Origin of the sequence: Streptomyces sp. NPDC051740 (assembly GCF_044453165.1) — a bacterium.
In the GTDB taxonomy this organism is placed as follows: Bacteria; Actinomycetota; Actinomycetes; order Streptomycetales; family Streptomycetaceae; genus Streptomyces; species Streptomyces atrovirens.
Map to the genome: position 1 here is coordinate 473,544 of NZ_JBITCL010000001.1, position 56,871 is coordinate 530,414.

Below are 56,871 nucleotides of genomic sequence, written 5' to 3' on the forward strand. Positions count from 1 at the left end.
AGGCCGAAAGCCCCACCCAGCCGCCGCAGGCACAGGCACAGGCACAGGCACGGGCCGAAGCCAAGGCCGTCGAAACCGCGCCGCAGGCGAGGATCGAGGGCCTCCTCCTCGGCCTCGCCGCAGGCGACGCCGCCGGCTGGCCCGCCGCCCGCCACCGAGCGGCAAGGATGCCCGAGTGGACACGCCGCCTCACCCGCGAGCTCGACACCTTCGCCGAACAGAACGCCACGACCACCCTCCCCGTCCCCATCGCCCTCAACCAGCCCTCCGAACCCCTGCGCCTGGGCCCCTCCGACGACGCCGAATGGGCGGCCTTCGCCGCGGAAGCCGTCCTCCGCGCCGGAGACGACACCGCCTTCGGCGACCTGAGCCGAGAACGCCGCACCCGCGCGGCGATCGACCTGACCTGGAACACCGTCGCCGGCGAGGTCGCCGCGGCGGCGGACCGCGCCCCCGAGACGGAGTCCGCCGTACTCCCCCTGCGGGCCCGCATCTCCGTCCGCGCCGGCCTCGGCAACCTCGCCACCGGCCTGCGCCCGCCCGCCACCGGCCACGACAACCCCCACTACTTCGACGACGCCGCCTGCGTACGCGCCTGCGTGCTGGCCGTGGCCCACCCCGGCGACCCACGGGCCGCCGCCGACCTCGCGGAGTTCGACGCCCGCTACACCCAGGACGGCGACGGCGTGCACGGCGCCCGCGCCATGGCCGCCGCCGTCTCCCTCGCGCTGACCGGCGCGGACCCGCACACCTGTGTGGCGGCGGCCTGCGCCGAGCTGCCCGAGGACACGGAGATCGGCCGCAACGCCCGGCACGCCCTGAAGCTCGCGGCGGACGCCGACAGCGCCTTCGCCCTCGTACCGCCGCTGGAGCACCAGATCGTCGACCACGTCTACAGCTACGGCGTCGCCGCCGCCGAGACCGTCCCCGTCGCCCTCGCCCTCACCACCGCCGCCCACGGCCGGATCGCGGAGGCGGTCCCCGCGGCGGCCTGTCTGTCCCGGGTCGCGGACTCCGCCCCGGCGCTCGTCGGCGCCCTCACCGGCGCGCTGGGCGGCGGGGCCGCGATCCCGGAGACGTGGCGGGAGAGCTGCCGCACCCTCTCCGGCTGCGTACTCCCCCGGCTCACCGGCACGGACCTGGTGGAACTCGCCGGACTCCTGGAAGCCGCACAACCGGCCCCGCCGGGGGGATGATTCGGACATGACGCGCGAAGAGGCGGAAAAGAGTGACCAGGGCCTGCCCCTGGACGAACGGATCACCGGCGCCCTCGTCGGGGCGGCCGTCGGCGACGCCCTCGGGGGGCCGGTCGAGGGGTACTCCCCCGAGCAGATCACCGAGCGCCACGGCGGGCGCGTACACGGCGTCGTCGGCCCGTGGAACGGCGACGCGTGGCGCACCGCCCGCCCCATCGCGCCGTACCACAAGGGCGACGGCCACGTCACCGACGACACCCTGATGACGCACGCACTGATCCGGGTGTACGCGACGGTCCGCGACCACCTGGACGCCTACGCCGTCGCCGACCACCTGGTCCCGGACCTGATGACGAACCCGCGCTGGATCCCGGAGCTGGAGGCGGAGGCGATCCCGCTGCAGCGGATCTTCCTCGCCGAGAAGTGGCTCGTGGCCCGCCTGCACTACGGTCACGTCGACCCGCGCGAGGCCGGTGCCGGCAACATCGTCAACTGCGGTGCCGCGATGTACATGGCCCCGGTCGGCCTGGTCAACGCCGCCCATCCGGCCGCCGCCTACGCCGAGGCGCTGGATGTCGCGGGCGCGCACCAGTCGTCGTACGGCAGGGAGGCGGCCGGTGTCTTCGCGGCGGCCGTGGCGGCGGCGTGCGCGCCGGGTGCGACGGCGGACTCGGTGGTCGCCGCGTGTCTGGCCTTGGCGAAGGACGGCACCCGGGAGGCGATCGAGAAGGTCTGCGACGTCGCCTCGCGCCACACGGACTTCGAGTCGGCGCTGGGTCCGCTGCGGGAGGCGGTGACGCCGTACGACACGGTCGGCCCCGACTACCGCTCCCCCTCGCTGGGTGCCCGCCGCCCGTCCCGGCTGCACGCCGTCGAGGAACTCCCGGTCGCGCTGGGCATGCTGGTGGTGGCCGGCGGCGACTTCCGCCACGCGGTCCTGGGCGCGGTGAACTACGGCCGCGACTGCGACTCCATCGCCACGATGGCCGGCGCGGTGGCCGGCGCGCTCGGCTCACCGGTCCCCGAGGGCTGGGCCAAGACGGTGGCGGAGGCCAGCCGCCTGGACCTGTGGGAACCGGCGACCGTGCTCACCACCGTGACCCGCGAGATCTTCGCGCGGGACGTGGACCGCCGCCGCGCCCACGAGCGGGCGTTCGCGGACCTGGGAGGTCCCGGATGCTCCGACTGACCTGGGTCCAACCGGAGGACCTGATCGGCCACGAACTGCGCCAGGCGTCCCAGGACGGCCGGGAACCCTCCGCCATCGCCGCCCGCTGGCGAGCGGCAGGCGGCCCCGAAGCCCCGGCGCACGCGGGCGCGTCCCCGAAACCGGCCTCCCCCTACCTCCGCCTCCTGGCCACCGACCTCCTGGACGAACTCGCCGACCTCCCCAGCGCCCTCGCGGACGACGAACCGACCGACCTCACCAGAATCAAATCCCTGTGCCCCGACTGGCCGTCGCTCCCGCGTTCCCGCGGGCAGTCGTGCCGCTGGGGCGGCACGGGTGGGCGATGGGGGTCCCCCCGCTCATGGGGGTCCCCCCGCTCATGGGGGTCCCCCCGCTCGAGCGAAGCCGAGAGTGGGGGAGAAGCCGAGAGTGGGGGAGAAGCCGAGAGTGGGGGAGAAGCCGAGAGTGGGGGAGGCACCCCGCAAACGCCGGGCCGCGCGAGCACCCCCCGCCCAGCACACACCGCCGCCCTGGAAGCCGCCTGGCTCGGCAGAGCAGCCGGCTGCCTCCTGGGCAAACCGGTGGAGAAACTCCCCCTCACCGCCATCCGCCAACTGGCCCAGGCAACCGGCAACTGGCCCCTGACCAACTACTTCACCGCCCACGGCGTCCCCGAGGACCTCCTCACCAGACACCCCTGGAACCGCCGCTCCGCGACGACCTCCCTCGCCGAGAACATCGACGGCATGCCCGAGGACGACGACCTCAACTACCCCCTCCTGAACCTCCTCGTCCTCCAACGCCACACCCGCGCCTTCACCCCCACCGACGTGGCCCGCGTCTGGCTGGACGAACTCCCCGCCGGCCGCACCTTCACCGCCGAACGCGTCGCCTACCGCAACCTCCTCAGCGGCCTGGAACCCCCACTGACCGCCCGCCGCCACAACCCCTTCCGCGAGTGGATCGGCGCCCTGATCCGCGCCGACGTGCACGGCTGGACCAACCCCGGCGACCCGGCCGCCGCCGCCGAGCAGGCCCACCGCGACGCCACCCTCACCCACACCGCCAACGGCGTCTACGCGGCGATGTTCACGGCGGCCGTCATCGCCACCGCCGCCACCGGCGACCACGACGTCCACGCCTGTCTGCGCGCCGGCCTCACCGTCGTCCCGCCCCGCTCCCGCCTCGCCCGAGCCGTCCGCCAGGCCGTTCGACTGGCGCACGAGCACACCGACTTCGACACCGTCGTCGACGTCCTGCACGCCACCTACGCCGCCACCCACCACTGGGTGCACGCCGTCCCCAACACCGCCCTGATCGCCGCCGCCCTCACCCACGCCGACGGCGACTTCACCGGCTCCGTCTGCCGCGCGGTGTCCGGCGGCTGGGACACCGACTCCAACGGTGCGACGGCCGGCAGCGTCGCCGCCCTTCTCGCCGGTTCGCCCCGCGCCCTCCCCGAACACTGGACGGCCCCGCTGAAGAACCGCCTGGCCACCTCCGTCGGCGGCTTCCACGGCACCGGCTTCGACACCCTGGCCCGTCTGACCCACCTGGAGGCCACCCGCCCATGACGCCGTACGACGACCCCGCCCCCGTCCCCACCGGCCCCCCGCTGACCGGCCTGCGCGTCCTGGACCTCGCCACCCTCTTCGCCGGCCCCCTCGCCGCTACCCTGCTCGGCGACTTCGGCGCGGAGGTCGTCAAGGTCGAGCACCCGAGGAAACCGGACCCCTCCCGCGGCCACGGCCCGTCGAAGGACGGCATCGGCCTGTGGTGGAAGATGCTCGGCCGCAACAAGCGCACCATCACCCTCGACCTGTCCACGCCCGGCGGACAGGCCACCCTCCTGCGCCTCGCCGGGACCGCCGACGTGATCATCGAGAACTTCCGCCCCGGCACCCTGGAGAAGTGGGACCTGGGCTGGCCCGAGCTGTCCGCCGTCAACCCCCGGCTGGTCCTGGTCCGGGTCACCGGCTTCGGCCAGTTCGGCCCGTACGCGCACCGCCCCGGCTTCGGCACCCTCGCCGAGGCGATGAGCGGCTTCGCCGCGATCACCGGCGAACCGGACGCGCCGCCCACCCTCCCCCCGTTCGGTCTGGCGGACTCCATCGCGGGCCTGACCACGGCGTACGCGGTCATGACCGCGCTCGCCGGCCGGGACCGCACGGGAGAGGGCCAGGTCGTCGACATGGCGCTGATCGAGCCGATCCTGACCGCGCTGGGCCCCCAGCCCACCTGGTACGACCAGCTCGGCCACGTCCAGCCCCGTACCGGCAACCGCTCCCAGAACAACGCCCCGCGCGGCACCTACCTCACCGCCGACGGCACCTGGGTCGCCGTCTCCACCTCGGCCCAGTCGATCGCCGAGCGCGTGATGGTGCTGGTGGGCCGTCCCGACCTGATCGAGGAGCCCTGGTTCGCCACCGGTGAGGACCGGGCCCGGCACGCGGACGTGCTGGACGAGGCGGTCGGCGGCTGGATCGCCCGGCACACCCGCACCGACGTGCTGGCCGCCTTCGAGAAGGCGGAGGCGGCCGTCGCCCCCATCCAGGACGTACGGGACGTCATGACGGACCCGCAGTACCAGGCCCTGAACACGATCACCACGGTCGACGATCCCGAGCTGGGTCCGCTGCGCATGCAGAACGTGCTCTTCCGGCTCTCCGGCACCCCGGGCGCGATCCGCTGGGCGGGCCGCCCGCACGGCGCGGACACCGAGGAGGTCCTGACCGAGCTGGGTCTCACGCCCGACGACCTCGCGGAGCTCCGCGCGGAGGGCGCCCTGTGACGGGCTTCCCGCTGACCTGGCTGTACGCCCCCGGCGACCGTCCTCCCGTGGTGGCGAAGGCGCTCACCTCCGGCGCCGACGTGGTGGTGGTCGACCTGGAGGACGCGGTCGCCCCCGACCGCAAGGCCTACGCCCGCTCCGCCACCGCCGAGCTGCTGCGCGACCGCCAGCCGGTCCCGGTCCACGTCCGCGTCAACGCCCTGTCCGGCCCCTGGGCCCGCGCCGACCTCGCGGCCGTCGCGCACGCCCCCGGCCTGTCCGGCCTGCGCCTGCCCAAGGTGTCGTCCCCGGCCGACGTCGTACGCGTCGCCCGGCGCGCCGTGTCCGCCCACGGCGGCACACTGCCCCTGTACGCCCTCCTGGAGACGGCCCTCGGCATCGAACGCGCCCATGCCGTGGCCACCGCCCACCCGTCCCTGCGCGGCATCGCCATCGGGGAGGCGGACCTACGGGCCGACCTGGGCGTACGCGACGACGCGGGCCTCGACTGGTCCCGTTCCCGGGTGGTCGTCGCCGCGCGTGCGGCGGGCCTCGCCCCGCCCACCCAGTCCGTCCACCCCGACATCCGCGACCTGAACGGCCTGGCCGCCTCCTGCGCCCACGGCCGCGCCCTGGGTTTCCTGGGCCGCGCCGCGATCCACCCCCGTCAACTGCCGGTCATCGAGCGCGCCTACCTCCCCACGGAGGAGGAGATCGAGCAGGCGGAAACCATTCTCAAGGCAGCGGCCTCCGACCAGAGCGCCCAAGCCCTCCCCAACGGCACCTTCATCGACACAGCGGTAGTAAAAGCAGCCCAAAGAACCCTGTCCCTGACCACCAGACCCTGACCCACCCGTGAACCACGAGCAGCCGCGCCGCCGCCCCACCGCTCCCGCGAACAACCACCCGCCGCCATTCCCGCGAACAGCCGCCCGCCGCCGTTGCCGCGGGCAATCGTGCCGCTGGGGCGGCACGGGTGGGCGCGACGGCACCCCGCGAACGCCGGGCTGCGCAACACCTCCCGCCCCGCACAGGCCGAGGGCGCCCGGAAAACCCCGGGCGCCCTCGGTGTCGTACGGCAGACCGTCAGCTCTTCTTCGCCGACCCGGCCCCATCCTTGGAGTCCTCGGCCTCGGAGGACTCCTCCTTCTCGGAAGGAGCACCCTCCTCGTCCTTCTCCACGGCCTCGACCTCGTCAGCCTCACCATCGGAGGCAGCCTCACCGTCGGAGACTCCCGGCTCCACCACGTCCTCCCGCCCCGGCCGCTTCCGCGCCGACAGCACGATGTACAGCACCGCCAGCAGGAACACCAGGACCGCCGTCCAGTTGTTCAGCCGCAGCCCGAGAATGTGATGCGCCTCGTCGACCCGCATGTACTCGATCCAGAACCGCCCCGCGCAGTACGCCGCGACGTACAGCGCGAACGCCCGCCCGTGCCCGAGCTTGAACCGCCGGTCCGCCCAGATCACCAGCAGCGCCACCCCGACGCACCACAGCGACTCGTACAGGAACGTCGGGTGGTACGTCCCCGCGACCCGGCCGTCGGAGGAGGACGTGATCTCCACCGCCCACGGCAGATCCGTGGCCCGCCCGTACAGCTCCTGGTTGAACCAGTTGCCCCAGCGTCCGATCGCCTGGGCGAAGGCGATGCCCGGCGCGATGGCGTCGGCGTAGGCGGGCAGCGGGATGCCACGGCGCCGGCAGCCGATCCACGCGCCCAGCGCGCCGAAGGCGATCGCGCCCCAGATGCCGAGGCCGCCCTCCCAGATCTTGAAGGCGTCCACCCAGTCACGGCCCTCGCTGAAATACAGCTGGTAGTCCGTGATCACGTGGTAGAGCCGGCCGCCGATCAGGCCGAAGGGCACGGCCCAGACGGCGATGTCGGCCACCGTGCCGGCCCGCCCGCCCCGGGCGATCCAGCGCTTGTTGCCGAGCCAGACGGCAACGAAGACGCCGATGATGATGCAGAACGCGTAGCCGCGCAGCGGAACGGGGCCGAGATACAGCACCCCGCTCGACGGGCTGGGAATGTAGGCAAGTTCCATGGCAGGGTCGACGCTACCGTGCCGGACCGGCCGCACGGCGGGCAGCCCGGCTACGGCTCCATAACAGGACCGTCGGACGATCGGTCCGGGGCGTCACTGTCCCTTGTTGGCCTCCTCGACCATCCGCTTGAACTTCTCGGGGGTCATCGAGCGGTCCTGGTTGATGTCCTTGCCCTCGTACAGCACCGTCGGCGTGCCGCTGAAGCCGCCCTTCCGGAACGCCTCGTGGGACTTGGCGACCCAGCTGTTGTGCGTGCCGTCCTCGACGCAGGAGCGGAAGGCGGGGGTGTCGAGTCCGTCGACCTTGCCGGCCAGCTCGATCAGCTTGCCGTTGTCGGCGAAGGCGTCGTCGCTCTCCGGCGGCTGGTTCTCGAACAGCACGTCGTGGTACGCGGCGAACTTCCCGGCGTCCTGGGCGCAGGCGGCGGCGTTGGCCGCGTTGCGGGAGCCGGTGCCGCCCAGGCCGTTGTCGATCAGTGTGACCAGGTGGTACTCCACCTTCAGCTGACCGGATCCGGTCAGCTCGTGGATGGTGGGGCGGTAGTTCTGCTCGAAGACCTTGCAGGCCGGGCAGCGGAAGTCCTCCCACACCGTGAGGGTGGCCTTGGCGCTCTCCTCGCCGACCGGGATGGCGAGGCCGTCCTTGCCCAGGGCCCCGGAGGGCGCCACGACGGGGCCGGACGCCTCGCTCTCGTCGTCCCCGCCCGAATTGGCGGCGATGACACCGATCACCGCCGCGAGCCCCAGGACACAGAGCACGCTCGCGCCCACGATCAGGGCCCGGCGTCGCTTCTCCGTCTTCTTCTGCTTCTCGCGCTCGTCCGCCATCCGCTCCCGGGCGGTGCGCTTTCCCTCACGGTTCTTCTCGCTCACACCCGCAGAACGAACCGGGGAGGCGCACAGCGCCTCCCCGGTCCCAGGACCACCCGTACGAGGGACCCGTATGACTACCTGCGGATACCTCGGCCGGTTACGCCTGTCGGCGTACGCCCTTGGCCAGGTCACCGGCGAGCGCCCGGACGGCCTCGACGCCGGCGGCGGCGTCGGGGGCGTCCAGCATCCGCTTGACGAAGGCCGAGCCGACGATCACGCCGTCGGCGAAGCGGGCGACCTCGGCGGCCTGGGCGGGGTTGGAGACGCCGAGTCCGACACAGACCGGGATACCGGTGGTGGCGCGGGTGCGCCGCACCAGGTCCTCGGCCTGCGCGCCGACCGACTCACGGGTGCCGGTGACACCCATCAGGGAGGCGGCGTAGACGAAGCCGCTGCCGACCGCGGTGATCTCGGCGAGCCGCTCGTCCTTGCTGCTGGGCGCGACCACGAAGACCGTGGCGAGCCCGTGCTTCTCCGCGTGCTCCCGCCACAGCGCCGACTCCTGGACGGGCAGGTCGGGCAGGATGCACCCGGCGCCGCCCGCCTCGGCCAGCTCGGCGGTGAACCGCTCGACGCCGTAGCGGTCGATGGGGTTCCAGTACGTCATGACGAGGATCGGCTTGCCGGTGGCCGCGTGGGCCTCGCGGACCGTGCGCATCACGTCGGCGATCCTCACGCCGCCGCGCAGGGCGATGTCGTCGGCGGTCTGGATGACCGGGCCGTCGAGGACCGGGTCGCTGTGCGGCAGACCCACCTCCACGACGTCGGCGCCGCCGTCCAGGGCGGCCTTGACGGCCTCGATGCCGCCGTCCACGGTCGGGAACCCGGCCGGGAGGTAGGCGATGAGGGCGGAGCGGCCCTCGGCCTTCGCCGCGGCGAGGGTGTCGTTCAGCAGCCGCACGTTCCCGCTCACTTGGCGTCCCCCTCGATCTCGGCGGTGCCGGCCTCGTCGGCGGCGACCTCGGCGTCGGTGTCGTACAGCCCGAAGTAGCGGGCGGCGGTGTCCATGTCCTTGTCGCCGCGCCCGGACAGGTTGACGACGATCAGCGCGTCCTTGCCCAGCTCCTTGCCGACCTCCAGGGCGCCGGCGAGGGCGTGGGCGCTCTCGATGGCCGGGATGATGCCCTCGGTGCGCGACAGCAGGCGCAGGGCCTGCATGGCGGCGTCGTCGGTCACCGCGCGGTACTCGCCGCGGCCGCTGTCCTTGAGGTAGGAGTGCTCCGGGCCGATGCCCGGGTAGTCCAGGCCGGCCGAGATCGAGTACGGCTCGGTGATCTGGCCCTCGTCGTCCTGGAGGACGTACGACCGGGAACCGTGCAGGATGCCGGGCTCGCCCGCGGTGAGGGTGGCCGCGTGCTCGCCGCTCTCGATGCCGTGTCCGGCGGGCTCGCAGCCGATGAGGCGTACGCCGGTGTCCGGGATGAAGGCGTGGAAGAGTCCGATGGCGTTGGAGCCGCCGCCGACACAGGCGATCGCGGCGTCGGGCAGGCGTCCGGCGCGCTCCAGGAGCTGACGGCGGGCCTCGACGCCGATGACGCGGTGGAAGTCGCGCACCATCGCCGGGAAGGGGTGCGGTCCCGCGACGGTGCCGAAGAGGTAGTGCGTGCGGTCGACGTTGGCGACCCAGTCGCGGAACGCCTCGTTGATGGCGTCCTTCAGGGTGCGGCTGCCGGACTTCACGGCGATGACCTCGGCGCCGAGCATACGCATCCGGGCCACGTTGAGGGCCTGGCGCTGCGTGTCGATCTCGCCCATGTAGATCGTGCAGTCGAGGCCGAAGAGGGCGCAGGCGGTGGCGGTGGCCACGCCGTGCTGCCCCGCGCCGGTCTCGGCGATGACGCGGGTCTTGCCCATGCGCCTGGTGAGGAGGGCCTGGCCGAGCACGTTGTTGATCTTGTGCGAGCCGGTGTGGTTCAGGTCCTCGCGCTTGAGGAAGATCCTTGCTCCGCCGGCGTGCTCCGCGAAACGGGGGACCTCGGTGAGCGCGCTCGGGCGGCCGGTGTAGTTGACGAGCAGGTCGTCGAGTTCCCGGGCGAACTCGGGGTCGTGCTTGGCCTTGTCGTACTCGACGGCGACCTCGTCGACCGCGGCGACGAGGGCCTCCGGGATGAACTTGCCGCCGAAGGCGCCGAAGTAGCCTTCGGGGCTCGGGGTGCGACCCTCCGGGTCGGGGATGAAGAAGGTGCTGGACATGCGTGTACCTCACGGTGAGTGTGTGTCGGGCACGTTTCGCCGTGGAGCGGGGGTCGTCGGCCGGCTTCAGGCCGTGTGTGGCTGGTCGCGCTCACGCGACGGAGTCGCATATTCAGTACAGCCCCGCGCCCCTAGGTCGGCTGGTGCCATCGCATGCCGTTGACCTGCCCGGGTTCGTCGCCGATGACGTACCGCACCCGGCGGCCGTGCACCCTGCGCGCGGGCGCGCGGCAGCCCCGGGGCCGACAGCCGCGCGCGAGGCGGGCGTACGGGTCCCGGGGGGCCAGAGGGAGTGCGGGTGTCATCGGGGTCAGCCTACCGGTGGATCAGCCGCGGCCGTGGCGCAGGGCCGGGTGTTCGCCCGCTGCCACCAGGTCGGAGACAGCCGTCCTGGGGTCCTTGCCGGTGACCAGGGACTCGCCCACCAGGACGGCGTCGGCGCCGGCGTTGGCGTAGGCGATGAGGTCGTGCGGGCCGCGGACGCCGGACTCGGCGACCTTGACGATGTGCGCGGGAATCTCCGGGGCGACCCGCTCGAACGTGCCGCGGTCGACCTTCAGCGTCTTCAGGTTGCGCGCGTTGACGCCGATGACCTTGGCGCCCGCGTCGACCGCGCGCTCGACCTCGTCCTCGTCGTGCACCTCGACGAGCGGGGTGAGGCCGATGGACACGGCGCGCTCGATCAGCGACTCCAGGGCCGGCTGGTCGAGGGCCGCGACGATCAGCAGGGCGAGGTCGGCGCCGTACGCGCGGGCCTCCCAGAGCTGGTACGACGTGACGATGAAGTCCTTGCGCAGGACGGGGATGTCCACGCGCGCGCGGACGGCCTCCAGGTCGGCCAGCGAGCCGCCGAAACGGCGCTGTTCGGTGAGGACGGAGATGACGGCGGCGCCGCCCGCCTCGTAGTCGGCGGCGAGTCCCGCCGGGTCGGCGATCGCGGCCAGCGCGCCCTTGGACGGGCTGGAGCGCTTGACCTCGCAGATCACCTTGACACCGTCGCCGCGCAGGGCGGCCGCGCCGTCCTTGGCCGCGGGAGCCTTCGCCGCACGCTCCTTGAGCTCGTCGAGGCTGACGCGCGCCTGCCGCTCCGCGAGGTCGGCACGGACTCCGTCGATGATCTCGTCGAGCACACTCACGCGAGCGGCCCCCTTCCTGACGGTCGGTCTTCACTGGTCACTGCGATGGTATCCGCAGCAGGGCGGATGCCTCGCATCCAGGTTGACGCCGTTCCCTCCCCCACCCTCGGACCGGCTTCGCACGGCTCGGGCGGGAGGTGCCCCCATCCTGGGCTTTCGCCTGTTGATCAAGGATGCAGCCAGCCACCGAACGGCAGGTTCCGGACAACCGTGAACACCACGAGCAGTGCTCCCAGGGACCACAGGAGCACCGGCGGCGGATCGATCCGCCGCGGCGGCCCGCCGCGCGCCGCGCGGATCACCCAGACGGTCCACAGCACGGCGCAGACGGCGTAGCCGAGGACGGCGGGCGCGTTGGCCTGGAGGGCGGCCGGGAGGTCTCCGTGGACGACGGCGTGCGCGCTGCGCAGTCCGCCGCAGCCGGGGCAGTACAGGCCGGTGAGGCGCAGCAGCGGGCAGGCGGGGTAGTGGCCGGGCTCGTTGGGGTCCACGGCCCCGACGTAGGCGAAGGCCCCGGCGACGGCGGCGAGCAGCCCCGCGGGGACGGCCAGCCGGGCCGCTCTGCCGGGGGGCGCTTGGGGGGTGGGGGCGTTCACGCTGTGCATTGTGCCCCGGACGCGGCTCAGGGGCGGTTCCGGCGGTGTGCCGGGCCCGCCCCTGTGCGGAGTGCTCAGCCCTCGGCGCGGGCCGGTACGGCGTGGGTGCTCTTCGGCTGGCCCATGCCCATCGAGCGCATGACGGCGCCGACGATGCCGCCGAGGATCACGAGGCCCATGCCGGCCCAGAAGCCCGCGGGCTGGTCCATCACCATGAACGCGCCCGCGACGCAGAAACCGATGAAGGCGATGATGACACCGGTCCAGGCGGCCGGGGTGTGACCGTGGCTGCTGCCCGCCATTGCTTGCTCCTCGTTGCTGTGTACGTGTCTGAGCAGACGCTCGCCCTCATTGTCCCGCACGCACGCGCCGAGGGTGAGCGGGGGTGCGTTACGCGCTCGTCGGGTCCTCGCCCCTGTCCAGGGCCTTCCAGAGGTCCTCGGGGCGGTCGGGGTCGACGGGGGCGGGCCTGCGGCGTGGGCGTGGGGTGCCGCCCCGTTCGTAGCGGCCGGACATGGCCGGCCAGAGGCGGCCGTAGCGCAGGGCGAGCAGGCCGGCCAGCAGCAGCAGGACACCGCCCACGGCGGCCACGTACGGCCACGCCGTGTGGCTCAGGGCCTCCACGGTCGCGGACGTGTCACCCGACGCCTCCGCCGCCTTCTCGTCGAGCGCCCCGCTGTCCGACGCCCCGAACAGCGCCGCCGCCACCGTGCCCGCCCCGGACAGCGCCAAGAGGGCCGCGACGGCGAAGCGCCCGGCACGGCGCACGGCGAACACCGCGACCAGCGCCGCCAGCCCCACGACGGCCAGGGCGGCGGGCACGCCCGTCACGTCGCTGCCCTGCGCGGTCAGCGGGAACGCGCCGCCGGCCACCGTGGCGGTGCCCTCCGACCACTGCTGCCGGGTGGCGAGCAGGGCCACGGCCGCGCCCAGGGCGCCGCTCAGCAGGGCGACGGCGAGGCTGAGGCGGCCACCGCGGGCGGAACCGGCGGCCTCGGAACGGGGGGTAGGTACAGCAGTCACGCCCTCCACTATCGCCTGAACCCCGGGCGAACCGACACCCGGGGTTCACCTCGGACGTCCCTCAGACCGTTCCCAGCCGGTTCGCGGTGTGCACCGCGCGCAGCACCGCCGCCGCCTTGTTACGGCACTCGGTGTCCTCCGCGACCGGGTCGGAGTCGGCCACGATCCCCGCTCCGGCCTGCACGTACGCGGTGCCGTCCCGCAGCAGGGCGGTACGGATCGCGATCGCGGTGTCGGAGTCGCCCGCGAAGTCGAGGTAGCCGACGCAGCCGCCGTACAGCCCGCGCCGGGACGGTTCGAGTTCGTCGATGATCTGCAGCGCGCGGGGCTTGGGCGCCCCGGAGAGCGTGCCGGCCGGGAAGCAGGCGGTGAGCACGTCGAACGCGGTGCGGCCGGCGCCGACCCGGCCGGTGACCGTCGAGACGATGTGCATGACGTGCGAGTACCGCTCGACGGACATGAAGTCGACGACCTCGACGGAGCCGGGTTCGCAGACCCGTCCGAGGTCGTTGCGCCCGAGGTCGACGAGCATCAGGTGCTCCGCGCGCTCCTTGGGGTCGGCGAGCAGTTCGTCGCCGAGGGCCTGGTCCTCCTGCGGGGTGGCGCCGCGGTGCCGGGTGCCGGCGATGGGGTGGACCATGGCGTGCCCGTCCTCGACCTTCACCAGCGCCTCGGGGGACGAGCCGACCACGTCGAAGCCGTCGAAGCGGAACAGGTACATGTACGGGGACGGGTTGGTGGCCCGCAGCACCCGGTAGACGTCGAGGGCGCTCGCCGTGCACGGCGTCTCGAACCGCTGGGAGGGGACGACCTGGAAGGCCTCCCCCGCGCGGATGCGTTCCTTGATGTCCTCCACGGCCTGCCGGAAGTCGGGGCCGCCCCACCGCGCGGTGTACTCGGGCAGCTCGGAGGGCGGCAGCACGGCGGGCGGCTGGGCCACCGCGCGGGCGAGGTCGGCCTCCATGGCGTCGAGCCGGGCCACGGCGTCGGCGTACGCCTCGTCGACGCCGGTCTCCAGGTCGTTGTGGTTGATCGCGTTGGCGATCAGCCAGACGGCGCCCTCCCAGTGGTCCATGACGGCGAGGTCGCTGGTGAGCAGCATGGTCAGCTCGGGCAGCCTCAGGTCGTCCCGCTCGCCGGGGCCGACCTTCTCCAGGCGGCGCACGATGTCGTAGCCGAGGTAGCCGACCATGCCGCCGGTGAAGGGCGGCAGGCCCAGGTCGTGGGCGAGGTCGCGCGGGGTGTGCAGGGTCTGGAGGGTCGTGCGCAGCGCGGCGAGCGGATCGCCGTCCACGGGGACGCCGACGGGCGGGGCCCCCTCCCAGTGCGCCTGTCCGGCGCGCTCGGTGAGGGTGGCGGCGCTGCGGACGCCGACGAAGGAGTAGCGGGACCAGGAGCGGCCGTTCTCCGCCGACTCCAGCAGGAACGTGCCCGGGCGCTCGGCGGCGAGCTTGCGGTAGAGCGCGACCGGGGTGTCGCCGTCGGCGAGGAGCTTGCGGGTGACCGGGATGACCCGGCGGTCGGTGGCGAGCTTGCGGAACGTCTCGAGGTCCATGGCGGCAGACCTTACTGATCCGCGGCGGGGACGTCCGCCGGCAGGACGTCGGCGTCGAAGCAGGTGCGGGCGCCGGTGTGGCAGGCGGCGCCCACCTGGTCGACCTTGACCAGCACGGTGTCCGCGTCGCAGTCCAGGGCGACCGACTTGACCCACTGGAAGTGGCCGGAGGTGTCGCCCTTGACCCAGTACTCCTGACGGCTGCGCGACCAGTAGGTGCAGCGGCCGGTGGTGAGCGTGCGGTGCAGTGCCTCGTCGTCCATCCAGCCCAGCATCAGCACCTCTCCGGTGTCGTACTGCTGGGCGATGGCGGGCAGGAGGCCGTCGGGGCTGCGCTTGAGCCGCGCGGCGATCTCCGGGTCGAGGCGGCTGGGCCGGGACGTGCTGCTGGTCATGTCGACCATTGTGCCGCGCCCCGGTCACCGGGCCTTGACGATGTCCACTGGGCGGACTTCCCGCCCGGCCGTAGGCTGGCATGCATGTCGACCCATGCCAAGCGTGAACGACTTCTCCTGGCCGATCTGCTGGAGACCACGGGCCCGGAGGCCCCCACCCTCTGCGAGGGCTGGACGGCCCGGGACCTCGCCGCCCACGTGGTGGTGCGCGAGCGCCGCCCCGACGCGGCCGGCGGCATGCTGGTCAAGCAGCTGGCGGCGCGTCTGGAGCGGGTGACGGCGGAGTTCACCGACAAGCCGTACGAGGAGCTGATCCAGCTCATCCGGACGGGTCCGCCGCGCTTCTCACCCTTCTCGCTCAAGCAGATCGACGAGCTGTCGAACATCGTCGAGTTCTACGTCCACACGGAGGACGTGCGCCGCGCCCAGCCCGACTGGACGCCGCGCGAGCTCGACCCGGTGTTCCAGGACGCCCTGTGGTCGCGTCTGGAGCGCTCCGCGCGGTTGATGGGCCGCGGGGTGCCGACGGGTCTGGTGCTGCGCCGTCCGGACGGCCAGACGGTGGTGGCGCATCGCGGCACCCCGGTGGTCACGGTGACCGGGGAGCCGTCCGAGCTGGTGCTGTTCGCCTACGGCCGGCAGAGCGCCGCCAAGGTCGGGCTGGACGGCGACGAGGACGCGATCACGAAGCTGCGCGAGACCAAACAGCTCGGCATCTGATCCGCACCCGAAAGGCGCAGCTCGTGATCAAAGTGGCCATGACCAGTGTGTACGTCGACGACGTGGCGAAGGCGCACGCCTTCTACACCGATGTCCTCGGCTTCGAGACCCGTACCCACATGGATCTGGGCGGCGGCACGCTGTTCGTCACCGTGGGCGCGAAGGACGGCGCCCAGCGGGACCTGGAGCTGCTGCTGGAGCCGGGCCAGGGGCCCATAGCGGAGCCGTACCGCAGGGCGGTGCGCGAGGCGGGGCTGCCCGCGATCGTGTTCTCCGTGGACGACCTCCGCGCGGAGTTCGAACGGCTCCGCGGGGAGGGTGTCCACTTCGTCCAGGACCCTCAGGAGCAGGGTCCGGTGATCGCCGCCGTCCTGGACGACACGGTCGGCAATCTCATCCAGCTGGCCCAGCCGACCGGCTGAGCCTCACCGCACCGGGTGACCGGCTCCCCGCAGCGTCTCCTTGACCTGGCCGATGCGCAGGTCGCCGAAGTGGAAGACGGAGGCGGCCAGCACCGCGTCCGCGCCCGCCGCGACCGCCGGCGGGAAGTCGGCGAGCTTGCCGGCGCCCCCGGAGGCGATCACCGGGACGGTGACGTGCTTGCGGACGGCGGCGATCATCTCCAGGTCGTAGCCGTCCTTGGTGCCGTCGGCGTCCATGGAGTTGAGCAGGATCTCGCCGGCGCCCAGCTCGGCGGCCCGGTGCGCCCACTCCACGGCGTCGATGCCGGTGCCGCGACGGCCACCGTGCGTGGTGACCTCGAAGGAGCCGGAGTCGGTGCGCCGGGCGTCGACCGAGAGGACGAGCACCTGCCGGCCGAAGCGTTCCGCGATCTCGCGGATGAGGTCGGGCCGGGCGATGGCCGCCGTGTTGACGCCCACCTTGTCGGCGCCCGCGCGGAGCAGCTTGTCCACGTCCTCGGTGGTGCGGACGCCGCCGCCCACGGTGAGCGGGATGAACACCTGCTCGGCGGTGCGGCGCACCACGTCGTAGGTCGTCTCGCGGTTGCCCGACGAGGCGGTGATGTCCAGGAACGTCAGCTCGTCGGCGCCCTCGGCGTCGTACACCTTGGCCATCTCGACGGGGTCGCCCGCGTCGCGCAGGTTCTGGAAGTTGACGCCCTTGACGACCCGGCCGTTGTCCACGTCCAGGCAGGGGATGACTCGGACCGCCAGGGTCATGAAGTCACGGCTCCTCTGAATGCTTCGAGTTCCACTGAGACCAGGACGCGCGAGTCGACGAAGCCCTCGACCACCAGCAGGGTGGTGACCGGGCGCACCGCGTCGAACAGCTCCTTGTGGGCGCGTCCGGCCGCGTCGACGTCCCGCGCGTGGGCGAGGTGGAGGCGCGTGCGGATCACGGACTCGACGCCGAGCCCGAACTCGCCGATCGCCTCCAGCGCGCTGGTGAAGGCCACCTTGGCCTGCTCGTACGGGTCGCCCTCCCCGTACAGCACATCGCCCCGGAACGCGGTCGTGCCCGCCACCAGGACGCGGTCGCCCGCCGCCACGGCACGTGCGAAGCCGAGGGTCTCCTCCCAGGGATTCGTGCCCTGCACGCGCCGTACGGCATCGATCGTCATGAGGACACAGCCTCCAGGGCCTCTTCCAGGGTGAACGCCTTGGCGTACAGGGCCTTCCCCACGATGGCGCCCTCGACACCGAGCGGGACGAGGCCGGCGATGGCGCGCAGGTCGTCCAGGGAGGAGACGCCCCCGGAGGCGACCACGGGGCGGTCGGTGGCGGCGCAGACGTTCTTCAGCAGTTCCAGGTTGGGGCCCTGGAGGGTGCCGTCCTTGGCGATGTCGGTGACGACGTAGCGGGCGCAGCCCTCCTTGTCGAGGCGCTCCAGCGTCTCGTAGAGGTCGCCGCCGTCGCGGGTCCAGCCGCGGCCGCGCAGGGTGGTGCCTCGTACGTCGAGACCGACGGCGATCTTGTCGCCGTGCTCGGCGATGATCCCGGCGACCCATTCGGGGGTCTCCAGGGCGGCGGTGCCGAGGTTGACGCGGGTGCAGCCGGTGGCGAGGGCGGCGGCGAGGGTGTCGTCGTCGCGGATGCCTCCGGACAGCTCCACCTTGATGTCCATCGCCCCGGCGACCTCGGCGATCAGCGCGCGGTTGTCGCCGGTGCCGAACGCGGCGTCCAGGTCGACCAGGTGCAGCCACTCGGCGCCCGAGCGCTGCCAGGCGAGGGCGGCCTCCAGGGGGGAGCCGTACGACGTTTCCGTCCCGGACTCGCCGTGCACCAGGCGGACGGCCTGGCCGTCGCGGACGTCGACGGCGGGGAGGAGTTCGAGCTTGGCCATGTCTCTACAGGGTTCCGATCCAGTTGGTGAGGAGCTGGGCACCGGCGTCGCCGGACTTCTCGGGGTGGAACTGGGTGGCCCACAGGGCGCCGTTCTCCACGGCGGCCACGAACGGCTCGCCGTGGGTGGACCAGGTGACCAGCGGGGGGCGCATCGCCGGGTTGGTCGTCTCGAGGGTCCAGTCGTGGACGGCGTAGGAGTGCACGAAGTAGAAGCGGGCGTCCGTGTCGAGGCCGGCGAACAGCTCGGAGCCGGCCGGGGCGTCCACGGTGTTCCAGCCCATGTGGGGCACTATGTCGGCCTGGAGCGGCTCGACGGAGCCGGGCCACTCGTCGAGGCCCTCGCTCTCCACGCCGTGCTCGATGCCCCGCGCGAAGAGGATCTGCATGCCGACGCAGATGCCCATCACCGGGCGCCCGCCGGAGAGCCTGCGGTCGACGATCCAGTCGCCGCGCGCCTCCTTGAGGCCCTTCATGCAGGCGGCGAAGGCGCCGACGCCGGGGACCAGCAGCCCGTCGGCGTTCATGGCCTTGTCGAAGTCGCGGGTGATCTCGACGTCGGCTCCCGCGCGGGCGAGGGCGCGCTCGGCGGAACGGACGTTGCCGAAGCCGTAGTCGAAGACCACGACCTTCTTGGTAGTGCTCAAGGGTTCACACCTCCAGTCGCAGAAGACCCGTGACGAGGCACATCGCGGCGCCGATGGAGAGCAGCACGATGAGGCTCGTGGGCATCTTCTGCTTGGCGAAGGAGATGATCCCGCCGACGAAGAACAGGCCGACGACGATCAGGACGGTGGACAGGCCGTTCATGGCTTACAGCGCGCCCTTCGTGGAGGGCAGGATGCCGGCCGCGCGGGGGTCGCGCTCGGAGGCGTAGCGCAGGGCGCGGGCGAGGGCCTTGAACTGGCACTCCACGATGTGGTGCGCGTTGCGCCCGTAGGGCACGTGCACGTGCAGCGCGATCTGGGCCTGGGCGACGAAGGACTCCAGGATGTGCCGGGTCATCGTCACGTCGTACTCGCCGATCATCGGCGCCATCTTCTCGGGCTCGGTGTGCACGAGGTAGGGGCGGCCGGAGAGGTCGACGGTGACCTGGGCGAGGGACTCGTCCAGCGGGACCGTGCAGTTGCCGAAGCGGTAGATGCCCACCTTGTCGCCGAGCGCCTGCTTGAAGGCGGCGCCGAGCGCGAGGGCGGTGTCCTCGATGGTGTGGTGGGAGTCGATGTGCAGGTCGCCCTCGGTCTTCACGGTCAGGTCGAACAGACCGTGCCGGCCGAGCTGGTCGAGCATGTGGTCGTAGAAGCCGACCCCGGTGGAGATCTCGGTCTTTCCGGTGCCGTCGAGGTCGATCTCGACGAGGACGGAGGTTTCCTTGGTGGTGCGTTCCACGCGTCCTACGCGGCTCATGCGCTCTGCTCCTGTTCCTTCTTGAGATCACGTACCGCGTCGAGGAACGCGTCGTTCTCGGCCGGGGTGCCCGCGGTGACCCGCAGCCATCCCGGTACGCCGTTGTCCCGGACCAGGACGCCCCGGTCGAGGATCTTCCGCCAGGTGGCGTGGGAGTCGGCGAACCGTCCGAACTGGACGAAGTTCGCGTCGGAATCGGTCACCTCGTAGCCGAGGGCGCGCAGTTCGGCGACGAGCCGGTCGCGCTCGGCCTTGAGCTGCTCGACGTAGCCGAGCAGTGTGTCGGTGTGCTCCAGGGCGGCCAGCGCGGTCGCCTGGGTGATCGCTGAGAGGTGGTACGGCAGCCGGACCAGCTGGACGGCGTCGACGACCGCCGGGTGCGCGGCGAGGTAGCCGAGGCGCAGGCCCGCCGCGCCGAACGCCTTCGACATGGTGCGGGAGACGACGAGGTTCGGGCGTCCGTCGAGCAGCCGGAGCAGCGAGTCGCCGTGACTGAACTCGATGTACGCCTCGTCGACGACCACCATCGACGGCTTGGCCGCCTGGGCGGCCTCGTACAGCGCGAGGACCGTCTCCGGGGGGACCGCGTTGCCGGTGGGGTTGTTGGGGGTGGTGACGAAGACGACGTCGGGCCGGTGCTCGGCTATCGCCTTCTCGGCGGCGGCGAGGTCGATGGTGAAGTCCCCGTTGCGGGGCCCGGAGATCCAGCCGGTGCCGGTGCCGCGCGCGATGAGGCCGTGCATCGAGTACGACGGTTCGAAGCCGATGGCGGTGCGACCGGGTCCGCCGAAGGTCTGCAGCAGCTGCTGGATGACCTCGTTGGAGCCGTTGGCGGCCCACACGTTCTCGACGGCGACCGGGTGTCCGGCCGTCTTCGTCAGGTATGCGGCCAGTTCGGTGCGCAGTTCGACCGCGTCCCGGTCGGGGTAGCGGTTGAGGTGCCGGGCGGCCTCGCGGACCCGCTCGGCGATCCGCTCGACCAGCGGCTCGGGCAGCGGGTAGGGGTTCTCGTTGGTGTTCAGCCGTACGGGGACGTCCAACTGGGGAGCGCCGTAGGGGGACTTGCCCCGCAGCTCGTCCCGCACGGGAAGATCGTCGATTCCGAAGCTCACTTGTTCTCAGGCACCTTCCACCCGAACCTGGCCTTGATCGCCGCGCCGTGCGCGGGCAGGTCCTCCGCCTCCGCCAGCGTGACCACGTGGTGCGCGACCTCGGCCAGCGCGTCCTTCGTGTAGTCGACGATGTGGATGCCGCGCAGGAAGGACTGGACGGACAGGCCCGAGGAGTGGCAGGCGCAGCCGCCGGTGGGCAGCACGTGGTTGGAGCCGGCCGCGTAGTCGCCGAGGGAGACCGGGGACCAGGGGCCGACGAAGATCGCGCCCGCGTTGCGCACCCGGTCGGCGAGCGCCGCGGCGTCGGCGGTCTGGATCTCCAGGTGCTCGGCCCCGTAGGCGTCGACGATCCGCAGGCCCTCGTCGGGACCGTCGACCAGGACGATCGCGGACTGGCGGCCGGACAGGGCCGGGACGATCCGCTCGTCGATGTGCTTGCTGGCCTTGACCTGCGGCTCCAGCTCCTTCTCCACCGCGTCCGCGAGCTCCGCGGAGTCGGTGACGAGGACGGCGGCGGCCAGCGGGTCGTGCTCGGCCTGGCTGATCAGGTCGGAGGCGACGTGCACCGGGTCGGCGGTGGAGTCGGCGAGGATCGCGATCTCGGTCGGGCCGGCCTCGGCGTCGATGCCGATCATGCCGGTGAAGTAGCGCTTGGCGGCGGCGACCCAGATGTTTCCGGGGCCGGTGACCATGTTCGCCGGCGGGCAGGACTCGGTGCCGTAAGCGAACATCGCGACGGCGGTGGCGCCGCCGGCCGCGTAGACCTCGTCGACGCCGAGCAGGGCGCAGGCGGCGAGGATCGTCGGGTGCGGCAGGCCGCCGAAGTCGGCCTGGGCCGGTGAGGCGAGCGCGAGGGACGGGACGCCGGCCTCCTGGGCGGGCACCACGTTCATGATCACGGAGGACGGGTAGACGGCCCGGCCGCCCGGCGCGTACAGCCCCACGCGGTCGACCGGCACCCACTTCTCGGTGACCGTGCCGCCGGGCACGACCTGGGTGGTGTGGGTGGTGCGGCGCTGCTCGCGGTGAACGAGCCGGGTGCGGCGGATGGACTCCTCCAGGGCCGCGCGCACGGCCGGGTCCAGCTCTTCCAGCGCGCGCTCGATCGCGGCGGCCGGGACCCGTACCCGATCCAGCTTCACGCCGTCGAACCGCTCGGCGAAGTCGATCAGCGCCGCGTCGCCCCGATGATGCACGTCCTCGCAGATGGGCCGCACCTTCTCCAGGGCGGCCGCGACGTCGAAGTCGGCTCGGGGCAGCAGGTCGCGCAGGGCGGGGCCCTCGGGGAGGGCGTCGCCGCGCAGATCGATACGAGAGATCACGTGCTTAATTCTCTCAGACCCGCACGGTGGGCCGTCCGCCCGTTCCAATGGCTGATACGTCACGCCCCCGGTGACGGTCCGCGCACGTTCCCGAGATCCTCTTCACTTTCCGTGTTCAACACGTCACTTCACCGGGCATGAACGGTTGTACGAAGGGACGAACCGACGAGTAGGTGAGGAGGAGGGGAGTGCCGTGACCGACGGGGTGGGACCGGGCGGCGGAGAGCCGCCGGAGGACCTGACCGCCACGGAGGCCGGCATGTGGCAGGCCTTCCGCAACGGCAGCGTGTACGACCTGAGCAGCGGGGACACGGTCGTCGACGACCCGCACGGAGGACATCCGTGGGGTCCCGAGCGGACGGTCCGGGCGCGCGTCGTGTGCTGGCTGCTGCTGGACGGGCCGCCCGCCCTGGCCGGCCGGGTCTCGTCACTGAAGCTGGTCGGGGTGCAGATCAGCGGCCCGCTGGACCTGGCGGGCGGCACGGTGGTGCCGTACCTGGAGATGCGGGCCTGCCGTTTCGAGCGGGACGTGCTGCTGCCGGAGGCCCGCTTCACGACCGTGCGGATGGTGGACTGCTCGATACCGCGCCTGGAGGCGGCCCGGCTGCACACCGAGGGTGATCTGCACCTGCCGCGCTGCCGGTTCATGGGCGGCGTACGGCTCACCGACGCGCGGATCGGTACGGACCTGCTGCTCAACCAGGCGGTCGTGCACCGGGACCGCAGTGGCCGCTCGATAGCGGCCGACGGGATGAACGTGGGCCAGGACCTCCAGGCGGAGATGCTGGAGTCGCACGGCGAGCTGAGCCTGCGCAGCGCGACGATCGGCGTGTCGCTGAGCCTGCGCGGGGCCCGGCTGGCCAACCCGTACACCCGGCTCGCGCTGAACGCGCCGCAGCTGACCGTGGAGCGCTCGCTGTACCTGACCCCGGCGGGGGTGGGCGCCCAGGCGCGCAGCGGGATGACACCGGCGCGCGGGACGCGGATACAGCGCTTCGAGTGCCAGGGCGGGGTGCGGCTCGACGACGGGCGGTTCGGGGACGCGGTCGACTTCGAGGGGGCCCGGTTCACCTTCACCGACGAGCAGGAGCTGTCGCTGCGCCGGGTGCAGACGCCGGAGCTGCGCTTCCTCGGGGAGCGGCCGGTGCGCGGCAAGGTGGTGCTGTCGGGGGCGCGGGTGGTCAACCTGATGGACCGGGCGGACAGCTGGCCCGGCCCCGGCCGGCTGCACATGGGTGGCTTCACCTACGAGAACCTGGTGCCGCGCGGGCCGTTCCCGCTGGCGCTGCGGCTGCGCTGGGTGGACGCGGCGAGCGCCGAGTACAACCCGGAGCCGTACGAGCGGCTGGCCGCCGTGCTGCGGGCGGGCGGGGAGGACGAGGACGCCCGCGAGGTGCTGCTCGCCAAGCAGCGCCGGCGCCGCGAGAGCCTGCCGATGGCGGCCAAGCTGTGGGGTTACGCGCAGGACTGGACGGTCGCCTACGGGTACCGTCCGGGCCGGGCCGCGGTGTGGATGGCGGTGCTGTGGGCGGCCGGCTCGCTGGCCTTCGCGCGGGCCGATCACCCGCCGCTGAAGAGCGGCGAGCACCCGGCGTGGAACCCGCCCCTGTTCGCCCTGGACCTGCTGCTGCCGGTGATCGACCTCGGCCAGGTCGGCTTCTGGCAGCTGCGCGGCGGCTGGCAGTGGCTGTCGGCCGCGTTCATCCTGCTGGGCTGGATCCTGGCGACGACGGTGGCGGCGGGGGCGACACGGACACTGCGCCGTACGTAGCGGCGTCCGCTGCCACCGGTGACGCCGTCGGCGGATCCCGTCACCGTTCGGCGCGGGGAGCGTTCCTCCCGGCGTGGCGCCGGGGCGGGTGCCCGGCGAGCGCCTGGCGGCCGTCCGACGGATCCGCCGACGGCGTCCCAGTGGTGGCCGGGGGCGCGAAAGGCCCGCGCAAGGTGAAAAGCGCTCTGCTTTTTGCCGGGCCTTGACCGTACCCCGTACAACCTTCCATGACTTCCGTGTCGCCTCTGGCGCCGCTGTGACCTGCGGTCTTTCAATGGTCGACACCATGGCTCTGATGGACGCGTTCACCCGCACATCCCGGGTGCGAGGAAAGACGACGGGCGCCACGCCTCCCGCCCCCGTCGTGCTGCCCGCCGACGACGAGGTGCTGCTCGACGCACCCGACGACCTGCTGGGCCCGGCGCTGGTCGGGGCCGCGGGCGGTGACCACACGCCCGTCGCCGAACTGCTCGCCGGCACCCGGCGCGGCGGCGCCTGGGAGCACCGCGACCGGTATGTGCGGCGGCTGGCCGCCTTCGCGCGTTCGCGCCCCGAGTGGCTGGACACCTGGCGCGCCCACGACCCGCGCGACCCCGACGGGCTGCTGGTGGACGCCCAGCGGGCGGTGGACCGCGCCTGGGACTCACCGGCCCGCGTCGAGCTGCTGCGCGAGGTGAGCCCGCTGATCACGGCCGCCGCCCGGGCGGACAACCGTGACCCGGTGCCCTGGCGGCTCGCCCTGGACCACGCCCGTGGCGCGCGCGCCGGGCACACGTACTTCGAGGAACTGTGGGAGGCGGCGGTCCGGCGGGCCCCGCACCACCACGGCTGCCATGTGGCGGCCCTGCGCTATCTGGCGTCCTCCTGGCACGGTTCGCACCACGAGTGCTTCACCTTCGCGGACCTGGCCGCGCAGGACGCGCCGGAGGACTCGCTCACCCAGGCACTGCCGCTGCGGGCGGCGTTCGGCTACCTCACCGACCGCTGCGGTCCCGAAGTGCCGCGCGCCCGGCTGGAAGCGGCGGCCGACCGCGCCGCCGCCCTGTCCGCCCGGCTGCCGGCGGGCCAGTCCTGGCCGGCCGAGCTGCGCAACCTGCTGACGTACGTCCTGGTGCGGCTGGAACGCCGGCGGGACGCCCTGGAGCAGCTGCGGCTGACCGGCCCGTACGCCACGTCCTTCCCCTGGGACCGGGAGGCGGACGACCCCCTCGGCCGGTTCCTGGAGGTCCGCCGGAACGTGCGTACGGCGGTCGCGTCCGGCTGTCCCTAGCCGGGCTCCGGCTCCCCGGCACCGGCCCTGGACCGACCGAGGAGTGAACAGGGCGGTCGGCCCCGCTTCGGCGACCATTAGGCTCTTGACCCGTGACCACCGTCCGGATCCCGCTCTTCCCCCTGAACACGGTGCTGTTCCCGGGGCTCGTGCTTCCGCTCAACGTCTTCGAGGAGCGCTACCGCGCCATGATGCGCGAGCTGCTGAAGACCCCGGAGGACGAGCCGCGCCGGTTCGCCGTCGTGGCGATCCGCGACGGGTACGAGGTGGCGCCGAGCGCGCCCGGCCTGCCCGATCCGACGGCCGTGCCCGCACGCGGCCCGTCGGCGGGCTTCGGCACCGATCCGCTGCGCGCCTTCCACAAGGTGGCCTGTGTCGCCGACGCGGCGACGGTCCGGGAGCGGGCCGACGGCACCTTCGAGGTGCTGGCGACCGGTACGACCCGGGTGCGGCTGCTGTCCGTCGACGCCTCGGGGCCGTATCTGACGGCCGAGGCGGAGCCGCTGGCCGAGGATCCCGGCGACGAGGCGGGGGCGCTGGCCGAGGGGGTGCTGCGGTCCTTCCGTCAGTACCAGAAGCGGCTGGCGGGGGCGCGGGAGCGGTCGCTGACGACCGGCGCGGAGCTGCCGGACGAGCCGGGTGTCGTCTCCTACCTGGTCGCCGCCGCGATGATGCTGGACACGCCGACGAAGCAGCGGCTGCTCCAGGCGCCGGACACGGCCTCACGGCTCCGTGACGAGCTGAAACTGCTGCGCGCGGAGACGGCCGTCATCCGTCATCTGCCGTCGCTGCCGGCCGCGGAGCTGACGCGCGGTCCGACGAGTCTCAACTGACGTAAGAAACCGACGTACGAAATCGACCGGGGTACAGGCGGGGATGGCGAAGAAGTCCAAGAAGCAGCAGCCGGGAGGCACGCCCGCGACGGTGGCGCTCACCGCGGCCGGGGTGCCGTTCACGGTGCACTCCTACGAGCACGACCCGGCCCACCCGTCCTACGGCGAGGAGGCGGCCGAGGCGATGGGGGTCTCGCCGGACCGGGTCTTCAAGACGCTGGTGGCGGACGTCGACGGCACGCTGACGGTGGCGGTGGTGCCGGTGGCGGGCCAGCTGGACCTGAAGGCCCTGGCGTCGGCGGTGGGCGGCAAGCGGGCCACGATGGCCGACCCGACCCTGGCGGAACGCACCACGGGCTACGTCCGCGGCGGCATCTCCCCCCTGGGCCAGCGCAGGAAACTCCCCACGGTCCTGGACGAGTCGGCCACCCGGCACGAAACGATCTGCGTCTCAGCAGGCCGCCGCGGCCTGGAGGTGGAACTCACCCCGACCGACCTGACCACCCTGACCTCGGCGGCCTTGGCCCCGATCGGCCGCGGGTAACCCGCACCCGCGGGCAGCCGCACCGCCACCCCGCCCTCCGCGGGCAGTCGTGCCTCCCCCAGTGCCTCAAGGGCCTGGGAGGTACCCCCAGGGCGATGGGGGTCCCCCGCTCGAGCGAAGCCGAGCGGGGGAGGGTGGGCGCGACGGCACCCCGTAAGCACCGGGCCGCGCGAACGTCCCTCGCCCCGCACCAACACGGAGACACCCGGCAACCTACGCGCCCGGACCCTCGTACGCTCCCGCAGGGAACTGCTCCGGATCCCGCGGCCCGAACAACCCCGTCAACCCCAGATGCGACACCAGCGCCGCGAACGGCCACGCCAACAACGCCCCCTTCGCACTCAGCTTCAACGGCGCGTCGAACGTGACCCCCTCACCGACGCTCCGAGCCCGCGCGATCACGTCCTGCGCGGGACCGAGCCACACCCCCAGCCGCCAGGCCAGCAACGACCCCAGCAGCCCACCGACCGCCAGCGCCACCACCAACGGCACACCCCCGCGCCGCCGCACCAGGAACACGGCAAGCGCGCTCACCGCCCCGAACCCCAGCGCGAGCAGCGAGAACACCCCGTCCACCCCGATGACCTGCTCGCCCTCGGAGTCCTTGAGGTAGACGAACCAGTTGTCGCCGATCACGGTGCCCACGTACGGCACGCGCGGCGCCAGCCACCACCACAGCACACCGAGCAGCACCCCGCCGAGCGCCACCGCCACCGCGGTCACGGCGGCCTCACGTATCTCCGCCTTCATGCCGGGGCCGTCCTGTTCGTACCACCAGCCGTGCCGTGGATACGCGGCGTCGCCGTCCTTCCCGTACGGGTACGCGGCGACCGCCTGCTCGTGCTCGTGCGGAGGCGGTGGTGGTGTCAGAGGTGCGCTCACCCTGCCATCGTGCCAGGCCCGGCTGTGCGGCGCGTCACCGGACGGCCGCCCTGCGGTACGCCCAGGTCGCGACGGCCAGCGAGAGGACGCCGACGACTCCGCACACGGCGAGGTCACCGAGTACCCGCGCCCAGTCGGGGTGCGGTCCGAAGGTCCGCGCGAAGGCCTCGACTCCGTACGTCGACGGCAGCAGGTCCCGGGCGAGGCGCACCGCCTCCGGCATCCGCTCCGCCGGGAGCACACCGAGCAGCAGCGCGGCCGACATGCCGAGCTGCCCCAGCAGCGTGGCCAGCTCCGCGCGGGGCGCGAGCAGCCCGAGCGCCGCGCCGAGTCCGGCGAGCGCGGCCCCGGCGAGCGGGATCACGGCGGCCAGCACCCACAGGTTCGCCAGCGGCAGCCCGAACAGCACGCACCCGAAGACGGCGGTCACCACGGTCCCCGGCACGGTGAACGAGGCGTACGCGCCCGCCGCGCCCAGCACCACAGCGGCCGGCGGCACCGGCAGGGTCGCGTAGTGGTCGAGCCCGCCGCTGGCCCGTAGCTGCCCGAAGTACTGGGCGAGCAGGTTCAGCGCGACGAAGGCGACGACCAGGACCGCCGAGCCGGCGACCACGGCCTGCGCCTCGCCGCCGCCGTCCACGACCCCGCGCATCAGGATCATGATGCCGACCGACTGGAAGGTCGCCACGAACAGCAGCGGTATCCGCGCGACCCGGGCCCGGGAGAGCTGGGCCCGGTACACGGCCGCCAGCGACGGCCACAGCCGCGCCCGGGGGCCGAGTTCGGCGGCTTCCGGCGCGGCCTCCTCCACGGCCAGGACGCCGCCCGGCACGACATCGGCGGGTACGACACTCACGTCGTGCTGCTCCCCTTCGCTCGGAGGTTCGCCCGGATCCACTGCGGCGGTCGCCCTGTTCCGTACGGATGACGCGGCCCGTGTGCTCACGCCTTCACCAGTCCCTGTCGTACGGCGCCGCCCAGCGCCAGGTAGACGTCCTCCAGGCTGGGCGTGGCCAGCGTGAAGTCGTCCAGCGCGGCGAAGGCGGCCCCGCCGGTGACGGTGGCGACGACCGTACGGGCCTCCTCGGGCGCCAGCCGCAGGGTCCAGCGGCGGCCCGACTCGACCACCCGGTCCCGCAGTGCGGCGACCTCGGGCACGTGCAGGGGCGCCGCCTCGCGCCACACCAGGTCGACCCGGACCTCGCCGGCGACCCGCTCCTTGAGCCCGGCCGGGCTGTCGCAGGCGATGACCCGGCCCCGGTCGAGCACGGCGACCCGGTCGAGCACGGTCTCGGCCTCGATCACGTTGTGGGTGACCAGCAGGACGGTGGTGCCGTGCCCGGCGCGGCGCCGGTCGACGGCGGACCACACGGCGCGCCGGGCCACCGGGTCCATGCCGGTGGTGGGCTCGTCCAGGACGAGCAGGGGCCGCTCCCCCACCAGCGCGGCGGCGAAGCAGGCCAGCCGGCGCTGGCCGCCGGAGAGTTTCCTCAGCGGGCGTCCGGCGATCGGGGTGAGCCCCAGTTCGTCCAGGACGTCGTCCCGCTCGGCCCGTGCCCGGCGCGCGTCGAGCCCGCGCAGCCGGCCGGTGGTCTCGGCGGCGAGGGACACGGTCAGTTCGTCGAGGGCGCTGGACTCCTGGCCGAGGTAGGCGAGGATGCGCGCGGCGCGCTCGGGGTGGCGCACGATGTCGTGGCCGAGGATCTCGACGCTGCCGCGGTCGGGCCGCATCAGCCCGGTGAGCTGGCGCACGAGGGTGGACTTGCCGGCGCCGTTCGGCCCGAGCAGCCCGAAGATCTCACCGCGCCGGATGTCGAGTCCCACGTCGTCGGTGGCCCGGACCTCGGGCGTCGCGGGGACCCCGCGCCGGCCGCGCACCGCCGGATAGGTCTTGGTCAGCCCGCGCACCGCACACACGACATCACCACCGTGCCGGAATCCCTGTGCCGCGCGCGTACTCACAAGGCACGAGCCTACGGGGTCGACCGCCCCGCCCCGCTCCCGGGTCACCCCACCACCCACAAACCCACCCAAACCACCCAACGACCCACCGAGCCAACGACCCACCGAGCCACCGAGCCACCGAGCCACCGAGCCACCGAGCCAGGACAACACCCGCACACGCCGAGACCGTGGCCCACCTCCCGGCCCACCGACCCGGGCCAGCGCCCACACACGCCGGGACCACGGCCCGCCCCCCAACCCACCGAGCCGGGACAACCGCCCGTCTTCCAGCCCACCGAGCCGGGACAACCGCCCGCACGCGCCGAGGCCGTGGCCCACCTCCCGGCCCACCGAGTCGGGTGGTGGGTGGGCACAGGCCGGGGGGCCAGGGGGCGGGAGCCCCCTGGCGGGGGCGCGGGGGCGGAGCCCTCGACACGGGGCCCGGGAAGGGGCAGAACCACACCCCCCGCTCACTCCCCGGCGGGAGCCCTTTCCGTACCGGTACGAAGATCCAGCTCACGCCAGAAACCCGCCCGAATGGCGTAACGATCACGCTCGTCGATCTGGTCGTCCTTGTGGGCGAGCAGCCCGAAACGCGCCGCGTACCGCAACAGCTCCCCGTCGACACGGTGCGGAATCCGGGGATACATCCCGGACAGCTTCTGGATGTGCCCCTGGTCCCCGAGCCGCTCCACCCAGCGCCGCGCGAACACCTGCCCCACCTCGAAGGGGTCCCCGCCGACGGTGGTGATGTCCTCCTCCCGGTCGGCCCACCGCTGCTCCGCCGTGGTCAACTGGGCGAGCGTCGGCATGGAGGCCGCGTCCGGCGGCTCGGCGGCCGGCCGGTCGACCCAGCCCTTGTCGGAGGACCAGCGCAGGGTCGCGGAGGCGGGCTGCTGGGGCGGGTGCGGACCGGGGCCGCGCAGCGCGGCCAGGTCCTTGGGGGTGGGTACGCCCTTGGCCGTGGCCGCCCGTTCGGCGGTCCCGTTGTGCCCGGCGGCAGCCGAGTGCCGCGGCTCCTCGACGGTCCGCTCCGCCGTCGCGCCGGGCGCGGACTCCGGCAGCGGGGCGGAGAGGATCGCGGCGATCTCGGGCCGCGGCACGGGCGGCGGGGCGCACACCCCGGTGTACTCCTTGGCCCGTACGGCCCGGGTGATCCACGCCCGGTCCAGCACCCGGCGCTCGTCGGCCTCGGCGACCAGGTCCTCGGACTGGTTGTAGTCGCCGTCGGCGGCCTGCACGGCCCACAGGTGCACGGCGACGCCGTGCTCCTTGGCGGCCATCATGCCGGGCAGCAGGTCGCCGTCCCCGGTGACCAGGACGATGTCGGAACAGGCCCGGTTGCGGGCCAGCTCGGTCAGCTCGGCGTGCATCGCGGCGTCGACGCCCTTCTGCGCCCAGCGGCCGTCGCTGCGGGTCAGCGCGCCGAGCCGGACGGTGACCCGGGGCATCACGCGCAGCCTGCGGTGTTCGGGCTGCGGGACGCGGTCGGGGGCGCCGTCGAACCAGTAGATGCGCAGCAGCGGCTGACGCGTGTCGGACTCGGCGCGCTCCCGCAGCCCCTGGATGAGGGCCGCGTGATCGACGGTGATGCGGGACCGCGACGGTTCCCCGGCGAGGAGACTGGCGGCGGCCCCCAGCAGATACCCGGCGTCCACCAGGACGATGCAGCGGTCCACGCGATCCACCCTCTTTCCGGGAGGTTTGCTTCGGGCTTGCTTCGAGTCTGCCCGACCACGCCGGGGTTAACGGCCCGAACTCGATCTTCGGCGTGGCGTTTCCACACTTCCTCCCCGATCACCCCGGTCACACACGGTAATTGTCCAACATGCGCCTGTTATCGGGCTATGTGAATCTGGTCCCGGCCCTGGCCCCTAGTCCCCCACAGGAGGCATCACCATGGCCAAGAACAAGAACCGTGACCGTAAGCAGCCGCAGGCCGAACGCGCCCAGCGGGTGGCGCAGGCGTCCACGATGGAGACGCCGGACGAGCAGCGCACCACACAGGTAGTGCCCGGCGAGGTCGGCCGGGGCAAGGGCCGGCAGAAGCGCTTCGGCCACAACTGACGTCTTCGTGACGGACCGTCGCGGTCCGGGCACATGAGGACCCGGACGTACGAAGGTCCAGGCACATGAAGAGGGGCGCACCCACCACAGGGTGCGCCCCTCACGCGCGCCGGCCGGACGTGCCCGCTAGCCCGCCAGGCAGGACGGTCCGAGGAGGACCTTCAGATCGCCGAACAGGGCCGGGTCCGGCTTCACCCGGTGCCGGTCCAGGCGCAGCACGGTCGTCTTCGTCGGCCCCTGGAGCTTGATCCGCACCTCGCTGTCGCCCTTGTGGTGGGTGAGGATCTCGCCGAGCCGGCTGACCATCGGCGGGGTCACGCGGGTGGCCGGGATGGTGAGCACCACGGGCGCGTTGGTGCCGGCGTTGGACAGGTCGGGGACCATCAGCTCCATCGCGACCAGCCGCGGCACGTCCTCCCGCTTGTCGAGCCGGCCCTTGACGAACACCACGGCGTCCTCGACGAGTTGCGTCGAGACGAGCTGGTACGTCGCCGGGAAGAACATGCACTCGATGGAGCCCGCGAGGTCCTCCACGGTGGCGATCGCCCAGGCGTTGCCCTGCTTGGTCATCTTGCGCTGGAGGCCCGAGATGATGCCGCCGATGGTGACCACCGCGCCGTCGCCGAAGTCACCGCCGGTGAGCTGGGAGATGCCCGCGTCGGCCTTGTCGGACAGCACGTGCTCCAGGCCGAACAGCGGGTGGTCGGAGACGTAGAGCCCGAGCATCTCGCGCTCCTGGGCGAGCAGGTAGGTCTTGTCCCACTCGTCGTCGGTGAAGGTGACGTCGAGGCCGAAGCCGGGCTCGCTGGTCTCCTCCTCGCCCATGCCGCCGAAGAGGTCGAACTGTCCCTCGGCCTCCTTGCGCTTGACCGCGACCACGTTGTCGATCATCGGCTCGTAGTGGGCGGTGAGGCCCTTGCGGGTGTGTCCCAGTTCGTCGAAGGCGCCGGCCTTGATCAGCGACTCCGTGGTGCGCTTGTTGCAGACGACCGCGTCGACCTTGTCGAGGTAGTCCGGGAAGGAGGTGTACTTCCCCTTGGCCTTGCGGCTCTTGATGATCGACTCGACCACGTTGGTGCCGACGTTGCGCACGGCCTCCAGGCCGAAGAGGATCACGTCGTCGCCCTGGGCGGCGAAGTTGTGCACCGACTCGTTGACGTTCGGCGGGAGCACCTTGATGCCCATGCGGCGGCACTCGTTGAGGTAGATCGCCGACTTGTCCTTGTCGTCCTTCACCGAGGTGAGCAGCGCGGCCATGTACTCGGCCGGGTAGTTCGCCTTGAGGTAGGCGGTCCAGTAGGACACCAGTCCGTACGCGGCGGAGTGCGCCTTGTTGAAGGCGTAGCCGGCGAAGGGCACCAGCACGTCCCAGAGCGCCTGGATGGCCTCGTCGCTGTAGCCGTTCTTGCGGGCGCCGGACTGGAAGATGGTGAAGTTCTTCGCCAGTTCCTCGGGCTTCTTCTTGCCCATCACGCGGCGGAGGATGTCGGCCTCGCCGAGCGAGTAGCCGGCGATGATCTGGGCGGCCTTCTGCACCTGCTCCTGGTAGACGATCAGGCCGTAGGTGACCGCGAGGACCTCTTCGAGCGGCTCCTCCAGCTCCTTGTGGATCGGGGTGATCTCCTGGAGCTTGTTCTTGCGCAGCGCGTAGTTGGTGTGCGAGTCCATGCCCATCGGGCCGGGACGGTAGAGCGCGGAGACGGCGGAGATGTCCTCGAAGTTGTCGGGCTTCATCAGCCGCAGCAGCGAGCGCATCGGTCCGCCGTCGAACTGGAAGACCCCGAGGGTGTCGCCGCGCTGGAGGAGTTCGAAGGTCTTCGGATCGTCGAGCGGCAGGCCCAGCAGATCCAGGTCGACGCCCTTGTTGGCCTTCACCATCTTGACGGCGTCGTCCATGATGGTCAGGTTGCGCAGGCCGAGGAAGTCCATCTTCAGCAGGCCCAGCGACTCGCACTGGGGGTAGTCCCACTGCGTGATGGTCACGCCGTCGGTGTGCCGCACCCAGATGGGGGCGTGGTCGACGATGGGCTCGCTGGACATGATCACGCCGGCGGCGTGCACGCCCATCTGCCGGACCAGGCCCTCGACGCCCTTGGCGGTGTCGATGACCTTCTTCACGTCCGGCTCGTTCTCGTACATCGACCGGATCTCGCCGGCCTCGCTGTAGCGGGGGTGCGAGGGGTCGGTGATGCCGTTCAGGTCGATGCCCTTGCCGAGGACGTCGGCGGGCATCGCCTTGGTGAGGCGGTCGCCCATCGCGTACGGATAGCCCAGCACGCGCGCGGAGTCCTTGATGGCGTTCTTCGCCTTGATCTTGCCGTAGGTGCCGATCATGGCGACCTTGTCGGCGCCGTACTTCTCGGTCACGTACCGGATCACCTCGACGCGCCTGCGCTCGTCGAAGTCGATGTCGACGTCGGGCATGGAGACGCGCTCGGGGTTGAGGAACCGCTCGAAGATCAGTCCGTGCGGGATCGGGTCGAGGTCGGTGATGCCCATGGCGTAGGCGACGATCGAGCCGGCCGCGGAGCCACGGCCGGGGCCGACCGCGATGCCGTTGTTCTTGGCCCACATGATGAAGTCGGCGACGACGAGGAAGTACCCCGGGAACCCCATCTGGATGATGACGTCCATCTCGTAGTCGGCCTGCTTCTGGCGGTCCTCGGGGATGCCGCCGGGGAAGCGCCGCTCCATGCCGCGGCGGACCTCCTCCTTGAACCAGCTGACCTCGGTGTACCCGTCCGGGATGTCGAACTTGGGCATCAGGTCGCGCTTCTCGAACATGCCCGTGGTGTCGACCATCTCGGCGATCAGCCTGGTGTTGGCGCAGCCCTGCTGCCAGGCGTCCGAGGAGTCGATGGCGTACATCTCGTCGGTGGACTTGAGGTAGTAGCCGGTGCCGTCGAACTTGAAGCGGTCGGGGTCGGAGAGGTTCTTGCCGGTCTGGATGCACAGCAGCGCGTCGTGGGCGGTCGCCTCGTGCGCGTACGTGTAGTGCGAGTCGTTGGTGACCAGGGGCGGGATGCCGAGCTTCCGGCCGATCTCCAGGAGGCCGTCGCGGACCCGGTGCTCGATCTCGATGCCGTGGTCCATCAGCTCCAGGAAGTAGCGGTCCTTGCCGAAGATGTCCTGGTAGTCGGCGGCGGCCTTGAGGGCCTCGTCGAAGTGGCCGAGGCGCAGCCGGGTCTGCACCTCGCCGGAGGGGCAGCCGGTGGAGGCCACGATCCCCTCGGACCACCGGCTGATGGTCTCCTTGTCCATCCGGGGCCACTTCTGCAGCCAGCCCTCGGCGTACGCGTCGGAGGAGAGCTTGAAGAGGTTGTGCAGGCCGGTGCTGTTCACGGCCCACATCGTCTTGTGGGTGTAACCACCGGAACCGGAGACGTCGTCCCGCTTCTGGTGCGGCTGGCCCCACTGGATCTTGCGCTTGTTGCGCCGGGACTCGGGCGCGACATACGCCTCGATCCCGATGATCGGGGTGACTCCGGCCTTCTGCGCGGAGTGGAAGAAGTCGTACGCCCCGTGCAGGTTGCCGTGGTCGGACATGGCGATGTGCGACATGCCCATTTCATTGCAGGCGTTGAACATGTCCTTCAGCCGCGCGGCACCGTCCAGCAGCGAGTACTGGGTGTGGACGTGCAGGTGCGTGAACGGCGGCTTTGACACGGTGCGGCCTCCAAGGATGAACAGGGGCGGCGCGAAGCGCCTCGATGAGGGGTGGTGGTCGGGCGACGGATGGGCCTGTGACGGGCAGGCGGACGGTCTGGGGGACAGCGTCGAAGTCTATGCCCCGAGGCTGACACGCGGAGGCCGCCACGACGTACCTTCGGGCGGTGGCGCGGGCACTCCCGTGACCCGTCGCACGTTGGACAGGGGACGGATCAGCCGTCCCGAGACATCCCGCACCTGGAGGCACAAAGCGATGTCGGTACCGCAGCTCAACGACGAGCACCGCGGTGAGGAGATCCTCGCCGTCCTCGACACCGCCTTCGGCGAGCTCCTGGCCGCCGACCCGGCCGCGTTCCGGGTGAAGTTCCGCAAGATGGCGGCCTCGGCGTTCGCCTTCTACCGCGGGACGGCGTGCCTCTTCTACCACGATCTGACCGTGTCCGATCAGTTCGGCTCGAAGCAGGGCGGCCCGTACCTGGACGAGCGCACCTCACGGGTGTGGATCCATGGCGATCTCCACGCGGAGAACTTCGGCACGTACATGGACTCCAACGGCCGCCTGGTCTTCAACGTCAACGACTTCGACGAGGCCTACGTCGGCCCCTTCACCTGGGACCTCAAGCGCTTCTCGGCCTCCGTGGCGCTGATCGGCTACGCGAAGGCGCTCAGTGACGAGCAGATCACCGAGCTGGTCACGATCTACGCGGCCTCCTACCGGGAGCGGATCCACGCGCTGGCCACCGGCGCGAAGAGCGACGAGGTGCCGCCGTTCACGCTGGACACCGCCCGGGGGCCGCTGCTCGACGCGCTGCGCGACGCCCGCTCGCTGACCCGGTTCGGGCTGCTGGACTCGATGACCGACATCCGCGACTTCGAGCGCCGCTTCGCCGCCGGCGGCGGCGCGGTCGAGCTGGACGCCGCCACCCGCTACAAGGTGCTCGCCGCCTTCGACGGCTATCTGGAGACGCTGCCGGACGCCTCGCTGGCCCGCCCGGACTCCTACCGCGTGAAGGACGTCGTGGGCCGCCGCGGCATCGGCATCGGCTCGGCCGGGCTGCCGTCGTACAACATCCTCCTGGAGGGTCACAGCGACGCCCTGGAGAACGACGTGGTGATCTACATCAAGCAGGCCCAGACCCCGGCCGTCTCCCGGCACATCACCGACCGGGCGATCCAGGACTACTTCCAGCACGAGGGGCACCGCACGGTGATCTCCCAGCGCGCCCTCCAGGCGCACGCCGACCCGTGGCTGGGCTGGACCGAGCTGGACGGCGCGGGCCAGCTCGTCGCCGAGGTCTCGCCGTACGCCGTGGACCTGGACTGGGGCGACATCGACGACCCGGAGGAGATCGCCCTGGTCGTCGCCGACCTCGGCCGGGCCACGGCGACGATGCACGCGGCGGCGGACGACACCTCCGGCGAGTCCCTGGTGCCGTTCTCCACCGAGCGCGCCATCGACGCGGCGATCGCCGCCGACGAGGACTCCCTGGTCCCCCTCCTGGTCGAGTTCGCGCACGACTACGGCGCCCGTGCGCGCGGCGACCACCAGATCTTCCTGGACCTGTTCCGCAACGGCCGGATTCCGGGCCTGTAACCATCCGCGCATCCACAGGACCCCTTTAGGGATCCCTTACCGGAGCACGTGACACACTCGTTCCCGCCATGGACATATCCGGAACCCAGCTCAGAGCCGTACGCGCGGCGCTGTTCACGGCAGTCGTCGTGACGCTCAGCGCCGCGTCGCACGTGCTGCTGTCCGGGGTCCCGCTGCCGCTGAACACGGTGGCCGCGATCGCCGCCGCCGTGTTCGGGCTGGCGTACGCCCTGGCGGGGCGGGAGCGTTCCTTCGGGCGGATCGCCGCCCTGCTGATCCCGCTGGAGCTGGCCGCCGACACCGTCTTCACCACCGGCCAGCACGTCTGCTACGGCCGGATGGGCGGCCCCGTCGCGGGCCCGCTGCGCTCCGTCGGCTTCGACGTGCTGTGCGGCGACGGCACCGGCGTGGGCGCACCGCTCGTCCGGGCCACCGGGCACGCCGCCGAGGGCGGCGACCGGCTGGCGGCCCTGCTCGCCCAGGCCGACCCGGCGACCGCCTGGGCGCTGCTCGGCGCGCACATCGGGGTCGGTCTGTTCGCCGCCGCCTGGCTGCGCCGCGGCGAGCGGGCGCTGGCCCAGCTGCTGGGCGCGGCGGCGGCCACGACCTTCCGGCCGCTGCTGCTCGCGGTCGCCGCGGTGACCGTGCGCCGGGCCCCGGAGGTCCGCCGTCCGGCCCGCCCGGTCCGCCGTACCGCCACGGCCCGCACCCTGCTCCTCGCACACTCCCTGGGACGGCGCGGACCGCCGTGCTCCGTCACCTTCGCCTGAGGGCGGCCCCCGCCCCGGCGAACCCCCTGAGCACCAGCATCCCCATACGTATCCCGCACACGACACGACCGTGTGCGTCCCCCGTGGAGACATCACCATGAGCAAGCGGAACAGCCAGGCGGCGAAGAACGCGGCCCGGGAGCGGCTGCGCGTGGAGCGCGAGCGCCAGGCGAAGAAGGCGAAGGTCAGGCGGCAGCTCATCGTCGCCGCCTCGGTCGTCGGCGTGCTGGCCGCGGCCGGCGGCATCGGCTACGCGGTCGTACAGGCCAACAAGCCCGACGCCTGGGAGGCCGCGAAGGACGCCAAGCTCGTCAAGCCGGCCAACACCAGCGGCAAGAACGGCACGACCGTCGTCATCGGCGAGTCCGACGCGAAGAAGACCCTGGAGCTGTACGAGGACCCGCGCTGCCCGGTCTGCGCCTCCTTCGAGCAGACGGTCGGCAAGACCATCGAGAAGGACGTCGAGGACGGCAAGTACAAGATCCGCTTCATAGGCGCCTCGTTCCTCGACCGCGGCCTGACCGGCGAGGGCTCCAAGAACGCCCTGAGCGCCCTGGGCTCCGCGCTGAACGTCAGCCCCGAGGCGTTCCTCGCCTACAAGAGCGCGCTCTACTCGGCCGAGTACCACCCCGAGGAGTCGGACGACAAGTTCGCGGACGACGCGTACCTGATCAAGGTCGCCAACACGGTCGACGCCCTGAAGAACAACAAGGAGTTCCAGGCGGACGTGAAGGACGGCACCTACGACAAGTGGGCGCTGGAGATGTCCGACGTGTTCGACAACACCGAGGGCGTCGAGGGCACGCCGACGCTGATGATGGACGGCAAGAAGCTCACCGGCTCCGACGGGCAGAACGCGCCCATGACGGTGGACGAGTTCAACACGGCGGTCGACGCGGCCCTCAAGGCCTGAGCCCCGGCCGTACGACGGCACGCTGAAGAGCGGGCGAACTTTCGCGAGTTCGCCCGCTCTTGCGTGTACCTGTCAGTAACCTGATCGGCTGTGACCAGTCGACACAGATCATCCCAGAGCGCCGTCTCCGCCACCGCGGACACCCACTCCCCGTCCCCGCGCCGTCGTACGGTCGTCAGGGCGGCCGCCGCCACCGCGGTGCTGGCCGGACCGCTCACCGGCGCCCTCCCCGCGCGTGCCGCGACCGCGCAGGCGCCCGCCTTCCTGCACGGCGTCGCCTCCGGCGACCCGCTGCCGGACGGCGTCCTGCTGTGGACCCGCGTGACACCGACGCCGGAGGCGATACCCGGCTCCGGGCTCGGCCCGGACACGGAGGTGAGCTGGACCGTCGCCCGGGACAGGGCGTTCACCGACGTCGTCGCGGAGGGTTCGACCCTCGCCACCGCCGCCTCCGACCACACCGTCAAGGCGGACATCCGCGGCCTGCGTCCGGCCACCGACTACTGGTTCCGCTTCTCCGCCGGCGGCACGGACTCGCCCGTCGCCCGCACCCGCACCGCCCCGGCCGCCGACGCCGCCGTGACCGGCCTGCGCTTCGGCGTGGTCTCCTGCGCCAACTGGGAGGCCGGCCGCTTCGCCGCGTACCGCCACCTCGCGGCCCGCGGCGACCTGGACGCCTGGCTGCACCTGGGCGACTACATCTACGAGTACGGCACCGGCGAGTACGGCGCCCGCGACGAGGTCGTCCGGCCGCACACCCCCGCCCACGAGATCGTCACCCTCTCCGACTACCGGCTCCGGCACGCCACGTACAAGACCGACCCGGACCTCCAGGCCCTGCACGTCAAGGCGCCGGTCGTCGCGATCTGGGACGACCACGAGTTCGCCAACGACACCTGGTCGGGCGGCGCCGAGAACCACACCGAGGGCGCGGAGGGCGCCTGGGTGGCCCGCCAGGCCGCCGCCAAGCAGGCCTACTTCGAGTGGATGCCGGTACGGCCCGCGCTCGCCGGCACCACCTACCGCCGGCTCCGCTTCGGCAAGCTCGCCGATCTGTCCCTGCTCGACCTGCGCTCCTTCCGCTCCCAGCAGGTCTCCCTGGGCGACGGCGAGGTCGACGACCCGGACCGCACGCTCACCGGGCGCGCCCAACTGGACTGGCTGAAGGCGGGGCTGACGGCGTCCGACACCACCTGGCGGCTGGTCGGCACCTCGGTGATGATCTCGCCGTTCTCCCTCGGCTCCCTCCCCGCGAGCCTCCTCAAGCCGCTCGCGAAGCTGCTGGGCCTGCCGCAGGAGGGGCTCGCCCTCAACACCGACCAGTGGGACGGCTACACCGACGACCGCCGCGAACTCCTCGCCCACCTGCGGACGAACGCCGTCCGCAACACGGTCTTCCTCACCGGCGACATCCACATGGCGTGGGCCAACGACGTGCCGGTGAACGCCGGCACCTATCCGCTGTCGGCGTCGGCCGCCACGGAGTTCGTGGTCACCTCGGTCACCTCCGACAACCTCGACGACATCGTGAAGGTCCCCGAGGGCACCGTCTCCACGCTCGCCGCACCGCTGATCCGGGCCGCCAACCGGCACGTCCACTGGGTCGACACCGACCGGCACGGCTACGGCGTACTGGACATCACCGCCGAGCGGGCGCAGATGGACTACTACGTGCTGTCCGACCGTACGGCGGCGGACGCCACGTCCGAGTGGGTCCGCTCCTACCGCACCCGCAGCGGCACGCAGAAGGTCGAGCGCACCCACGACCCGGTGTGACGCCCTGCCGACTCAGCGCTCCAGCGAGTCGAGGAAGCCGAGCGCCACCCGCCAGGTGGCCTCGGCGGCCTCCTCGTCGTAGTCGGGGAGACCGGGGTCGGTGTAGAGGTGACCGGCGCCCGCGTATCTGTACACCTCGACGTCGGCGCCGGCCCGGCCCATCCGCAGGTACCAGGCGGTGAGCCAGTCGTCCGTCTCGAACGGGTCCGGCTCGGCGACGTGCAGCTGCACCGGCAGTTCGTCCGCCGAGGCGTTCTCCGCGATGTCCGACGTGCCGTGCAGGAGCAGCAGTCCGCGCGCCTTGTCGTCGCCGAGGGCCAGCGTCTGGGCGACGGAGGCGCCGAAGGAGAACCCCGCGTACACCAGCCCCCGCTCGGAGTAGGGCGCGGCGGCCAGCACGGCCCGCTTCAGCAACTCGTCCTTGCCGATCCCCTCCTTGTACGCCATGCCGTCCTCGACCGTGTCGAACGTGCTGCCCTCGAAGAGGTCGGGCGTCCACACCTCGTGTCCGGCCGCGCGCAGCCGGTCCGCGGCCCGGCGCACCGCGGGCCGCAGACCGTAGGTCGAGTGAAAGAGCATGATGTTCATGCGGTCCATGGTGCCAGCCCGGTGTGACGACGCCGGATCACGGCCCTACCCGCGATCGTGCGGAAGTCACATGTTCATGCCCGCGCGAGCCGGTTAGGTTCGGGAGCATGGATGACGTGCTCCGCCCATTGATCGTGGTCGGCGGCTCGGTCGTGCTCACCCTGCTGCTCGGCTGGGCCACCGACCTGCTGCTGCGCAAGGCCGACGAACGCCACCCCGAGACCCCGCTGTGGGGCCTGCTGCGCCGCGGCCGGATCCCCTACCAGCTGCTGCTGTGCGCGGCCCTGCTGAGAGGGTCGTACGACGAGGCGGACCTGCTGCCGGACCACGAGGCCGCCGTCGGCCGGACCCTGACCCTGGTGCTGATCGGGTCGGCCGCCTGGCTGGCGATCCGGATCGCGGCCGCGGTCGTCGAGACCACGTACACGCGGTACGCCAGTACCCACCGCGAACGCGACCCGGCGCGGGTCCGCCGGGTGCGCACCCAGGTGACGCTGATCCGGCGGGTGGTCTCGGCGATCGTCGGTGTGGTGGCGGTGGCCGCGATGCTGCTGACCTTCCCCGCGATGCGGGCGGCCGGGGCCTCGCTGCTGGCCTCGGCCGGGATCCTCGGCATCGTCGCCGGTGTGGCGGCCCAGTCCACGCTGGGCAACATGTTCGCCGGACTGCAGATCGCCTTCGGCGACATGGTGCGCATCGGCGACACGGTGGTCGTGGACGGCGAGTGGGGCACGGTCGAGGAGATCACGCTGACCTTCCTGACCGTGCGCACCTGGGACGAGCGCCGGATCACCATGCCGGTGTCGTACTTCACGTCCCAGCCGTTCGAGAACTGGTCGCGCGGGACGCCGCAGATGACGGGCACCGTCTTCTGGCACCTCGACCACTCGGCCCCGCTGGAGGCGATGCGCGACAAGCTCCGCGACATCCTGCGGGAGTGCCCGGCCTGGGACGGCCGCGCCTACAACCTGAACGTGACGGACAGCACGCCCAGCACGATGGAGGTGCGGGCCCTGGTGACGGCCAAGGACGCGGACGACATATGGACGGTACGGGTCGAGGTCCGCGAGCAGATGATCCGCTGGCTGGCCGACGCGCACCCGTACGCGCTGCCCCGGGTCAACACGGCGGACGCGGCGCTGCCGCCGGGCCGCGACGGCCACCGCTCCCCCGACGGCATGGTGCCGGCGGCCCGCCGTGTGCACAGTCACCCGAGGGAGCGCTGACCGGTGCTCAGTGACCGCGTTCGGCCCCGCCGTTGACCTGGACGATCTGCGAGGTGATGTGTGCGGCGCCCGGGGAGGCGAGCCAGTGCAGGGTCGCGGCGACGTCCCCGGGCGTTCCGGCGCGCCCGTCCAGGGTCTCCTCGACCAGCCGGGCGCGCAGTTCCCCGTCGATGCCGTCGCCGAAGAAGGCGGTGTCCTCGATGTAGCCGGGGGCGACCACGTTCACGGTGATGCCGTGCGGGCCCAGTCTCCGGGCGAGGTCATGGGCGTACGGGTGCAGGCCGGCCTTGGCCGCCCCGTACGCCACCTGTCCGTGGCCCCGGTAGGCGGCGATGGAGCCGATGAACAGCACGCGCCCGCCGGGTTCGGCGAGCCGGTCGCGCAGGGCCTCGGTGAGCAGTGCGGCGGTCAGCAGGTTGAGCCGGAAGTTGACCGTCCAGGAGCGGGCGACGGCGTCGAGCGGGTCGTCGCCGTCGGCCGGTGGTTCGAGGAGCCCGTTGCCTCCCGCGCTGTGGACCAGCACGTCCACGGCCCCGAACTCCCGGCCCACGAAGCCGGCGACACCGCGCACGGCCTCGGGCTCGGCGAGATCGGCGGCGTACGTCAGGGCACCCGGCACCTCGGCCCGCTCCAGCACGTCCTTGCGCCGCCCGAGCAACAGCACCCGGTCCCCGCCGTCGGCGAACACCCGCGCGGCGGCGAGCCCGATCCCGGTACCGCCCCCACTGATCACGACATTCCGATTCATAGGAGGACTCTACGAACGAAAAGCCGCCAAAGGCGCCAAGCTCCCACGGGAAACGCCCACTTCTCAACGAACCGAGACGGACGGCGCACGGGCGGGAGAATCAAAGAAAATCAGCGCAGACTGCGCACATCCAGATGCCGCAACACCCGGTCCACCACCTCCGGATCCGCCCCCGCCTCACTCCGCGCCGCGAGCACCTCGTGCCGAGCCGCGCTCAGCATCTCCCGCTGGATCCCCCGCACCCGCTTCAGCCGCCGCGCCCGCTGCCGGTGCGCCTCCCGCCGTTCGTCGTCCGCGAGGTCGGGGCTGATCCGGACCCCGATGTCGAAGGCGCTGCGCAGCATCTGCTCGGACAGCTCCTCCGGGAGGTCCTCGACCTCCTCGATCTCGCGCAGCCTCCGCTTCGCCGCCTTCGCCGCCCGGACCGCCAGGTCGTGCTCGAACCGCTTCTCCCGCCCGGTGTCGGCCCGCACCCCCAGCCGCCCCACCAGCCACGGCAGACTCAGCCCCTGCACCAGCAGGGTCGCCATGATCACGCCGAACGCGATGAAGACGATCTCGCTCCGGCCGGGAAAGTCACCCCCGGCGTCGGTCTCCAGCGGAATCGCCAGCGCCAGCGCGACGGAGGCCACCCCGCGCATCCCGGACCACCACATCACCACGGTCTCGCGCCAGCTCACCGGGATCTCCTCGGCGGTGTCCCGCGCGGCGTGCAGCCGTTGCGTCAGCCAGGTCGCCGGCAGCAGCCACAGCAGCCGGACCAGGACGACCACGCCCACGATCACCGCCGCCCAGCCGAGCAGCTCGCCCCAGTGGCCGGACGCGGTCCGCACCGCGTTGTGCAGTTCGAGCCCGACCAGCCCGAACGCGACCCCGGTGACGAGGGTGTCGACGATGTCCCAGAAGGTGTGCCCGGCCAGCCGGGTCATGACGTCGTCGGCGTCGGTGGCGTACTCGACGAGGAACAGCGCGGTGGTGAGCACGGCGAGCACGCCCGAGCCGTGCAGCTCCTCGGCCGCGACGTAGGAGGCGTACGGCACGAGCAGGCTCAGCCCGATCTGCAGGGTCGCGTCCCCGAGGAGACCCATCAGCTTGTTGGCGCCCCAGCCCAGGGCGAGCCCGACCGCGACCGCCACCACGGCCGACAGCACCAGGTCGAGCCCGGCCGCCCAGGCGGAGAAGCTGCCGCTGACGGCCGCGGCGATCGCCACGTTGTAGAGGACGATCGCCGTGACGTCGTTGAAGAGCCCCTCGCCCTCCAGGATCGACACCAGCCGGCGCGGCAGCCCCAGCTTCCCGGCGACGGCGGTCGCCGCGACCGGGTCGGGCGGCGCGACCAGCGCGCCGAGGGCGAAGGCGGCGGCGAGCGGCAGTCCCGGCACGATCGCGTGGGCGACGGTCGCCACGCACAGCGTGGTGACGAAGACCAGCGCCACCGCGAGCAGCAGGATCGGTCTGACGTTCGCCGCGAACTGCCGCCAGGAGGTCCGTCGTACGGCGGCGTAGAGCAGGGGCGGCAGCAGCAGCGGGAGGATCAGGTCGGGCGGGATGTCGACGTTCGGTACGAACTCCAGCAGGGCCAGTACCGCCCCGAGGACCGTCATCAGCACCGGCGCCGGCAACCTCAGCCGCTCCCCGACCGGGACACTCACCACGGCCCCGAGCAGCAGGGCGAACAGCAGGGTCAACTGGTCCACGGTCACGGCTCCGGGCGGATCGACGATCGGCGGGCGGATCTCCACCCTGCCACGCCGACGCCCTCACCGGCCGTTCGCGGCCTCCGCTACAGAACGCGCCGCATGGCCCGGTGCGGGATCCCCGCGTCCGGGAACCCGGGCCCGTACGCCTCGTAGCCCAGCCGCTCGTAGAAACCGAGGGCGTGCGTCTGCGCGTGCAGGTCGACGGCGGTGAGGCCCCGGTCGCGGGCCGCCTCCTCGACGGCCCGCACCAGCGCCGCGCCGACGCCGAGGCCCCGCGCCTCCCGCGTCACCGCGAGCCGGCCCAGCGAGCCGACCGCCGGGTCGCCGCCGTTCTTCGCCGCGGCGGCCTCGCCGTACAGCAGCCGTCCGGTGCCGAGGGGTGTGCCGTCCGCCGCGACCGCCAGCACATGGACGGCCCCGGCGTCGTAGGCGTCGTACTCGATGTCCTCGGGGACGCCCTGCTCGGCGACGAAGACCTCCTTGCGGACCGCGAAGCACGCCTCGCGGTCGGCGGACTCCTCCGCCACCCGGACCACGTGGCCGGCGCTCACGCGTAGGTCTCCTCGCGGACCTGGTCCAGCGCCTGCTGAAGGTCGTCGGGGTAGTCGCAGGAGAACTCCACCCACTGCCCGTCGCCGGGGTGCTCGAAGCCCAGGCGTACGGCGTGCAGCCACTGGCGGGTCAGGCGGAGCCGCTTGGCGAGCGTGGGGTCGGCGCCGTAGGTGAGGTCGCCGACGCAGGGGTGCCGGTGGGCGGCCATGTGGACGCGGATCTGGTGGGTGCGGCCGGTCTCCAGCTTGACGTCGAGCAGGGAGGCGGCGCGGAAGGCCTCGATGAGGTCGTAGTGCGTGACGGACGGCTTGCCCTCGGCGGTGACGGCCCACTTGTAGTCGTGCTGCGGGTGGCGGCCGATGGGGGCGTCGATGGTGCCGCTGGTCGGGTCGGGGTGGCCCTGGACGAGCGTGTGGTAGCGCTTGTCGACCGTGCGCTCCTTGAACTGGCGCTTCAGTGACGTGTACGCGTACTCCGACTTGGCGACGACCATCAGGCCGGAGGTGCCGACGTCGAGGCGGTGCACGATGCCCTGGCGCTCGGCGGCGCCGGAGGTCGAGATGCGGTACCCGGCGGCGGCGAGGCCGCCGATCACCGTCGGGCCGGTCCAGCCCGGCGAGGGGTGGGCGGCGACGCCGACGGGCTTGACGATCACGACCACGTCGTCGTCGTCGTGCACGATCTCCATGCCCTCGACCGGCTCGGCGACCACCCGCACCGGCGCGGGCGCCTGCGGCATCTCCACCTCGAGCCAGGCGCCGCCGCTGACCCGCTCGGACTTGCCGACCACCGACCCGTCGACCGTGACCTTCCCCGCGGCGGCGAGCTCGGCCGCCTTGGTGCGGGAGAAGCCGAACATGCGGGAGATGGCGGCGTCGACGCGCTCGCCCTCCAGGCCGTCCGGCACGGGCAGGGTACGGATCTCGGGAATCGTGCTCACCCGTCGAGTATGCCGGACGGGTCCGGCGACCCCGTACGCGCGTTCAGTCCTTGTGGACGGTGCCGTCCGGGTCGAGGCCGCGGAACGACAGCAGCACGATCAGGATGCCGCCGCACACGATCGCCGAGTCCGCCAGGTTGAACACGGCGAAGTGCTTGGGCGCGATGAAGTCGACCACCGCGCCCTCGAAGACCCCCGGCGAGCGGAAGATCCGGTCGGTGAGGTTGCCGAGGGCGCCGCCGAGCAGCAGGCCCAGCGCGATCGCCCAGGGCAGGCTGTAGAGCTTGCGGGCGAGGCGGATGATCACCACGATCACGGCCGCGGCGATCACCGTGAAGATCACGGTGAAGGCCTCGCCGAAGCCGAAGGCCGCGCCCGCGTTGCGGATCGCCTCGAAGCGCAGCCAGTCCCCGACGATCTCGATGGGCTCGTGGTGCTCCAGCTTGGCCACCACGATCATCTTGCTGATCAGGTCGAGGGCGTACGCGAACACGGCGACGGCGAACAGCACGGCGATCCGCCGCTTGCCGCGGGGCCGCCCGGCCTCCGCCGCCGTTCCCCCGGTATCGGCCCGCTCCTGCTCCTCCCGGTCCGCGTCCGGGGTGTCCGGCGTACCGATGATGCGCTCCGCCTCTGCCACGTGAGTCCCTCAACCTAGGTACCTGACTGAAGGACGAGGGTACGGCACGCCCCGCGCGCCCGCCGATCAGTACCGTCGCTCCTGCTTCTGCTTGCACTCGACGCACAGGGTGGCCCGGGGAAAGGCCCGCATACGGGCCTTTCCGATGGGGTTGCCGCAGTTCTCGCAGAGGCCGTAGGTACCGGCGTCGAGGCGCTGGAGGGCGCGCTCGGACTGGGTGAGCATCTCGCGCGCGTTCGCGGCGAGCGCGAGTTCGTGCTCGCGCGTGATGTTCTTGGTGCCGGTGTCGGCGTCGTCGTCGCCCGCGCCGTCGCCGGAGTCCCGCATCAGGCCGGCCAGCGACTGCTCGGAGGCGGTGATCTCCTCGCGCAGCCGCAGCGCCTCGGACGTCAGCTCGGCCCGCGCCTCCTCGACCTCTTCCGGAGTCCAGGGCTCCTCCCCCGGACGCACCGCGAGGTCGCCCGGCTCCACCGCGCCGATCCGGGCCTTGGGTACGGGGCTCTTCGCCGCCGTGGCCGTGCCAGGAGTCTTCTTCGCACCCACCGTCGTCACTCCCGTCTGCGCCGCGGCATCCACCGCGCCCGCGTCATCGGCCGTGCTGTGCCCGGCCACATCCTGTACGGGCCCACCGGCCCCGCTCCCCGGGAGGCCGGCCTCCCGGGAACCCGCGGAAGCCGCCTCCCGGACGGCACCCTTCCCCGACCCCTTCTTCCCCACCGCACCCCGACCAGGCACCACCGCCTCGGCAGCCACCTTTTTGGCGGCCACCTTCTTCGCCCCGGCCGACTTCCTCACCCCGGCCTTCCCGGCGGAAGCCCCCTCGACGGCAGGCTTCCGCGCGGTGGCCTTTCCCGCGGACGCCCCCTCGACGGCAGACTTCTTCACCCCGGCCTTCCCGGCGGAAGCCCCCTCGACGGCAGGCTTCCGCGCGGTGGCCTTTCCCGCGGACGCCCCCTCGACGGCAGACTTCCGCGCGGTGGCCTTTTTCGTGGGTGCCTTCCTGGTCGCGGCTTTCTTCATGGGTGTTCCGGCGGGTGGCTTCGACGCCACCGGCTCGCCGTCGTGCGCCGTCCGCGCCGCCGTCTTCCCGGCGGGCGACCCCGTCACCCCGCCCGTCGTCTTCTTCGCCGTCGTGGTCCGCGTGGGTGCCTTCGCCGCCGCCGCGGCTCCGGCCGTCCCACCCGCCCTCTCGGCCCCACCGTCGGGAGCGGCGCCGGACGGTGCCGGCTGCTGTACGGCGGTCTTCTTCGCCACCATGGCCGCGGCCCCTTCACATATTGTGATCTTGCGCGCGAATCGTGCTGGGACGATAAATCGACTCGAGTCCCGCGGCAACGGGGCGCACCGCCCGATTCCTCGCCCCGCGGACGCCGCGCGGCGAACCTGCATGCGTTGTGCCCAGCTCCCCGCCGGGTATGCCGCCGACACGGACGTCCCGGGATCCGGACGGGCGCACTTCGCCATTCGAGGTACGCCGGGTCGCACGGCGAGCGGAAATCCGGTCGGCCGCTGTCCCCGCCGCGCCGTACACTGGGCGGAGCGAAAAGCGTGGATGGGGACGAGTAGCGGCGTACGCAGCCCAGAGCGACCCGGGGACGGTGTGAGCCCGGGGGCGAGCGCGACGTGAAGATCACCCCGGAGCCGCCGGAGGAAACCCCTGTACGGGGCGGTAGAACCGGCATCGCGACCCCAATGAGGGGGCTCACCGGAGCACACGACGCACCGGGGGGCCAAGGAGGGTGGTACCGCGGGAGCGCGCCGACGGCGGCGCAGGGATCGACACAGCTCTCGTCCCTCCGGACGGAAGGCAGCAAGTCCGCCGGAGGAAGCCCGCTGATGACAACGCCGACGTACCGCCAGGTACCCGCCCAGGTCGACCTGCCCGCCCTCGAGCACGCGGTGCTCGAGTTCTGGCGCGAACAGAAGATCTTCGCCAAGAGCCTGGAGCAGTCCGAGGGACGCCCCGAATGGGTGTTCTACGAGGGCCCGCCCACCGCCAACGGCATGCCCGGCGCCCACCACATCGAGGCCCGCGTCTTCAAGGACGTCTTTCCCCGCTTCCGCACCATGCGCGGTTACCACGTGGCCCGCAAGGCCGGCTGGGACTGCCACGGCCTCCCGGTGGAGCTGGCCGTCGAGAAGGAGCTCGGCTTCTCCGGCAAGCAGGACATCGAGGCGTACGGCATCGCCGAGTTCAACGCCAGGTGCCGCGAGTCGGTGACCCGGCACACCGACGCCTTCACCGAGCTGACGACCCGCATGGGCTACTGGGTCGACCTCGACGACGCCTACCGCACCATGGACCCGGAGTACGTCGAGTCCGTCTGGTGGTCGCTGAAGGAGATCTTCAACAAGGGCCTGCTGGTCCAGGACCACCGCGTCGCCCCCTGGTGCCCGCGCTGCGGCACCGGCCTGTCCGACCACGAGCTGGCTCAGGGCTACGAGACGGTCGTCGACCCGTCCGTCTACGTCCGCTTCCCGCTCACCTCGGGACCGCTGGCCGGCGAGGCCTCGCTGGTCGTCTGGACCACGACCCCGTGGACCCTGGTCTCCAACACGGCCGTCGCCGCCCACCCCGAGGTCACCTACGTCGTCGCCACGAACGGCGAGGAGAAGCTGGTCGTCGCCGAGCCGCTGCTCGCCAAGGCCCTCGGCGAGGGCTGGGAGGCCACCGGCCGGTCCTTCACCGGCGCCGAGATGGAGCGCTGGACGTACCGGCGCCCCTTCGAGCTGGTGGACTTCCCGGAGCCAGCCCACTACGTGGTGAACGCCGACTACGTCACCACCGAGGACGGCACCGGCCTCGTCCACCAGTCCCCCGCCTTCGGTGAGGACGACCTCAAGGTCTGCCGCTCCTACGGCCTGCCCGTGGTCAACCCGGTCCGCCCCGACGGCACCTTCGAGGAGGGCGTCCCGCTGGTCGGCGGCGTCTTCTTCAAGAAGGCCGACGAGAAGCTCACCGCCGACCTCGACGAGCGCGGCCTGCTCTTCAAGCACATCCCGTACGAGCACAGCTACCCGCACTGCTGGCGCTGCCACACCGCGCTGCTCTACTACGCGCAGCCGTCCTGGTACATCCGCACCACCGCCATCAAGGACCGGCTGCTCCAGGAGAACGAGAACACCAACTGGTTCCCGGACACGGTCAAGAACGGCCGCTACGGCGACTGGCTGAACAACAACATCGACTGGGCGCTCTCCCGCAACCGCTACTGGGGCACCCCGCTGCCGATCTGGCGCTGCGAGGACGACCACCTCACGGTCGTCGGCTCCCGCGCGGAGCTCACCGAGCTGACCGGCACCGACCAGTCGGGCCTCGACCCGCACCGCCCGTACATCGACGAGGTCACCTTCGCGTGCGCGCAGGGCGGCTGCGGCAAGACGGCCACGCGCGTGCCGGAGGTCATCGACGCCTGGTACGACTCGGGCTCCATGCCGTTCGCGCAGTGGGGCTACCCGTACAAGAACAAGGAGCTGTTCGAGGCCCGCTACCCGGCGCAGTTCATCAGCGAGGCCATCGACCAGACCCGCGGCTGGTTCTACACGCTGATGGCGATCGGCACCCTGGTCTTCGACAAGTCGTCGTACGAGAACGTCGTCTGCCTCGGCCACATCCTCGCCGAGGACGGCCGCAAGATGTCCAAGCACCTGGGCAACATCCTGCAGCCGATCCCGTTGATGGACCAGCACGGCGCCGACGCGGTCCGCTGGTTCATGGCGGCCGGCGGTTCCCCCTGGGCGGCCCGCCGGGTGGGCCACGGCACCATCCAGGAGGTCGTCCGCAAGACGCTGCTGACGTACTGGAACACGGTCGCCTTCCAGGCCCTGTACGCCCGTACGTCGAACTGGGCGCCGTCGGCGGCGGACCCGGCCCCGGCCGACCGCCCGGTCCTGGACCGCTGGCTGCTCTCCGAACTGCACGCGCTCACCGACCAGGTGACCCAGGCGCTGGAGGGGTACGACACCCAGCGCGCCGGCAAGCTGCTCTCCGCGTTCGTCGACGACCTGTCCAACTGGTACGTCCGCCGCTCCCGGCGCCGCTTCTGGCAGGGCGACAAGGCCGCGCTGCGCACGCTGCACGAGGTCGTGGAGACGGTCACCAAGCTGATGGCCCCGCTGACCCCGTTCATCACCGAGCGGGTCTGGCAGGACCTGATCGCCCCGGTCACCCCGGGCGCCCCGGAGTCGGTGCACCTGTCCGCGTGGCCGGAGGCGGACCTGTCCGTGATCGACCCGGAGCTGTCGAAGCAGATGGTGCTGGTGCGCCGGCTCGTGGAGCTGGGCCGGGCCACCCGCGCGGAGTCGGGCGTGAAGACCCGCCAGCCGCTGAAGCGCGCGCTGATCGCGGCGGGCGGCTTCGGCGCCCTCGGCCCCGAGCTGCACACGCAGATCACGGAGGAGCTGAACGTCGAGTCGCTGGCGTCGCTGTCCGAGGTGGGCGGCTCGCTGGTGGACACCACGGCGAAGGCCAACTTCCGTGCGCTGGGCAAGCGGTTCGGCAAGCGGGTCCAGGACGTGGCCAAGGCGGTCGCGAACGCGGACGCCGCCGCGCTCTCCCTGGCGCTGCGCGAGGGCACGGCCTCGGTGGAGGTCGACGGCGAGACGATCACCCTGGCCCCGGACGAGGTGATCATCACGGAGACCCCGCGCGAGGGCTGGTCGGTGGCGTCCGACGCCGGTGCCACGGTCGCCCTCGACCTGGAGATCACCGAGGAGCTGCGCCGCGCGGGACTCGCGCGGGACGCGATCCGGCTGATCCAGGAGGCCCGCAAGAACAGCGGCCTCGACGTGGCCGACCGGATCGCCCTGCGCTGGACGGCGACGGAACCGGCAACGGTCGCCGCGCTGGCGGAACATGCGGGACTGATCGCGGAGGAGGTCCTCGCCACCGACTTCGCTCAGGGGGAGGCGGATGACACCTACGGTGTCCCGTTCGCCGACGAGGGATTGTCGCTGACGTTCCGCCTGCGCAAGGCGTAAAGCGCCGGTGAGCCCCGCGCCCTGAGGGGCGCGGGGAACTGCGCGATCAGCCACACACGATCCGCGGGCGCCTGGCCGCCTGTCCCCGCAGACGGGAAGGCGCGCACGCCTAAGGCCGGGGCCCACCAAGATTCTTGGTGGGCCCCGGCCTTCGGCGTCGCGCACGTCGGACATGTCACCCAGGCCAGAACAAACACCGCACACCAGCGTGAACAAGCGTAGCGAAGAGGCGGGGCCCGGGTTCATGAACCCGGGCCCCGCCCTGAACGCTGCCGACTGCTACGCCGTACTCATGGCCGGGAGGCCGTCAGTTGTCGTCCTCGTCGATCAGGAAGCCGCGCATCGGCGAGGGAGCCTGGCCCATCGGCGACGGGCCCTGCGGACGTACCGGCGCCATCGGCTGGGTCATCGCCGGCTGCATCTGCTGCTGACCGCCACCGTAGGACGGGCCGCCCTGACCGCCGGGAGGGCCACCCATCGTCTGGTTGCCGCCGTAGGACGGCGCACCGGCGGGGGCCATCGAGGGCGCCGGGGACGGCGGCAGCGACGGCGCGGAGCCGGCGGGCTGACGCGGCGGGGCGAGCGAGTCGTCCGCCTGGGTCTCCAGCTGGCGCAGCTGCGACTCCAGGTAGGACTTCAGCCGCGTGCGGTATTCGCGCTCGAAGCCGCGCAGGTCCTCGACCTTGCGCTCCAGCGTGGCGCGGGCGGACTCCAGGGAGCCCATCGCGACGCGGTGCTTCTCCTGCGCGTCCCGCTCCAGGGCGTCCGCCTTGGCACGGGCGTCCCGCTCGAGACCCTCGGCACGCGAACGCGCCTCGCCCACGATCTTGTTGGCCTCGGAACGGGCCTCCGCGATCGCCTGGTCCGCGGTCTGCTGGGCCAGCGACAGGACGCGCGCGGCGCTGTCGCCACCGGGGCCACCCTGACCGGGCATACCCGGGCCGCCCTGACCGGGCATACCGGGACCGCCCATGGGACCGCCCATCGGGCCGCCGTGGCCCATCTGCCCCTGCATCGGGCCGCCCTGGCCCATCGGACCGCCCTGGCCCATCGGGCCGGGACCCTGACCCATCGGTCCAGGACCCTGACCCATCGGCCCGGGACCCTGACCCATGGGGCCGGGACCCTGCGGGCCGCCCTGTCCGCCGGGGCCGGCGGGCAGCTGAGGAGCACCGCTCGGCAGCTGGGGCGGACCACCCATGGGGCCACCCATCTGCTGCTGCGGCGGGCCCGATATGCCGGCGGGCACCGGAGCGCCGGGACCTCGCATGCCCTGCTGGGGCATGCCCTGGGGCGGTCCCTGCTGTTGCTGCTGCTGGTCCTGAGGCTCAGGAGGCTTGCGCATGTTCTGCTGGTTCTGGGCGGCGGCGCGCGTGGCCGCGGCCAGTTTGGCGCGCAGGTCCTCGTTCTCGCGGAGCAGGCGCGTCAGTTCGGCTTCGACCTCGTCGAGGAAGGCATCGACCTCGTCCTCGTCATAGCCTTCTCGGAGGCGGACGGTCGTGAACTGCTTGTTCCGCACGTCCTCGGGGGTCAACGGCATCTCTTCACCTCAACGTAGTCATCGGCAGTCGGCAAGACCGTATCGTCCACAGTCACCTCGCGAGATTGCCCACGATTGAGATCAGGATGTAGACGATGATCATCAGTACGAAGAAGGACAGGTCTAGCGCCACGCCCCCGAGACGCAGCGGCGGGATGAACCGCCGCAGAAGCTTCAGCGGTGGATCGGTGACAGTGTAAGTGGCCTCCAGGACGACCACCATCGCCTTGCCGGGTTGCCATGAGCGGGCGAACTGGAACACGTAATCCATGACCAAACGGAAGATCAGCACGATGAGGAACACCATCAGCGCGATGTAGATCACCTGCGCGAACACGCTCATGGCCTGCTTTTCCCTCTCCCCTGTACCGCTCTTGATCCGGTCCTGCGTCTCAGCTCTGGTTGAAGAACCCGCCCTCTGCGATGCGGGCCTTGTCCTCCGCCGTGACATCGACGTTAGCAGGCGACAACAAGAACACCTTCTGCGTCACCCGCTCGATGCTGCCGTGAAGACCAAACACCAAACCGGCCGCGAAGTCGACAAGTCGCTTCGCGTCCGTGTCGTCCATCTCGGTCAAGTTCATGATCACCGGCGTGCCCTCACGGAAGTGTTCCCCGATGGTACGGGCCTCGTTGTAGGTCCGGGGGTGAAGCGTGGTGATCCGGTAAGGCTCTCGTTCCGACACGACCTTGGGCATGATCACCGGTGCGTTCTTCTCCAGGCTGGCGCGTTCTTGTGTGATGGATGCCACGGGCGCGATCCGCGCCGGGCGCGGCGATTCCGCGGGCAGCGAAGCGGACCGGGCGATCGGTTCGCGCGGCGCGGGAGGATGGACGACTCGTACCTCTTCGTCCCTTTGGGACTGGTGTGAGACGTGGGGCTGGTGGGACGGCTCGTGCCGCCGGTGGTCCCGCTCGGGCTCCGGGTCGAGTTCGGGTTCGAAGTCGTCGTCTGGGTCGAATCCGCGGCCGTCGTACCCATCGTCCTCCACGAGGCCGAGGTAGACCGCCATCTTGCGCATCGCGCCGGCCATGCTCCTAGTCCTCCGCTCTGTGGTGGATCCGCTGACGACCGCCGAGTGCCCGCGATCCACTGGGTCTTTACGTCCGCTGTTCGGCGGAACTGACCATATTTTCTGCTGTGGTCCGACTTCTTGGCGACGTTACCCGAGCCCGGGGCGGACTCCGAGTACCGCACTGCCGACGCGCACATGTGTCGCTCCGGCGGCCACGGCCTGTTCGAGGTCCGCACTCATCCCTGCCGAGACCATGTTCGCAGTCGGATGGGTCCGGCGCAGGTCGGTCGACAAATCCATCAGCCGCTCGAAGGCCGCCTGTTCGCGTCCCGCGTACTCCCCGGCGAGCGGGGCGACGGTCATCAGTCCGCCGAGCCGCAGCCCCTCGGACCGCGCGACCAGGTCGGCCAACTCCGCGACACCGGCGGGCGCCACACCTCCGCGCTCCCCCCGGCCGCTCGCGTCGGCGTCGAGCGCCACCTGGATCAGGCAGCCGATCTCACGCCCGGCCCGTACGGCCTCTCCGGAGAGGGCCGTCACCAACCGGGAACGGTCGACGGACTGCACGAAATCGGCGTAACCCACCACAGAACGCACCTTGTTGGTCTGAAGTTGACCGACGAAGTGCCAGGTAAGGGGCAGATCCGCGCATTCGGCCGCCTTGGGGGCGGCGTCCTGGTCCCGGTTCTCGGCCACATGACGCACCCCGAGTCCGGACAGGATCCGCACATCGTCCGCGGGGTAGGTCTTGGTGACCACGATCAGGGTCACCTCGTCCCGCCCGCGTCCGGCGGCGGCGCACGCCGCGGAGATCCGCTCTTCCACTTTCGCCAGGTTCGCGGCGAGTTCGTCCCTACGGTCCGTCATGTCCCATCAGTCCAGCCACACGTAGCCCGCGAGCCGCCCGGTGGTGCGGTCGCGGCGGTACGAGAAGTGATCAGCCGACTCCAGCGTGCACACCGGCGACTGCTCCCGGTCGCGCACCCCGAGCCGTTCGAGCTGCGCGTGCACGCCCGCGGCCACGTCGACCGCCGGTGTTCCCCGGCTCGTGGTGGCGTGCGCCGCCGGTTCGACGGCGGCCACCTCGTCGCGCATCGCCTCCGGCACCTCGTAGCACCGGCCGCAGACGGCGGGTCCGGTGCGGGCGACGATCCGCGCGGGGTCGGCGCCGAGTTCCGCCATGGCCCGTACGGCGGCGGGGACGACCCCGGCGATCATGCCGGGCCGGCCCGCGTGGGCCGCGGCCACGACACCGGCGGCCGGGTCGGCGAGCAGGACCGGCACGCAGTCGGCGGTGAGCACCGCGAGGGCCAGTCCGCGCCGCGCGGTGACGACCGCGTCGACCTCGGGCACCGGACGGTCGCCCCAGGGCTCGTCGGCCACGACCACGTCGGCCCCGTGCACCTGGTTCATCCAGACCACCCGGGCCGGGTCCACGCCGAGCGACTTGGCGGCCAGTTCGCGGTTGACGCGTACGGCGCCGGGGTCGTCGCCGACCGCCCCGCCGAGGTTGAGCTCCTCGTACGGAGCGGCGCTCACCCCGCCCCACCGGTCGGTGAAGGCGAAGTGCGCGCCGCTCACGCTCTCGCGCCGTCCTGTCACTTCAGGAAGTCCGGTACGTCCAGTTCCTCGACCGGGCTGTCGTAGGTCCGCGACGGCGGGACCGGCGGCTGGACGACCGGGATGTCGCGCACCGGCTCCGGCGCCGGCGGCTCCGGGTCCTCCTTCGGCGTGACGCTGCCGAGCGAGCCGAAGGACGGGCGGCTCTCCGGCTGCCGCGCCGGGGCGGGCTCCTCGCGCTTGGCCGAGGACGAGCCGAGGACGTTGTCCCGCTTGGCGGGCGGCTGGCCGCCGTCGAAGCCGGCCGCGATCACGGTGACCCGGACCTCGTCGCCGAGGGCGTCGTCGATCACCGCGCCGAAGATGATGTTGGCCTCGGGGTGGGCGGCCTCGCTGACCAGCTGGGCGGCCTCGTTGATCTCGAACAGACCGAGGTCGGAGCCGCCGGAGATGGAGAGCAGCACACCGCGGGCGCCGTCGATGGAGGCTTCGAGGAGCGGCGAGGAGATGGCCATCTCGGCGGCGGCCACCGCGCGGTCGTCGCCGCGGGCCGAGCCGATGCCCATGAGGGCCGAACCGGCCTCGGACATGACCGACTTGACGTCGGCGAAGTCCAGGTTGATCAGGCCGGGGGTGGTGATGAGGTCGGTGATGCCCTGGACACCGGAGAGCAGCACCTGGTCCGCCGACTTGAAGGCGTCGAGAACCGACACCTGACGGTCCGAGATGGACAGCAGCCGGTCGTTCGGGATCACGATGAGGGTGTCGACCTCTTCGCGGAGCTCGGCGATGCCGTCCTCGGCCTGGTTCGCGCGACGCCGTCCCTCGAAGGTGAACGGGCGCGTGACCACGCCGATGGTGAGGGCACCGAGCGAGCGGGCGATGTTGGCCACGACGGGCGCGCCGCCGGTGCCGGTGCCGCCGCCCTCGCCGGCCGTCACGAAGACCATGTCGGCCCCCTTGAGGACCTCCTCGATCTCCTCACGGTGGTCCTCCGCGGCCTTGCGGCCGACGGCCGGGTTGGCTCCGGCGCCGAGTCCGCGGGTGAGTTCACGGCCCACGTCGAGCTTGACGTCGGCGTCGCTCATCAACAGGGCTTGCGCGTCGGTGTTGATGGCGATGAACTCGACGCCCTTGAGACCGACCTCGATCATCCGGTTGATGGCATTGACACCACCGCCGCCGACACCGATGACTTTGATGACTGCGAGGTAGTTCTGCGGTGCTGCCACGTCGAAGGCCTCTCGCCTCGAGTTACGTGTCGCCCGACCGCTGGAGCACTGATGCCCCCGCGACCCGACGACTGATGCCGAATGGGACGGTCCGTAGCGCCGACCCGAACCCTAACGTTGAAGTTTAGGGTTACCAGTGTGTCCGTTCCCTGGAGTCTTCTGAACAGGACACTAAGTCGACAAGCGGCGCCCGTTCAACGAACACGCCGAACCTCCCGTTTTTCTTTTCACCCTATGTGATCAGCCGTAGCGCTGCCCAACCAGGGTGCTGGCCTGCGCTGATGTGCGTCAACTCCCCGCT

Annotated in this window: 55 protein-coding genes and 1 pseudogene (2 of these 56 running past the window's edge); 18 read left to right on the forward strand and 38 right to left on the reverse strand. The window is 72.0% G+C overall.

Annotated elements, in window-relative coordinates:
• The 5 genes in view from ACIA6T_RS02240 to ACIA6T_RS02260 are tightly spaced (at most 7 nt apart) and all read left to right on the forward strand, a layout consistent with a single transcriptional unit that may run on beyond the window.
• Positions 1–1,196, forward strand: partial view of an ADP-ribosylglycohydrolase family protein gene (locus tag ACIA6T_RS02240; RefSeq protein WP_399444648.1) — the 3' portion only. Its footprint begins 214 nt before the window's first position; the window shows 1,196 of its 1,410 coding nt (coding positions 215–1,410); its start codon lies off the left edge, out of view; the stop codon is at positions 1,194–1,196.
• Between the two features lie 7 nt (positions 1,197–1,203).
• Positions 1,204–2,385 carry an ADP-ribosylglycohydrolase family protein gene (locus ACIA6T_RS02245; RefSeq protein WP_399444649.1) on the forward strand — a complete coding sequence of 394 codons (1,182 nt, stop codon included), beginning with the start codon at positions 1,204–1,206 and terminating at the stop codon, positions 2,383–2,385.
• Positions 2,373–3,938: an ADP-ribosylglycohydrolase family protein gene (locus tag ACIA6T_RS02250; protein WP_399444650.1), complete on the forward strand. Its 1,566-nt coding sequence runs from the start codon at positions 2,373–2,375 to the stop codon at positions 3,936–3,938. The genes ACIA6T_RS02245 and ACIA6T_RS02250 overlap by 13 nt, the downstream gene beginning before the upstream one ends.
• The gene (locus tag ACIA6T_RS02255; RefSeq protein ID WP_399444651.1) at positions 3,935–5,155 is read left to right on the forward strand and encodes a CaiB/BaiF CoA transferase family protein; all 1,221 of its coding nucleotides are present in this window, start codon (positions 3,935–3,937) and stop codon (positions 5,153–5,155) included. Before ACIA6T_RS02250 ends, ACIA6T_RS02255 begins: the two co-directional genes overlap by 4 nt.
• Positions 5,152–5,982, forward strand: a complete 831-nt coding sequence (locus ACIA6T_RS02260) for an HpcH/HpaI aldolase/citrate lyase family protein (protein ID WP_399444652.1) — start codon at positions 5,152–5,154, stop codon at positions 5,980–5,982. The genes ACIA6T_RS02255 and ACIA6T_RS02260 overlap by 4 nt, the downstream gene beginning before the upstream one ends.
• Positions 5,983–6,220: 238 nt before the next feature.
• Here the strand turns inward: ACIA6T_RS02260 and lgt are convergent, their stop codons facing one another.
• The 11 genes from lgt to hisI form a co-directional block, all read right to left on the reverse strand.
• Positions 6,221–7,180, reverse strand: coding sequence for a prolipoprotein diacylglyceryl transferase (gene lgt / locus ACIA6T_RS02265; RefSeq protein WP_399444653.1), 960 nt, complete (start codon positions 7,178–7,180; stop codon positions 6,221–6,223).
• A gap of 93 nt (positions 7,181–7,273) precedes the next feature.
• Positions 7,274–8,053, reverse strand: coding sequence for a DsbA family protein (locus ACIA6T_RS02270; RefSeq protein WP_399444654.1), 780 nt, complete (start codon positions 8,051–8,053; stop codon positions 7,274–7,276).
• 97 nt (positions 8,054–8,150) lie between these two features.
• Positions 8,151–8,966 carry a tryptophan synthase subunit alpha gene (gene trpA, locus ACIA6T_RS02275; protein WP_399444655.1) on the reverse strand — a complete coding sequence of 272 codons (816 nt, stop codon included), beginning with the start codon at positions 8,964–8,966 and terminating at the stop codon, positions 8,151–8,153.
• Positions 8,963–10,246 (reverse strand): tryptophan synthase subunit beta, encoded by a 1,284-nt coding sequence (gene trpB, locus ACIA6T_RS02280; protein WP_399444656.1) that lies wholly within the window; start codon positions 10,244–10,246, stop codon positions 8,963–8,965. Before trpB ends, trpA begins: the two co-directional genes overlap by 4 nt.
• A gap of 131 nt (positions 10,247–10,377) precedes the next feature.
• On the reverse strand, positions 10,378–10,551 hold the full coding sequence (trpM, locus tag ACIA6T_RS02285) for a tryptophan biosynthesis modulator TrpM (protein ID WP_399444657.1): 174 nt from the start codon (positions 10,549–10,551) through the stop codon (positions 10,378–10,380).
• 21 nt (positions 10,552–10,572) lie between these two features.
• Positions 10,573–11,382: an indole-3-glycerol phosphate synthase TrpC gene (gene trpC / locus ACIA6T_RS02290; RefSeq protein WP_399444658.1), complete on the reverse strand. Its 810-nt coding sequence runs from the start codon at positions 11,380–11,382 to the stop codon at positions 10,573–10,575.
• A gap of 167 nt (positions 11,383–11,549) precedes the next feature.
• Positions 11,550–11,987, reverse strand: coding sequence for a DUF2752 domain-containing protein (locus ACIA6T_RS02295; RefSeq protein WP_399444659.1), 438 nt, complete (start codon positions 11,985–11,987; stop codon positions 11,550–11,552).
• A 65-nt stretch (positions 11,988–12,052) separates the two neighbouring features.
• Positions 12,053–12,280, reverse strand: a complete 228-nt coding sequence (locus ACIA6T_RS02300) for an HGxxPAAW family protein (protein ID WP_399444660.1) — start codon at positions 12,278–12,280, stop codon at positions 12,053–12,055.
• 88 nt (positions 12,281–12,368) lie between these two features.
• Positions 12,369–13,010, reverse strand: a complete 642-nt coding sequence (locus tag ACIA6T_RS02305) for a TIGR02234 family membrane protein (protein WP_399444661.1) — start codon at positions 13,008–13,010, stop codon at positions 12,369–12,371.
• 52 nt (positions 13,011–13,062) lie between these two features.
• Entirely contained in the window at positions 13,063–14,556 is a 1,494-nt protein-coding gene (locus ACIA6T_RS02310; RefSeq protein ID WP_399444662.1) for an anthranilate synthase component I, read from the reverse strand.
• 11 nt (positions 14,557–14,567) lie between these two features.
• Positions 14,568–14,960 carry a phosphoribosyl-AMP cyclohydrolase gene (gene hisI / locus ACIA6T_RS02315; RefSeq protein WP_399444663.1) on the reverse strand — a complete coding sequence of 131 codons (393 nt, stop codon included), beginning with the start codon at positions 14,958–14,960 and terminating at the stop codon, positions 14,568–14,570.
• A gap of 75 nt (positions 14,961–15,035) precedes the next feature.
• Between hisI and ACIA6T_RS02320 the strand changes: the two genes are divergently transcribed.
• Together ACIA6T_RS02320 and ACIA6T_RS02325 are read left to right on the forward strand one after the other, a co-directional pair.
• Positions 15,036–15,671, forward strand: a complete 636-nt coding sequence (locus tag ACIA6T_RS02320) for a TIGR03085 family metal-binding protein (protein ID WP_399444664.1) — start codon at positions 15,036–15,038, stop codon at positions 15,669–15,671.
• A 23-nt stretch (positions 15,672–15,694) separates the two neighbouring features.
• Positions 15,695–16,093 (forward strand): VOC family protein, encoded by a 399-nt coding sequence (locus ACIA6T_RS02325; protein WP_385054876.1) that lies wholly within the window; start codon positions 15,695–15,697, stop codon positions 16,091–16,093.
• A gap of 3 nt (positions 16,094–16,096) precedes the next feature.
• Here ACIA6T_RS02325 and hisF read toward each other — a convergent pair whose 3' ends face one another.
• Genes hisF through hisD form a run of 8 tightly spaced genes read right to left on the reverse strand, consistent with a single transcriptional unit; the run spans position 16,097 to position 21,815 of the window.
• A complete protein-coding gene (gene hisF / locus ACIA6T_RS02330) occupies positions 16,097–16,852 on the reverse strand; it encodes an imidazole glycerol phosphate synthase subunit HisF (RefSeq protein ID WP_399444665.1) in 756 nt (251 codons plus the stop codon).
• The gene (locus ACIA6T_RS02335; RefSeq protein ID WP_399444666.1) at positions 16,849–17,253 is read right to left on the reverse strand and encodes a Rid family hydrolase; all 405 of its coding nucleotides are present in this window, start codon (positions 17,251–17,253) and stop codon (positions 16,849–16,851) included. The genes hisF and ACIA6T_RS02335 overlap by 4 nt, the downstream gene beginning before the upstream one ends.
• Entirely contained in the window at positions 17,250–17,975 is a 726-nt protein-coding gene (gene priA, locus ACIA6T_RS02340; RefSeq protein ID WP_385054869.1) for a bifunctional 1-(5-phosphoribosyl)-5-((5-phosphoribosylamino)methylideneamino)imidazole-4-carboxamide isomerase/phosphoribosylanthranilate isomerase PriA, read from the reverse strand. The genes ACIA6T_RS02335 and priA overlap by 4 nt, the downstream gene beginning before the upstream one ends.
• Positions 17,976–17,979: 4 nt before the next feature.
• The gene (gene hisH / locus ACIA6T_RS02345) at positions 17,980–18,621 is read right to left on the reverse strand and encodes an imidazole glycerol phosphate synthase subunit HisH (RefSeq protein WP_399444667.1); all 642 of its coding nucleotides are present in this window, start codon (positions 18,619–18,621) and stop codon (positions 17,980–17,982) included.
• A gap of 4 nt (positions 18,622–18,625) precedes the next feature.
• Entirely contained in the window at positions 18,626–18,784 is a 159-nt protein-coding gene (locus ACIA6T_RS02350) for a hypothetical protein (RefSeq protein ID WP_399444668.1), read from the reverse strand.
• A 3-nt stretch (positions 18,785–18,787) separates the two neighbouring features.
• Complete coding sequence (gene hisB, locus ACIA6T_RS02355) at positions 18,788–19,381, reverse strand: imidazoleglycerol-phosphate dehydratase HisB (protein ID WP_399444669.1); 594 nt, start codon at positions 19,379–19,381, stop codon at positions 18,788–18,790.
• Positions 19,378–20,493: a histidinol-phosphate transaminase gene (locus ACIA6T_RS02360; protein ID WP_399444670.1), complete on the reverse strand. Its 1,116-nt coding sequence runs from the start codon at positions 20,491–20,493 to the stop codon at positions 19,378–19,380. Before ACIA6T_RS02360 ends, hisB begins: the two co-directional genes overlap by 4 nt.
• A complete protein-coding gene (gene hisD, locus ACIA6T_RS02365; protein ID WP_399444671.1) occupies positions 20,490–21,815 on the reverse strand; it encodes a histidinol dehydrogenase in 1,326 nt (441 codons plus the stop codon). The genes ACIA6T_RS02360 and hisD overlap by 4 nt, the downstream gene beginning before the upstream one ends.
• Before the next feature lie 193 nt (positions 21,816–22,008).
• On the opposite strand from hisD, the gene ACIA6T_RS02370 reads away from it, so the two are divergent.
• From ACIA6T_RS02370 to ybaK, 4 genes and pseudogenes are all read left to right on the forward strand, one after another.
• On the forward strand, positions 22,009–23,586 hold the full coding sequence (locus ACIA6T_RS02370; protein WP_399444672.1) for an oxidoreductase: 1,578 nt from the start codon (positions 22,009–22,011) through the stop codon (positions 23,584–23,586).
• Positions 23,587–23,860: 274 nt separating this feature from the next.
• Positions 23,861–24,937 (forward strand): annotated as a pseudogene (locus ACIA6T_RS02375) (hypothetical protein).
• Between the two features lie 11 nt (positions 24,938–24,948).
• Positions 24,949–25,689, forward strand: a complete 741-nt coding sequence (locus tag ACIA6T_RS02380) for an LON peptidase substrate-binding domain-containing protein (protein WP_399444673.1) — start codon at positions 24,949–24,951, stop codon at positions 25,687–25,689.
• Between the two features lie 43 nt (positions 25,690–25,732).
• Complete coding sequence (ybaK, locus tag ACIA6T_RS02385; RefSeq protein WP_399444674.1) at positions 25,733–26,233, forward strand: Cys-tRNA(Pro) deacylase; 501 nt, start codon at positions 25,733–25,735, stop codon at positions 26,231–26,233.
• Positions 26,234–26,446: 213 nt separating this feature from the next.
• Here the strand turns inward: ybaK and ACIA6T_RS02390 are convergent, their stop codons facing one another.
• From ACIA6T_RS02390 to ACIA6T_RS02405, 4 genes are all read right to left on the reverse strand, one after another.
• Positions 26,447–27,115, reverse strand: a complete 669-nt coding sequence (locus tag ACIA6T_RS02390) for an AAA family ATPase (RefSeq protein WP_399444675.1) — start codon at positions 27,113–27,115, stop codon at positions 26,447–26,449.
• Between the two features lie 34 nt (positions 27,116–27,149).
• Positions 27,150–27,971: an ABC transporter permease gene (locus ACIA6T_RS02395; RefSeq protein WP_399444676.1), complete on the reverse strand. Its 822-nt coding sequence runs from the start codon at positions 27,969–27,971 to the stop codon at positions 27,150–27,152.
• A gap of 86 nt (positions 27,972–28,057) precedes the next feature.
• Positions 28,058–29,032 carry an ABC transporter ATP-binding protein gene (locus ACIA6T_RS02400; RefSeq protein ID WP_352380352.1) on the reverse strand — a complete coding sequence of 325 codons (975 nt, stop codon included), beginning with the start codon at positions 29,030–29,032 and terminating at the stop codon, positions 28,058–28,060.
• A 497-nt stretch (positions 29,033–29,529) separates the two neighbouring features.
• Complete coding sequence (locus ACIA6T_RS02405; protein ID WP_399444677.1) at positions 29,530–30,738, reverse strand: NYN domain-containing protein; 1,209 nt, start codon at positions 30,736–30,738, stop codon at positions 29,530–29,532.
• Between the two features lie 220 nt (positions 30,739–30,958).
• Between ACIA6T_RS02405 and ACIA6T_RS02410 the strand changes: the two genes are divergently transcribed.
• Positions 30,959–31,126, forward strand: a complete 168-nt coding sequence (locus tag ACIA6T_RS02410; RefSeq protein WP_399444678.1) for a hypothetical protein — start codon at positions 30,959–30,961, stop codon at positions 31,124–31,126.
• Positions 31,127–31,252: 126 nt separating this feature from the next.
• On the opposite strand, the gene dnaE is transcribed toward ACIA6T_RS02410, so the two are convergent.
• Complete coding sequence (gene dnaE, locus ACIA6T_RS02415; protein ID WP_399444679.1) at positions 31,253–34,792, reverse strand: DNA polymerase III subunit alpha; 3,540 nt, start codon at positions 34,790–34,792, stop codon at positions 31,253–31,255.
• A 256-nt stretch (positions 34,793–35,048) separates the two neighbouring features.
• Between dnaE and ACIA6T_RS02420 the strand changes: the two genes are divergently transcribed.
• The 4 genes from ACIA6T_RS02420 to ACIA6T_RS02435 all read left to right on the forward strand — a co-directional run bounded on the left by ACIA6T_RS02420 (position 35,049) and on the right by ACIA6T_RS02435 (position 39,848).
• Positions 35,049–36,389: a DUF2252 domain-containing protein gene (locus ACIA6T_RS02420; protein WP_399444680.1), complete on the forward strand. Its 1,341-nt coding sequence runs from the start codon at positions 35,049–35,051 to the stop codon at positions 36,387–36,389.
• Between the two features lie 68 nt (positions 36,390–36,457).
• The gene (locus tag ACIA6T_RS02425; protein ID WP_399444681.1) at positions 36,458–37,159 is read left to right on the forward strand and encodes a hypothetical protein; all 702 of its coding nucleotides are present in this window, start codon (positions 36,458–36,460) and stop codon (positions 37,157–37,159) included.
• 97 nt (positions 37,160–37,256) lie between these two features.
• Positions 37,257–38,072 carry a DsbA family protein gene (locus tag ACIA6T_RS02430; protein WP_399444682.1) on the forward strand — a complete coding sequence of 272 codons (816 nt, stop codon included), beginning with the start codon at positions 37,257–37,259 and terminating at the stop codon, positions 38,070–38,072.
• A 90-nt stretch (positions 38,073–38,162) separates the two neighbouring features.
• A complete protein-coding gene (locus ACIA6T_RS02435) occupies positions 38,163–39,848 on the forward strand; it encodes an alkaline phosphatase D family protein (RefSeq protein WP_399444683.1) in 1,686 nt (561 codons plus the stop codon).
• Positions 39,849–39,860: 12 nt separating this feature from the next.
• Here ACIA6T_RS02435 and ACIA6T_RS02440 read toward each other — a convergent pair whose 3' ends face one another.
• Positions 39,861–40,436: a dienelactone hydrolase family protein gene (locus tag ACIA6T_RS02440; protein ID WP_399444684.1), complete on the reverse strand. Its 576-nt coding sequence runs from the start codon at positions 40,434–40,436 to the stop codon at positions 39,861–39,863.
• 107 nt (positions 40,437–40,543) lie between these two features.
• On the opposite strand from ACIA6T_RS02440, the gene ACIA6T_RS02445 reads away from it, so the two are divergent.
• A complete protein-coding gene (locus tag ACIA6T_RS02445) occupies positions 40,544–41,662 on the forward strand; it encodes a mechanosensitive ion channel family protein (RefSeq protein WP_399444685.1) in 1,119 nt (372 codons plus the stop codon).
• A 7-nt stretch (positions 41,663–41,669) separates the two neighbouring features.
• On the opposite strand, the gene ACIA6T_RS02450 is transcribed toward ACIA6T_RS02445, so the two are convergent.
• From ACIA6T_RS02450 to ACIA6T_RS02475, 6 genes are all read right to left on the reverse strand, one after another.
• The gene (locus ACIA6T_RS02450; RefSeq protein WP_399444686.1) at positions 41,670–42,410 is read right to left on the reverse strand and encodes an SDR family NAD(P)-dependent oxidoreductase; all 741 of its coding nucleotides are present in this window, start codon (positions 42,408–42,410) and stop codon (positions 41,670–41,672) included.
• Positions 42,411–42,520: 110 nt separating this feature from the next.
• Complete coding sequence (locus ACIA6T_RS02455) at positions 42,521–44,107, reverse strand: Na+/H+ antiporter (RefSeq protein ID WP_399444688.1); 1,587 nt, start codon at positions 44,105–44,107, stop codon at positions 42,521–42,523.
• Between the two features lie 86 nt (positions 44,108–44,193).
• Positions 44,194–44,661: a GNAT family N-acetyltransferase gene (locus ACIA6T_RS02460; RefSeq protein WP_399444689.1), complete on the reverse strand. Its 468-nt coding sequence runs from the start codon at positions 44,659–44,661 to the stop codon at positions 44,194–44,196.
• Positions 44,658–45,602: an RluA family pseudouridine synthase gene (locus ACIA6T_RS02465; protein ID WP_399444690.1), complete on the reverse strand. Its 945-nt coding sequence runs from the start codon at positions 45,600–45,602 to the stop codon at positions 44,658–44,660. The genes ACIA6T_RS02460 and ACIA6T_RS02465 overlap by 4 nt, the downstream gene beginning before the upstream one ends.
• 43 nt (positions 45,603–45,645) lie before the next feature.
• Positions 45,646–46,242, reverse strand: coding sequence for a signal peptidase II (gene lspA / locus ACIA6T_RS02470; RefSeq protein WP_399444691.1), 597 nt, complete (start codon positions 46,240–46,242; stop codon positions 45,646–45,648).
• A 66-nt stretch (positions 46,243–46,308) separates the two neighbouring features.
• The gene (locus tag ACIA6T_RS02475) at positions 46,309–47,499 is read right to left on the reverse strand and encodes a TraR/DksA C4-type zinc finger protein (RefSeq protein ID WP_399444692.1); all 1,191 of its coding nucleotides are present in this window, start codon (positions 47,497–47,499) and stop codon (positions 46,309–46,311) included.
• 579 nt (positions 47,500–48,078) lie between these two features.
• Here ACIA6T_RS02475 and ileS point away from each other — a divergent pair.
• Complete coding sequence (gene ileS, locus ACIA6T_RS02480; RefSeq protein WP_399444693.1) at positions 48,079–51,222, forward strand: isoleucine--tRNA ligase; 3,144 nt, start codon at positions 48,079–48,081, stop codon at positions 51,220–51,222.
• A gap of 307 nt (positions 51,223–51,529) precedes the next feature.
• Here ileS and ACIA6T_RS02485 read toward each other — a convergent pair whose 3' ends face one another.
• The 7 genes from ACIA6T_RS02485 to ACIA6T_RS02515 all read right to left on the reverse strand — a co-directional run.
• Positions 51,530–52,762, reverse strand: coding sequence for a DivIVA domain-containing protein (locus ACIA6T_RS02485; protein ID WP_399444694.1), 1,233 nt, complete (start codon positions 52,760–52,762; stop codon positions 51,530–51,532).
• Between the two features lie 52 nt (positions 52,763–52,814).
• Complete coding sequence (locus ACIA6T_RS02490) at positions 52,815–53,105, reverse strand: YggT family protein (RefSeq protein WP_004932337.1); 291 nt, start codon at positions 53,103–53,105, stop codon at positions 52,815–52,817.
• A 49-nt stretch (positions 53,106–53,154) separates the two neighbouring features.
• On the reverse strand, positions 53,155–53,796 hold the full coding sequence (locus tag ACIA6T_RS02495; RefSeq protein WP_371236711.1) for a cell division protein SepF: 642 nt from the start codon (positions 53,794–53,796) through the stop codon (positions 53,155–53,157).
• 129 nt (positions 53,797–53,925) lie between these two features.
• Entirely contained in the window at positions 53,926–54,645 is a 720-nt protein-coding gene (locus ACIA6T_RS02500; RefSeq protein WP_399444695.1) for a YggS family pyridoxal phosphate-dependent enzyme, read from the reverse strand.
• 6 nt (positions 54,646–54,651) lie between these two features.
• Positions 54,652–55,359 carry a peptidoglycan editing factor PgeF gene (gene pgeF, locus ACIA6T_RS02505; protein ID WP_399444696.1) on the reverse strand — a complete coding sequence of 236 codons (708 nt, stop codon included), beginning with the start codon at positions 55,357–55,359 and terminating at the stop codon, positions 54,652–54,654.
• A 17-nt stretch (positions 55,360–55,376) separates the two neighbouring features.
• A complete protein-coding gene (gene ftsZ, locus ACIA6T_RS02510; RefSeq protein WP_385058308.1) occupies positions 55,377–56,570 on the reverse strand; it encodes a cell division protein FtsZ in 1,194 nt (397 codons plus the stop codon).
• A 288-nt stretch (positions 56,571–56,858) separates the two neighbouring features.
• Positions 56,859–56,871, reverse strand: partial view of a cell division protein FtsQ/DivIB gene (locus ACIA6T_RS02515; protein WP_399444697.1) — the 3' portion only. The gene runs 785 nt beyond the window's last position; the window shows 13 of its 798 coding nt (coding positions 786–798); the start codon falls outside the window, past its right edge; it ends in the stop codon at positions 56,859–56,861.

Coding starts and splice junctions, on each gene's coding strand:
- ACIA6T_RS02245 (WP_399444649.1), top strand. CDS start 1,204: ATGACGCGCGAAGAGGCGGAAAAGAGTGACCAGGGCCTGCCCCTGGAC.
- ACIA6T_RS02250 (WP_399444650.1), top strand. CDS start 2,373: ATGCTCCGACTGACCTGGGTCCAACCGGAGGACCTGATCGGCCACGAA.
- ACIA6T_RS02255 (WP_399444651.1), top strand. CDS start 3,935: ATGACGCCGTACGACGACCCCGCCCCCGTCCCCACCGGCCCCCCGCTG.
- lgt (WP_399444653.1), bottom strand. CDS start 7,180: ATGGAACTTGCCTACATTCCCAGCCCGTCGAGCGGGGTGCTGTATCTC.
- trpB (WP_399444656.1), bottom strand. CDS start 10,246: ATGTCCAGCACCTTCTTCATCCCCGACCCGGAGGGTCGCACCCCGAGC.
- trpM (WP_399444657.1), bottom strand. CDS start 10,551: ATGACACCCGCACTCCCTCTGGCCCCCCGGGACCCGTACGCCCGCCTC.
- ACIA6T_RS02295 (WP_399444659.1), bottom strand. CDS start 11,987: ATGCACAGCGTGAACGCCCCCACCCCCCAAGCGCCCCCCGGCAGAGCG.
- ACIA6T_RS02300 (WP_399444660.1), bottom strand. CDS start 12,280: ATGGCGGGCAGCAGCCACGGTCACACCCCGGCCGCCTGGACCGGTGTC.
- ACIA6T_RS02310 (WP_399444662.1), bottom strand. CDS start 14,556: ATGGACCTCGAGACGTTCCGCAAGCTCGCCACCGACCGCCGGGTCATC.
- hisI (WP_399444663.1), bottom strand. CDS start 14,960: ATGGTCGACATGACCAGCAGCACGTCCCGGCCCAGCCGCCTCGACCCG.
- ACIA6T_RS02320 (WP_399444664.1), top strand. CDS start 15,036: ATGTCGACCCATGCCAAGCGTGAACGACTTCTCCTGGCCGATCTGCTG.
- hisF (WP_399444665.1), bottom strand. CDS start 16,852: ATGACCCTGGCGGTCCGAGTCATCCCCTGCCTGGACGTGGACAACGGC.
- ACIA6T_RS02335 (WP_399444666.1), bottom strand. CDS start 17,253: ATGACGATCGATGCCGTACGGCGCGTGCAGGGCACGAATCCCTGGGAG.
- priA (WP_385054869.1), bottom strand. CDS start 17,975: ATGGCCAAGCTCGAACTCCTCCCCGCCGTCGACGTCCGCGACGGCCAG.
- ACIA6T_RS02350 (WP_399444668.1), bottom strand. CDS start 18,784: ATGAACGGCCTGTCCACCGTCCTGATCGTCGTCGGCCTGTTCTTCGTC.
- hisB (WP_399444669.1), bottom strand. CDS start 19,381: ATGAGCCGCGTAGGACGCGTGGAACGCACCACCAAGGAAACCTCCGTC.
- ybaK (WP_399444674.1), top strand. CDS start 25,733: ATGGCGAAGAAGTCCAAGAAGCAGCAGCCGGGAGGCACGCCCGCGACG.
- ACIA6T_RS02410 (WP_399444678.1), top strand. CDS start 30,959: ATGGCCAAGAACAAGAACCGTGACCGTAAGCAGCCGCAGGCCGAACGC.
- ACIA6T_RS02420 (WP_399444680.1), top strand. CDS start 35,049: ATGTCGGTACCGCAGCTCAACGACGAGCACCGCGGTGAGGAGATCCTC.
- ACIA6T_RS02425 (WP_399444681.1), top strand. CDS start 36,458: ATGGACATATCCGGAACCCAGCTCAGAGCCGTACGCGCGGCGCTGTTC.
- ACIA6T_RS02430 (WP_399444682.1), top strand. CDS start 37,257: ATGAGCAAGCGGAACAGCCAGGCGGCGAAGAACGCGGCCCGGGAGCGG.
- ACIA6T_RS02440 (WP_399444684.1), bottom strand. CDS start 40,436: ATGAACATCATGCTCTTTCACTCGACCTACGGTCTGCGGCCCGCGGTG.
- ACIA6T_RS02445 (WP_399444685.1), top strand. CDS start 40,544: ATGGATGACGTGCTCCGCCCATTGATCGTGGTCGGCGGCTCGGTCGTG.
- ACIA6T_RS02450 (WP_399444686.1), bottom strand. CDS start 42,410: ATGAATCGGAATGTCGTGATCAGTGGGGGCGGTACCGGGATCGGGCTC.
- ACIA6T_RS02475 (WP_399444692.1), bottom strand. CDS start 47,499: ATGGTGGCGAAGAAGACCGCCGTACAGCAGCCGGCACCGTCCGGCGCC.
- ileS (WP_399444693.1), top strand. CDS start 48,079: ATGACAACGCCGACGTACCGCCAGGTACCCGCCCAGGTCGACCTGCCC.
- ACIA6T_RS02485 (WP_399444694.1), bottom strand. CDS start 52,762: ATGCCGTTGACCCCCGAGGACGTGCGGAACAAGCAGTTCACGACCGTC.
- ACIA6T_RS02490 (WP_004932337.1), bottom strand. CDS start 53,105: ATGAGCGTGTTCGCGCAGGTGATCTACATCGCGCTGATGGTGTTCCTC.
- ACIA6T_RS02495 (WP_371236711.1), bottom strand. CDS start 53,796: ATGGCCGGCGCGATGCGCAAGATGGCGGTCTACCTCGGCCTCGTGGAG.
- ACIA6T_RS02500 (WP_399444695.1), bottom strand. CDS start 54,645: ATGACGGACCGTAGGGACGAACTCGCCGCGAACCTGGCGAAAGTGGAA.